We start from the raw sequence: 57,671 nt of genomic DNA, 5'->3' as shown, positions 1-57,671 counted from the left end.
CGGATGTCGCGTGATGTGCGCTTCACCGGTCTTTCCCCCTCGGGCCCTCCGTGCAAGGCGAGGCCCGTCGGCCCCGGCGCGGCGCAAGGCTATGGCCTGTGAGGGACTTTCGACAAGGGGTTAGGAAAGGGGGTGGAGAAAGTCCCCGACGAAGGCGTTGGTGAACTTGCCCGCCGGGTCGAGCGCATCGACCAGCGCCCCGAACTCGCCCAGCCGCGGATACCGCCCGCGCAGCACCGCCGACGGCACCGTGAACACCTTGCCCCAGTGCGGCCGGGGCTCGAACGGCTCCAGCGCCTCCTCGACCCGCCGCACCACCGGCAGTACGGCCTCGGTGTCCTCGACCCAGGTGAAGTGCAGGGCGACGGTGTCCCGCCCGTACGCCGGGCTCAGCCACTGGCGGTCGGCGGCGACCGTCCGCACCTCGCAGATCCGCAGCACCGGCGCGATCGTCCCACGGATCGCGTCGAGGGCCTGCAGCGCGGCCAGGGCCTGCGAGCGCGGCAGCAGATACTCGGACTGCAGCTCGGCCCCGCTGCTCGGGGTGAACTCGGCCCGGAAGTGCGGGAGTCGTTCGTGCCAGGGGCCCGGGACGCCGAACTGCTCGGTGCAGTTGCGCGCGGGCATGCCCGGCACCGGGTGCATCGCCTCGGTCGCGGGCGTGGCCCACGGGAAGTCGGGCAACGCCTGGTCGGTGCGCCGCTTGAGCCAGACCTGCCGGAAGCCCGGCCGCCCCCAGTCGGTGAACAGACTCACGCTGTACGCCGTCGCCGCGACCTTCTCGAAGTCCAATCCCTCCAGGGGGAGTTCGGTGAAGACGTGCTGGCTCACCTCGAAGTCCGGCTCCAGGTCGAGGGTGAGCGCGGTGACGACGCCGAGCGCGCCCAGCGAGGTCACCGCACCGTCGAAGCGCGTCTCGCCTCGGCCGATCGTCACGGTCGAGCCGTCCGCCGTGACCAGCTCGACCTCGCGCACGGCGGAGCCGAGCGAACCGTTCGTGACCCCCGAGCCATGCGTCCCGGTCGCCACCGAGCCCGCCACGGAGATGTGCGGGAGCGACGCCATGTTGTGCAGCGCGAACCCGGACTCGTGCACCCGGCGGGCGAGTTCGGCGTACCGGACGCCGCCGGACACTCGTACGGTACGAGCCGTCGTGTCGACGTCCACGGCGGGCGGCAGCGCGGTCAGCGACAGCAGGACGCCGTCGGCGCCCGGTTCGGCGATCTCGTTGAACGAGTGGCCGCTGCCCAGCACCCGCACGCGCGCGCTCTCCGCGACCAGGGCTCGGAGCGCGTCGAGCGAGTGGGGTCGGTGCAGCTCCTTGGCCGTGTACGTGATGTTGCCGGCCCAGTTGGTCAGGGTCTGTGTCATCCCTGTCGTCCCTCCCCGGGAAGTCGCCGTCCGCGGCCGGTGCGATGGCCACCGGGGGACGGTACCTCGCCGGGCCGGTGCGGTGATCGGCCCGTCCATCGGCCCTCTCGCTCGGCCGCACCTACGGTGGAGACCGGTTGGCCTGGCGGTCGTGGGGGAGGGGTTGGAACGGGCGCCGCGTAGGAAGGGTTGTTTCGCCCCCGCCGCCCCTGCCCATTCCCGTCCCTTGGGGGCTCCGCCCTCAAACCCCCATCGGCCTTGACGGCCTCGTCCTCGAACGCCGGACGGGAGGATGCTCCCGCCCGGGAGCTGACATGTCAGCCCAGAAATGCCGCCGTGGTCGTCACGAACCGGTTGGCGTCGTCGAGCCATGGGAAGTGCCCGGACCCGGGCTGAATGACCAGCTCGGCGTGGGGGAACAGGTCGGCGAGCTCGGCCATCGCGGGCGGGGGCGAATTCAGATCGACCTCGCCGGCCAGCAGGAGCACCGGTGACGTGAACCGGGCGAGCGCCGCACGGGTGGTGTCGGGGTCGAAGGCGCCCTCGGCACCGTAGGCGGCCGCGGCCTCCATGTTCTTGTGTCCGTCCTCGGCGGCGCGATGGGCCCGAGCCGCCGCGTCCCAGCGGCCGTACCAGAACGGGGCGATGGCCTGGAAGGAGTCGGCGGTCCCCTCGCCGGCGACGACCGCTTCCAGGGCCGCGAACGCCGCCGGGAACCACGGCTCGTCCCGGCGGAGCAGCGCCGTCTCGCGCCGGACCTCTCCCGTGATGGTGATGCCGGCGGCAAAGACGCTCGGCGTGATCAGCGCGAGCCTGCCGACGCGCTCCGGATGGCGCGCCGCGTACAGCAGGGCGAGATTCGTGCCGCCGGAGTGCGCGAGCAGGTCCATCCGGTCGAGGCCCAGCTGCTCGCGCAGGGCGTCCACGTCGTCGACGAGTCGGTCGCAGCGGTAGGAGGCGGGGTCCTCCGGTGTCGCCGACTGGCCGGTGCCCCGAAGGTCCAGCATGACCAACTGCCGGTGTGCGGAAAGGCCGCCGAGGTCCCCGAGGTACAGGGAGTCCTGCATCGGTCCGCCGGGGAGGCAGATCACCGGGTGGCCGTCTCCGAAGACGTGATACGCCAGCTTGGTCCCGTCGGGTGCGGAGAAGGTAGTCATGGCCGAGACTCTGTCAGCGGCGAGGAGGCGGAGCAACCGCGTTTGGGCGGAGCTGCAGGGGACCCGCCGCCCCGTCGAGGCCGCCTCCGGCGATCACGAGCTCGGCCCGCCGACCTCGGCCGTCCAGCTCTCCACCACTTCCACGAACTCCCGCGGCCGCTCCTCGTGCAGAAAGTGCCCGGCCCCGTCGAACACCACCACCCGCGACCTGGGGTCGGTCAGCGTCCCGCGCTCGAACTCCGCAGCCCCGGGCGTCGCATACACGCCCAGTACCGGGCACTTGCGCCGCGCGAGGCAGGCGACCGTGGCGGGCCGCAACCCGAAGGCATCCGGGTTCAGATACATCCCATCCCTGCACTGGACGAGTACCTCCGTGTCCATCTCCGCCATCAACTGCCGCTGCCGGTCGCGGAGTTCGTCGTACGCCCCCGGCCGGAAGGCCCCCGTCACGAAGCGCGCCGCCCACGCCGGGCCCTCTCGACGCAACGCCTCCTGCTCCGCGGGGATCCGTGCCGCCCTCGTCTCGTCCGCGCCGTACGCGGGGTCGACGACCACCAACCCCCTTACGAGGTCCGGGTGTTCAACCGCGAGCGCCGTCACCGCCTGCCCGCCCATCGAGTGCCCGACGGCCACCACCGGGCCGGTGTCCAGCCCCCGCAGGAGCTCCGCGAGATCGGCGGCGAAGTCCCGGGCGCCGTACCCCTCGACCGGCTTCGGCGAGCGCCCGTGGCCGCGCAGATCGGGGACGATCACCCGGTGCCGCCAGTACGGGAGCGTGGGGTCCCAGTCGCCGCCGTTGCCGCCCCAGCCGTGGACGAGGAGGAGGGCGGGGGTCGTGCCGGGCTGGTCCGCGTGGTGCAGACGTATGGATGCCGTGGTCATGGGCGCGACTGTAGGTGGCCACTGACATTTACCCGAACGTGACGCCTTCGGCGGTCGCGGGCTCCCGCCCGGGAGGCGCACCGAGATCCGCACCGGCGCCCCGGACGACGGGGACGGACCGGATGCCGCGCTGGGCCTGTGGACCGGGACGCTGCCGCTGACCTCGACCTGGGGCGCGCCCGAGGCCGACCCTCCCCCAGACTTCGTCCGGGGGGACCCCCAGCTGCCGCCGGACCTGGCCGCTCCGGCGCACATCGCGCGGCACGAGGGGACCCGGCACGGCTGATGTCCGAGCGGGGGCATACCGTGAGGAGTCGAGCAGAGCAGACGGAGCAGGTCGGGAGCGAGGAGAACGGGATGGGCAGCCGCACCGCGCTGGTCGAGGATCTGATGGAGCGTTTCCCGCACGTGCCGCGGGAAGCCGTCTTCAAGGAGGACCTGCTCCGCGGGGGTGTGGCCTTCGACGCCTCCGCCCTCAGCGACAACGAGAGCGGTGAGGTCAAGCCGAAGTCGTACTTCATCTTCTCCTTCGACCACGGCACCCTGCCCGAGTTGGGCGAGGCCGCGCTGCGCCGCCCGCCCGAGGAGATCATCCTCACCGGCGGCCCGTACGACCTGCGGCGGACCGTGGTGTCCGTGCGCGTCAATCCGTCCTCGCCGTACCGCGTCGCCGCCGACGAGGACGGCATGCTCGGGCTCTACCTCGACGGGAAGCGGATCTCCGACGTCGGGGTGCCGCCGATGCCCGAGTACTACCGGCACACGCTCTCCAACGGGAAGTCCGTGATGGAGGTGGCCCCGACGATTCAGTGGGGGTATCTCATCTACCTCACCGTCTTCCGCGTCTGCCAGTACTTCGGCGCCAAGGAGGAGTGCCAGTACTGCGACATCAACCACAACTGGCGCCAGCACAAGGCGGCGGGCCGCCCGTACACCGGCGTGAAGGACGTCGAGGAAGTCCTCGAAGCGCTGGAGATCATTGACCGGTACGACACCGCCAAGGCGTCCACCGCCTACACCCTCACCGGCGGTGCGATCACCAAGACGGTCGCCGGACGCGACGAGGCCGACTTCTACGGGCACTACGCCAAGGCCATCGAGGAGCGGTTCCCGGGGCGGTGGATCGGCAAGGTCGTCGCCCAGGCGCTGCCGCGCGACGACGTCCAGCGCTTCAAGGACTACGGGGTGCAGATCTACCACCCCAACTACGAGGTGTGGGACCGGCGCCTTTTCGAGCTGTACTGCCCGGGCAAGGAGCGCTACGTCGGTCGCGACGAGTGGCACAAGCGGATCCTCGACTCCGCGGAGATCTTCGGCGCGCGCAATGTGATCCCCAACTTCGTGGCGGGCGTGGAGATGGCCGAGCCCTTCGGCTTCACCACTGTCGACGAGGCCATCGCGTCGACGACCGAGGGGCTGCGCTTCTTCATGTCGCACGGCATCACGCCCCGCTTCACCACGTGGTGCCCGGAGCCGACGACCCCGCTCGGCAAGGCCAACCCGCAGGGCGCGCCGCTGGAGTACCACATCCGCCTCCTGGAGGCGTACCGCTCCACGATGGAGGACTTCGGCCTCTCCTCCCCGCCCGGATACGGCCCGCCCGGACCAGGGAACGCGGTCTTCTCCGTCAGCTCCTTCATGGACAGTCTTCCCGCGCAGGAGCCGTCCCAGGTGTAGTCCGTGCCCCGCCGCCGGAACAGAAAGGGGTGTCCTGCTCTTCTCGGGCCGGGCGTGTCCCGCAAAAGGCGAAGGGAATCGATACGTTCCGGCTTCCCTTCCGTACAACACTGGGGACGCCGCGAACTGGGCTGCCTACGCGGCCCAAGGCGCGGTGCAACCGCTTGCCCACAACATTTGAATACGTCGCTTGTCAGTTGTGTGGGAACCGTGAAAGGCTCGGGCCCCGTCGCGAGACGGAACCCAACTCCCTTGCAAGCAAACCGAGTTGGGCATTGCATGACGTTGCACATGGAAGCAGTGGATGCAGGAGCCCCCCATGCCTGACCTGCCGACCCCTCAGGACGCCGCCGAGGCCGCGCTGTTCTCGGAGTGCTGGGACGCGGTCCTGTCGTACGCGGATCTGTGCACGTCCGGTTCCGCCGCGGCCACCCAGCTGGCCACCGAGGCGTTCACCCACGGCATCCGTGAGGCGCGCGCCGCCGACTCGGGAGCGAAGAGTACCGGCCGCCGGGCCCTCAGGCTGCCCCGGATCCCCTTGCTGCTGACGTCGGTTCGGACCACGGCCGCCGGCTGGGAGGCGCACGGCCAGGGCCACCGGCTCGACCCCGACCTCAGGCTGTGGCTCAACTCCGAGAAGGCCGACCGCTACACCGGGCCGCCGCTGCACCGCCCCCTCGCCCTGCGCGGCCTCAGGGACATGCAGGAACCCGACGCGGCACTGCTGTGGCTGGCCGAGGTAGAGGCGCTGCCGCTGCCCGCCGTGGCCCGGCGGCTCGGCCTCGACCCGGCGGCCGCGGCCGAGGAACTCGCCCAGGTGCGGGCGCTGTTCAGGGACCGCTGCCATCGCAACCACCTCGACACCCCGATGGACGCCGACTGCCGCAGCTACGCCCGGCTCCTCGACGCGGTCACCCGCTCACCCGGCGCCGAGACGCCCGAGGACCTCTCCCGGCATCTCGCCCGGTGCGTCGAGTGCGCGGAGGCGGCCGCCTGTCTGCGGCTGCACGGCGGCGGACTGCCCGCGGCGCTCGCGGGCGGGGTGATCGGCTGGGGCGGCCTCGCGTATCTGGAGCGCCGGCGCCGGGCCGCGGAGGCGGGTCTTTCGGGCGGACGTACGGACGCGACCGTGGACACGGGCATCGCCGAGGGCAAGGTGGCCGGGCCCCGGATAGGCCGCACCGGACTCCTGGTCGCGGCCGTCATCGTGTCGGCGCTGGCGCTCACGGTCTCGCTGATGCCCTTCGACGGCGCCGAGGACGGAGGCGTGTCCGCGCGCGGTGACTCGGTGGACCGGAAGCCCGTGGCGGACCCGGGCGTTTCGTCGCCCTCGGCCACCACGCGCCCCGCGGGCTCGCTGGTGTCGCCCGAACCGTCCGACTCGACGACCGACTCCGAGACGAAGCCCGACCCCGAACCCCAGGGCACCTCCTCCTCCCCGGCCCGGGCGACCCACAAGTCCGCCACCCCCACCAAGAGCGCGTCCTGCAAGGTGACGTACGAGATAGTCAACCAGTGGCCGGACGGCTTCCAGGCCACCGTGAGTGTCACCTCCGTCGAGGCCCTCGACACCTGGAGCGTCGGCTGGACCTTCCACGACGGCCAGCGAGTCACCCAGATGTGGGACGGCACCTTCGTCCAGCACGACTCCCGAGTGACCGCCACCGCCGCCGACTACAACAAGTCCGTCTCCGCGGGCGGCACCTTCGCCGTCGGCTTCCTGGCGTCCTGGGACGGGGACAACTCCGTGCCGGACAACTTCGCGCTCAACGGCGAGAGTTGCACGAGCGCCGGCTGACTGGGGCCGCACGGCATCCGCGTCAACGTGGTCGCGCCGCGGCTCGTGATGGTCGAGCGCAATGCCCAACTGGACGATGATCCCGGGTAGTTCGCCGAACGGGTGCGGAAGTCGGGTCGCGCGCCGACGCGTTTGGGGATGAGACAGGCGCAAGCCGTTCCCGGCATCGCCCCAACGGACCCCAGCGGATGGCCATTCACAGGGCACTCACAGGGCATCCATATGTCATGTCCATGACTGTGATTGCATACAGCCCGCAAGATCGTTGATCATAGTTCGAAACGAGGCACCTGTGCGTCTTCTCCACGCCGTCACCCTCGCCGCCACCACGGCGGCACTTTCCCTGACACCACTGACGGCCCAGGCCGGGACCGGTCCCGACCAGCACATCCCGGCGGACATCTCCGTATCCGTCGAGAAGAGGACCGATCGGGAGATCCGCGCCCACTGGACCCCGGAGCGTCTGCGGGCAGCCGCCGAGCACCCGGCGAAGATGCCGGTCCTGAAGAAGAAGCACACGGCCAGGGCGGAGGACACCGCACCGGCCGGGGAGCAGAGCGCGCACGCCTCGGCCCACTCCGTCAAGCCGGTGAACAGCACGCTCCTCACCACCGCCGCGGCGCCCACGGAGATCTCCGTCTCGCAGGAGGTCCCCTACACCACGGCACCGCAGTACTCCCTGGTGGGCCGCCTGTTCTACGACCAGCCCGACGGTTCCGGCCACTCCTGCACGGCCGCGGTCATCGTCTCGAACAACCGGAACACCCTGTGGACCGCCGGTCACTGTGTCCACATGGGCGACGGCAGCGGCGACGCCGGGTGGATGCAGAACATGTACTTCATCCCCGGCTACCGCGACGGCAGCGGCCCCTACGGAGCCTGGACCGTCAAGTCGAAGGTCGTCAACAACGAGTGGATGGACAGCAGCGACATGGAGGACGCCGACTACGCCGCCGTCGTCCTTAACGACCACCCCACCTGGGGCAAGCTCCAGGACAACGTCGGCGCGTTCGGCTACACCTTCACCGAGAACCTCACCGACCACAGCGACGTCTACGACGCGGGCTACCCGGGTGAGGGCTACAACCGCACCGACCTGAACGCCGAGCGGATGATGTACTGCTACGGCAACACCGTGGACGCCGGCCCCTGGAACCCCTTCGACGACCGCATGTCGATGGACTGCGACATGGGCAAGGGCTCCTCCGGCGGCCCGATGATCGAGGGCAAGAGCAGCACCGACCCGCGCATCATCGGCGCCAACAGCCACTACCAGACCGATGACGCCGGCAACCGCAACTCCGACGACCTGTTCTCCTCCGAGCACGACTCGAAGGCCGGCAACACCATGAGCGCCGCCAACGCCATCGGCTGACCGGCACAGCCACCACAACGAGAGGGGTCCGCGCACCGGGCGCGGACCCCTCCGCCATGCCTCCTACGGTCCGGTCGAGGTCACTCGGGCTGGGCGTACTTGGCCCGCTCCGTGGCCCACGCGTCGATGATCGCCTGCGTGCTCATCGTGTCGACGCCCGCGGGCAGTTCCTGGCCGGACCTCTTCAGCTCCGTCTTCCACATCTCGATGTAGTCCGTGCGGCTCTTCGCCGGTTCGGAATGGACGGAGACGGATGTGTCCTCGGCGAAGGACGCATACGCGGCGGCGCCCGCTCCCGCGCACACGGCTGCCAACACGAAGGCTGCTATCAGCGTTTTCTTCACACGGGCAGGCTATCCGCGCAGCCGGACGTGGACGATCCCCACCCTCTCCCAAGGCATCGCAGGCGACCGCCCGTGTTGCACCCACTGTCGCAGGAGCACGGCCGTCGGCACGGCGGGTGCCAGGCGATCACCAGCGTCAGCGACGAGCAGCGCTACCCGCCACCTGGGGCCGGTTCTCCTCTGGTCAACGGTGTGTTGTGCACCTCGTCCTCGTCCAACGGATCGCCAGGCAGCCACAGATTCACCGGGGGACGTCTGGGTTCGACCTCCCACGTCTGCCGCTCCGGGGCCCAACGCAGCGTGGCTTCACGCAGGTTCTCGTCGGCGAAGTCGATCTGCTGAAGCTTGGCGAGTGCGGCGCCATCGACGTTTTCGTCGATGATGATCTGTGCCTTCGTCTCGCGGTCGCTCAACACGATGCGGTGGGGGTCCTGGCTGGGTCGCCGCGCTGAACGGCGTCTCTGGATGACTGCGGTGATCGCCCGGTAGGCATCCTCGCTGGCCCTCTGGGCTATGCCCTGCAGGAACGGGAGAACCAGGGTGGTGATGCCCACGGTGTACGCGATGGTCAGACCGTCGATGCCGCCTTCGCGGGATCCCGCTGCCTGCACCGTGTCCATGTTCGGCACGGCGAACTGTGCCGCCAGGCGATCCACCGTCTTGCGGGCATGGGTGAGCAGTTCATCCACCTCAGCGATCAAGACGGGAGCGGACATGTCGTCGGCGTGGCGCAGTTCCTCAGCCAGGACGGCGAGTTCTTCAAGGCTGCTGATCAGTTCCGTACGCGAGGAGGGCTCTGATTGTCCGTCGGCCATGACCGAACTGTATGGCTGCGGCAATAAGAGAGTGAAATCGGCTCTGTAGTCCTGTGCTTGCACTTACGGTGACGCAATGCGTTGGGGGAGAAAACGCGCACCGAAGGCGGCCGAGACAGCATGTGCACCGTCACACGCTCAGTCTGACGACGGGGCCGACACCCGGGCTGAGTTCGCCGCGGCCATAGACGCCGTGTATGAAGCGGCTGAGTCGGGCGATGCCTCATCGCTGCAGGCTGCGATCGACGTGCTGCAGCGCGGCACGCGTGCGGCGCCGACGGGAGACGCCTACCGCTGGGTGTACCTGGCTGTTCTCGGATACGCCTTCGAGAGCCGCTTTCGGCAGACCGGTCGTCCGAGCGATATACGGGCCGCCATCGAGTGGAGTGAGCAGGCGGCGGCGGAGATGCCGACAGGCGATCCCCAACGGCACAGCGTGCTGAGTCAGCTCGCCGGCCGATATATCGCACGCTTCAAGGTGAATGACGACCCGGCCGACCTCGACGCGGCGATCGAGCAGGCGGAGCAGGCAGTGGAGGCTACGCCCCCGGACGATCCGGCGCGTGCGCCGTATTTGTCGAACCTCGCTCTCGCCCACGAGTGGCGCTTTGAGCGCACTGGTGACACCACCGACCAGGACGCGATGATCGAGCGATACGAACAGGCCCTGGCGGCCCCACCGGAGGACACTCTGAACCGGCCCACCGTGCTGGGGACACTGCGTTACGCCTACATGGACCGGTTCTCCCGAACCGGTGCGCGGAAGGACCTCGACACCGCCGTCGATCGAGGGGAACAGGCGCTCGCCGAGCTCGCTCCCGACGCGTCCAAGCGCGGCTACTGGTCGTTTCAGCTCGGCTACATCTACGAGGAGCGTTTCCGCCTCACCGGTGCGTTGGACGACGTACAGGCCATGATTCGACATGCCGAGCAGGCACTGACCGCGAGCGCTCCCGAGGACGAGCTCTGGCCGAGCATGCTGTCTCTCGCGGCCCGTGGTCACGTCGGACGTTTTCACCGCACCGGCACTCCCGGCGACATCGACGCCGCTGTCAGGTTCCATGAGGCAGCCGTCGCCGCGCTCTCGCCCGACAATCCTCAGAAGGCGGAGTGGCTCTCGAACCTGGCGACCGACTATCTGGAACAGTTCGAACTCACCGGCGAACCGGAAGCACTGCGGGCCGGCATCGATCGGGCCGAGCTGGCGCTCGCGGGCATTCCAGCCGGGCATCCCCTTCACGCGAGCGTCCTGGGAAACCTGGCCACGGCCCACAGCACCCGCCATCTGATGACCGGTGACATCGCGGATCTCGACTCCAGCATCGAGCTGACCAACCGGGCCTTGACGGGTCTCCCAACAGAGGGTCAGCCTCGCATGGCGTTGTTCTCCAACCTGGCCAACTGCTACTTCCGCCGCTACGAGCACACCGGTGACCGCCGAGATCTGGACGCAAGCATCGAGAACAGCGAGCAGGCTCTGCGCCTGACGGAAGCCGGAGATGCCGATCACAGTGCGTGTCTGGGCAACCTCGCGGTGCTGTACCGCAGGAGACACGAGCACTACGGTGCGAGCACCGACCTCGACGCGGCGATCAAACTCGGAGAGCAGGCGTTGCAGGCACTGCCCGACGACCATCCGCAGCATGCGTCCCGATTGGGAAACCTCGCAAGCGCGTACGCCTCACGCTTCGGGCGTGCCGGGGATCCGGCTGACCTCGACGCCGCGATCGACTACGGCGAGCGGGGCGTCGTCGACCTCCCGATGCAGCAAGGCGACCGAGGGCTGGCCCAGGTCAACCTCAGCGCTCGTTACCAGATGAAGGGTGATCGCGCCGATCTGGAGCGGAGCATCGAACAGGGCACGAAGGGACTCGCGCAGGTTTCCGCCGACCAACCGCGTTGGGGTGACTTGATGTCAGGTCTTGCCCGTGCCTACCTCGCGCGCTACTGGCGCTCCGGGGTGGCCGCGGACCTCGACCTGGCGGTGGAGCACATCGAGCAGGCGGAGGCCGCCACCCCACCGGGCGGCCCAGGCCACATGGGCCTGCTCTCCAATCTCGCTGTCGCTTATCGGGAGCGGGCCGCTCTCGGCCAGCTGCCTGCGGAGGCGGTTGCCAGGCTCGTTGAGTCGGTAGCCGGACCCACCACAGCCTCTCCGGTCGCGCAGGTGCAGGCGCGGCGCAACGTCGGCGTGCTGGCCCTGTTGACGGGTGCGGTCAATGAAGCAGCGGCCATGTTCCGGGCCGCGGTCGAGACACTGCCGGAGTGCACCCCGCGCGGGCTGGACTGGTCGGATCAATTCCACCTTCTCGGAGGCAGCCGCGGCCTGGTCGGCGACGCCGTCGCTGCGCATCTCGCGATCGACGACGTCCCCGGTGCGGTGGAACTCGCCGAACTCGGCCGCGGAATCCTGCTCTCGAACCGATTGGACACCCGCACCGACTTGGCAGCGCTCCAGCAGTCGGCGCCCCAACTCGCCGCCGAGTTCGACCATCTCCGTACCGCACTGGACGCGCAGTCCCCGGCCGACCTCGACGAGCTCAGCGCTGCCGCAGCGGCCCAGTGGTTCCCGGAACGACGCGAACTCACCGATCGCTGGGGCCAACTCCTGCGTCGTATCCGCCGACTTCCCGGCTTCTCGGACTTCCTGGCGCCGCCGCGGATCGCCGATCTGCAGAGAGCCGCCGGCAGTGGTGCGGTGGTCATGGTCAACGTCGGGCGATCCAGCGGCGACGCCGTCCTGCTGCAGCCGGGGTCGGTCAGACGGGTGCGGCTGGACGGACTCACCCTGGCCGACGCGCAACTCCACGCCAACGCCCTGGCCGGCATGGCAGACGACGGGGGGCCGACCGAGGTCACCCGGCCGCGGACCGCTACCCCGGATCTTCTCGCCTGGCTGTGGGAGACCATCAGCGAACCGGTGCTCACTGCCCTTGGCCACCACACTCCGTCACCCGCCGACGAGCCGTTGCCGCGGGTCTGGTGGGTCCCCACCGGCATCCTGAGCCTGCTACCACTCCACGCCGCCGGGTTGCCGGAAGGACCGTCAGCACTCGACTGCGTCGTGAGCTCGTTCACCCCCACCATCCGAGCCCTGCTGCACAGGCAACAGCAGCGACCAACCGACGCCCGCAACCAGTTGACCGTCGCCATGCGGCACACAACCGGCCTGCCCGACCTGCCAGGCACCACGATCGAGGCCGCTCACCTGCGGGCCCGCTACCCGAATACCGTCGGGCTCGCGGACGCCCAAGCCACAGCCGACGTCGTGCTCGACGCCCTGCCCCACGCCAGTTGGGTGCACTTCGCCTGCCATGCCACCAGCCACCCGGTGGACCCCTCGCACAGCGGACTGCACCTGCACGATGCTCTGCTGTCCATACCGGAGATCAGCAGGCTCAGACTCCAGTCCGGAGAGCTGGCCTACCTGTCAGCCTGCTCGACCGGGCAGGGCAGTGTGATTCAGGCCGACGAGGCGATACACCTGGCCTCCGCCTTCCAGCTCGCCGGGTACCGTCACGTCGTCGCCACCCTTTGGCCGGTCAACGACACGGTCGCGGCCAGCGCCGCGAGACGGTTCTACCGCTTGCTCGGCAATTCCCCGACGGCGGACGGCGCCGCCGCAGCCCTCAACAAGGTGACCCGGGAACTGCGTACTCGCTTCCCAGCGGATCCCCACCTCTGGGCACCGTTCGTCCACAGCGGCCCGTAGCGTGCCGTGCCGGCTGAGCCTGATCGGCGGCAACCACCAACGGCGTGCTGGGGAGGGGCGGTGAGGGTGGAGTCGTAGGTCGTCAGCTGATGCGGACGACCGGGAGTCGGCCTCCGTTGTCTCCGGCAAGGTGCCGCGCGGCACCGGGACCGGGGAGGCCAGTGAAGAGACGAAGACCGCGACCAGATCATGGGTGACGCTCGCACTGAAGCCGGCGCTCCACAAGTACGGGCCCGGTCGGTCGATGGGCAGCGGCGGCCCGCCGAGGATCAGATACGCCTTGAGTGCCGCCGCCTGGGCGTCGGTGCGACGTAGGCGCGGCCGCATCGCAGTCGGGCGGCCACCAGCAGGACGGGCCCGTCCCGAGAGATGCTTCCGGTACTCAACAGGCCGGACAGAACGGGTGGTCCGAGCATGTGCCGCTCCCGGTACCGTCCCAGCAGGTGGTCGTGGCGACGATGCCGCTCGGAAGCGGTCGTGGCGCTCGCACCGAAGGGCGCCTATGGTCGTCCAGGATCGTGGCGTTCGTCTTCAACTTGTCGTTCGGCCTTCCAGTCCGAGACCGGACTCGAACGTGATCGCTCACCTGACCGCGAAGGTGGCGGGAATGGCTGCTGCACCATCGTGACCCTCAGGTGGCGGTGACCACCAGTGCGGCCTGGTCGTCGAGAGTGGCATTGCCCGCGAACGTGGTGACTGCGGCGGTGATGGACTCGATGAGGGTGGCGGCGGTGGGCGTCGTGGTCCGGACGGTGACGAGCGCGTCGGCCAAGCGGTCCTCGCCGAAGAATTCGCCGTCGGCGGAACGAGCCTCGGTGATGCCGTCGGTGACCAGGACCAGGCTGTCGCCGGGGTGCAGGTCGATGCCGCACGGGCAGAAGTCGGGGTCGGGACGGATGCCCAACAGCAGGCCCGGTTGGGCGAGTTCTTCGACCGTGCCGTCGGCGCGGCGCACGAGGGGCGGTACGTGGCCTGCTCGAATCAGGTTGAGCGCGAGGTGGGACGCGGTGTGCCGCAGCTCGCCGTAGGCGAGCGAAACGAACTGGTCCTCATCGACGGTGCTTGCCGTCAACGCGTCGTTGATGGCGGCGACCACCGCCGCCGGGTCGTTCAGCAGGCGGGCGGCGGCGCGTGCGGTGTGGCGGACCATTCCGGTGGTGGTGGCTGCCAGCGCGCCGCGTCCGGACACATCGCCGATCATGAACGCCCAGCGGTCGGCGGACAGCGGGAAGACGTCGTAGAAGTCGCCGCCGACGTCGAGTCCTTCACCGGCCGGATGGTACGAGGCGGCCAAGGTGGCGCCGGGAATCCTGGGCAACTCGGGAGGCAGCAGACCTGCCTGCAGATCGTGGGCCAGCCGGACGCGGTCGGTGAACTGGTGGGCGTTGTCGGCACTCAAAGCGGCCCGGCGGGCGAGCTCCTGGGCCAGGGTGATCGTGTGGCCGTCCAGGGGCAGGTCGGTGGCCAGGAGAGTCAGCGCGCCGAAGGTGCGGCCCCGGGTGGCCAGCGGCATGCACACGTAGCCCGTGACGCCGAGCTGCGCGCAGGGGCCGCCCGTGTGGGCGGTCTCGGTGGTGCCGGAGGCCAGCGCGCAGGCAACAGCGGCGTCCACCTCGTCGCGCAGTGCGGGGGAGGAGAGGAGCTGTTCCCCCTCCCGGGTCGAGGCGGCGATGGCGATGCGGTGGGTCTGGCCGCGCTCGACCACGTGGACGGCACACAGCGGCGCGAGGGTCGGAACGGTCAGCCTGGCCATGCGCTGCAGGCTGTCGGAATAGTGTGTCTCGCTCGTGATGGCGGTGCTGGCTTCCAACAGGAAGGCCAGATCCTCACGGGCCGCCTTCTCGCGCTCCTGGGCGACGTGCCTCGCCCCCACCGCGGAGTGGCGTTCGATGGCCAGCGCGGCTATGCGGGCGAACGCGGCGCTGAGTGCCACATCCTTGTCCTCGGGAGCCTTGGGGGTGCGGTGGTACATCGCGAAGGTGCCCAGCAGCCGGCCGTCCGCGTCCTGGATCGGCGTGGACCAGCATGCCGCGACCCCGGCCCGCAGCGCTAGGTCGCGGTAGTCCTTCCACAGGGGATCGGTGGCGATGTCCGTGACGATCACCGGTTCGAGCCGGAAGGCGGACGTGCCGCACGAGCCGACGCCCTCGCCGATGGGTGTCCCGTCGATCGCCTCGTTGTAGAAGTCGGGCAGGTGCGGGGCGGTGCCGTGCCGCAGGCGTTGTCCGTCGGGATCGATGAGCAGTACCGAGACGATCATGTCCGGGGAGAGCTCCTCGATTGCTGTGGCCATGCCGGTGAGGATCTCCTCGAGGGGGGCGTCGCGTGCGATCTGCTCCAGCAGCACGCGCTGCTCGGCGGCCAGGAGATGTGCGTCGTGGTACGCGGTGGTCTCGACCGCGATCACCACGACCCCGTCGATCCGGCCGGCCGCGTCCCGGCGGGGCTCGTAGGTGAAGTCGAAGAACCCCTCCCGCTGCCTGCCCGGCCCGCCCAGCAGGAGCCGCCCGTCCCGGGCCCGGTACGCGACGCCGGTGCGGTAGACGGCATCGAGCCGGTCGAGGACGCCCTGCGGAACCAATTCCGGAATCACCTCCCCGATCGGCTCGCCGACGTGCCCACGGTCGCACCCGATGGTCTCGAAGAATGCTGAGTTCGCCGCTTCCAGCAAGTGTCTCGGGCCACTGAGTGCGGCGAAGATCACTGGGGCCTGCCCAAACAGGTCTGCGTACTCCTCGCTCCGCCGGTCGACGGAGGCGGAGTGGGCCTTGGACGAACTGTGGGGATCGAAATACAGGGACATGACAGGCCGCCCTCTCCTGTCTCCTCCGCCCGCTGACGGCGCTCTCGCCCCTCCACTCTTACACATGTCTCCGCTGTTTCCAGGCCGCAGCCGGGCCCGTCACAGCGGTGCACCCCGGGCCTGGCTGGAGGACCACCCGCGCATCCACCACGGCTTCATGCCCGGCGGCGCCTGCCGGCTCAACCTCCAGGAAGGCTGGCGGCGCATGGGGAGCCGGGCCCGTCGTTCACCGGAAGAGGCCCAGCCGTCTCCTCACCGCAGATTCGCCGATCACAGATGGTGCAACATCGGCGGGTGGATGCGGAATTGGATGGCACCAGTCTCCGAGCGCCCTCATCCGGGCGGTCCAGATGTCCGCGACGGCGAGGGCGAGCGCGGACGTCACCGTGCCTACTCGATGGGCGCCTGGCTGACAGCCGGGAGCAAGGAACGACGGGGGAAATTCGGTGGTGCCGCAGTGCGTGCCCCCTCTAGGGTGAGGCTTGCTCCTCGCGGTGGCCGTCGGCTGCCGCGGTCAGTCGTGTGGGGAACGGGAGGTGTGACCGATGGCTGTCTCTGTGATGGGCGCTGCCCGCAACCAGACGTTCGTTCACTCCACCTCCGCGGTGTCCGGCTGACCACTTCCTTCTCTTCGCGCTTGTGAGCGCGACGCCGGGGCCCGCCCTTGTGAAGGGTTTCCCTTGAATTTCTCTGTTTCTTCGGTTCCGTCGCACCCTCTCGCCCCGTACGGCTGGGACGAGGGCTGGGACGCCGAGTTCGCTCCCTACGCTGAGCAGGGGCTCCTGCCCGGTCGTGTTGTCCGCGTCGACCGTGGTCAGTGCGACGTCGTCACCCCGTTCGGCACCGTGCGCGCCGACACCGAGTTCGTCGTTCCCCGTGACCCGATGAAGGTCGTGTGCACGGGGGACTGGGGCGCCGTCGACCCCGAGGGCGGAGACCCCCGGTACGTACGGACGCTGCTGCCGCGGCGTACCGCCTTCGTTCGCTCGACCTCGTCCAAGCGTTCCGAGGGGCAGATCCTCGCGGCCAACGTCGACTACGCGGTCGTGGCCGTGTCGCTCGCCGTGGAACTCGACCTCGGGCGCATCGAACGCTTCCTCGCCCTGGCCTGGGAGTCCGGCGCGCAGCCGGTGGTCGTCCTCAGCAAGGCCGACCTCGTGCCGGACGCGGTGACGCTCGGGCACCTCGTGCAGGACGTCGAGACGACGTCGCCGGGGGTGCCGGTGCTGCCAGTCAGCGCCACGACCGGTGAGGGCCTCGATGTCCTCGAGGCCGTCCTCGCCGGCGGTACGTCGGTGCTGCTCGGGCAGTCCGGGGCGGGGAAGTCGACCCTCGCGAACGCGTTGCTCGGTGAGGACGTCATGGAGGTGCAGGCCGCGCGCGACGTCGACGGCAAGGGCCGGCACACCACGACGACCCGCAACCTGCTCGCCCTGCCGGGCGGGGGCGTGCTCATCGACACCCCGGGGCTGCGGGGCGTCGGTCTCTGGGACGCCGAGACCGGCGTCGGACAGGTCTTCTCCGAGATCGAATCGCTCGCCGCCGACTGCCGCTTCCACGACTGCGCCCATGTCGCCGAGCCCGGCTGCGCGGTCCTCGCCGCCGTCGACTCGGGGGCGCTTCCCGAGCGCCGGCTCGACAGCTACCGCAAGCTGCTCCGCGAGAACCAGCGGATCGTCGCCAAGACGGATGCTCGGCTGCGGGCCGAGATCCGGCGGGACTGGAAGCGGAAGGGGGCGGAGGGCCGGGCGGCGATGGAAGCCAAACGGGGCCGTTGGCACTAGGCCTGGGCCGGGCGAGTTGTTTTCGCCCCCTCCGCCCCTACCCATCCCCTCCCTGGGGGCTGCCGCCCCCAGACCCCCGCTATCGGCCTTGACGGCCTCGTCCTCAAACGCCGGACGGGCTGAAAATAGCCCGTCCGGCGTTGAGGATCGGGGGCCCAGGGGGCAGCGCCCCGTTGGCGGGGCTGGGGGTGGAGCCCCAGGGCGACGCGTACGAAGCCGACGGCGGGGACGGGGCGAAGCCGCGGGCAGGGTCGACGGGCGCAGCCCCTGGGTGGGTAGGGGCGGCGGGGGCGAGAGAGCGTAGTGTCGTGTCCGAAATCCGCCAGCTGCGTGGGGAGTGGGCGCGCACACTGGAAGGGTGATTGACGAAGACACCAGGTACGAGGCCGTGCGGAGCCGGGATGGTCGGTTCGACGGGGAGTTCTTCTTCGCCGTGGAGACAACGGGGATCTACTGCAGGCCGAGCTGCCCGGCGGTGACGCCCAAGCGGCAGAACGTCCGGTTCTACGCGACGGCAGCCGCCGCGCAGAGCTCGGGCTTCCGAGCCTGCCGCAGATGCCGCCCGGACGCCGTACCCGGCTCCGCGGAGTGGAACGTGCGGGCCGACGTGGTCGGCCGGGCCATGCGCCTGATCGGGGACGGCGTCGTGGACCGCGAGGGCGTCGGAGGGCTTGCGGGGCGCCTCGGCTACAGCGCCCGCCAGGTGCAGCGACAGCTCACCGCCGAGGTCGGCGCAGGCCCCGTCGCCCTGGCCCGCGCCCAGCGCGCCCACACCGCGCGGGTACTGCTCCAGACCACCGACCTCCCGATCACCCAGATCGCGTTCGCGGCCGGGTTCGCCAGCGTGCGCCAGTTCAACGACACGATCCGCGCGGTGTACGCCTCGACACCGAGCGAACTGCGCACCGCCGCCCCGCGCACCGGCTCCGCCGCCCGGCGCGCGGCCACGCCCACCGCCGGAATCCCCCTGCGCCTCGCCTACCGGGGGCCATACCAGTCCACCGCGGTCTTCGACCTCCTCGCCGGCGAGGCGATCGCCGGGATCGAGGACGTCAGCGGCGCCCGCGGCCGCCGCACGTACCGGCGCACGCTCCGTCTCCCGTACGGCACCGGAATCGTCGCGGTCGACGAGCGACCGCGCGGCGGCCCGGGGCGTACGGCAGCCGGGCGCGCGCCCCACCCAGCCCGCACCGGCGCCGAGGCCGCCGCCACCGGCGCTGAGGCCGTCACCACCGGCGCCACCCACCCCGGCGGCTGGCTCGACGCCCGTCTCCACCTCACCGATCTCCGCGATCTCACCACCGCCGTCCAGCGGCTGCGCAGGCTGTTCGACCTCGACGCGGACCCGTACGCCGTCGATGAGCGGCTGGGCGCCGACGCCCGGCTGGCGCCGCTGGTCGCCGCGCGTCCGGGCCTGCGTTCGCCCGCCGCCGCCGACCCGGACGAGCTGGCGGTGCGCGCGCTGGTGGGGCAGGCGGAGGCCGAGCGGCTGGTGCTGCGGTACGGCAAGGCGCTGGACGCCCCGTGCGGCACACTCACCCATCTGTTCCCGGAACCGGCCGTACTCGCGGAGGCCGAGCCGCACGGCACCCCAGGTGCCCTGACCGCCGCCCTCGCCGACGGCCACCTACGGCTCGACGCGGGCGCCGACCGTGACGACGCGCAGGAGGCGCTGCTCGCGCTGCCGGGCATGGACGAACGTGAGCACACCGTGGCCGCCATCCGTACGCGCGCCCTCGGCGATCCCGATGTGGCCCCGCCCGGCGAGGACGTTCCGGACGCCTGGCGTCCCTGGCGTTCTTACGCCGTGCAACACCTCAGGGTGGCGCGGGAGTTGGCCGGAACAGCCTGAACCGGGCAGTCGGCCCGACGCTAGTCCCGCGGCGGCGGCAGCAGGCGCGGCTCGATCCGCTGCTCGACCGCCGAGCCCCCCTCCCGCCTGACCACGTACGCGCCCTTTCCGGGTATCTCCGTAACCGCCTCGACGAGTTCGGTGCCCCGGTACACCAGCCCCACCCCGTCGTCCGTGCAGTGGGTGTCGGGCAGCGTGCCGTCGGCGACGAGCCGGTGGACCAGCGGGCGGCGGCCCTGGTCGCTGTCGTAGTGGACGCCGTTGCCGTACGGCAGGTATCCGAGGCCGTTGGTGAGCGCGCGCAGCTCGGGGCCGAAGGAGTCCGTGGTGCCGCCCTGGAACCAGCAGATCGACCCGGCACTCACCCCGCTCAGCACGACCCCGGCTTCCCACGCGCGCCGGAAGATCGCGTCGAGCCCGTGGACGCGCCATACGGCGAGCAGGTTCGCCGCCGAGCCGCCCATGACCCACACGACGTCCTGCTCCAGCACCGCTGCCTCGATGTCCTTGAGGTTCGGCATGGGGAAGAGGTGGAGCGGCGTCAGGTCGAAGCCCGCCACGCGAGCCGCCTCGCTCATACGGGTGGTGAAGTGTTCGGCGTCGCCGATCGCCGTCCCGACATACATGACGCGGGGGCGGCGCCCCTGAACGCCCGCCAGGTCCACGGCATGGTGAACGAGGGCGTCGAAGGTCACCCTCGTGCGGTCTCCGACGCGGTGACCACCCGAAGTGGCGAGAATGGTGGGTTCCGTGGCGGTCATGGCCCGTGACCCTACCAAGCCCTTGAGGCCGACCGATCTTCAACGCCGCTGATCCACAAAGGCACCGATCCACAAGGGCACCGATCCACAAGGCGCCGATCCACAAGGGCACCGATCCGCAAGGGCGTTCAGTGCTCCCCGCCCTCAGCCATCATCAGTCCTCCAGTCCCCAGCTGTGAATCCGCTTCGGATGGACGCGGATCAGCTCCTCGCTGAAGTGCGGCCCCAACTCATGGGGACCGGTGAGGAGTTCGGCCTCCCCTCGGATGTCGACTCCTCTGACCTTCCACGGCCGGACGCTGACGATGTCATCGACGACGAGGGCGACCTTGGGGTTCTTCTGCAGGTTGCGCCATTTCTTCGTGGTGCCCATCGAGTAGCCGCCGATCAGGATCGTCCCGTCCTCCTGCGGGAAGAAGCCGACGGGGTTCGCCTGCGGCTGCCCGTGGGGATCGACGGTGGCAAGCCGTCCCAGCCGCTGCGACGTGAGGTACGCGCGCTCAGCCTCGCTGAATTGGGTCATGGCAGCAGCCAAACACTCCCGCGCCCGCGCCGCATCGGATCCTGGGCCTAGGTCCAGAGGACTAGGTGGACGGCGTCAACGACGTCGTACGGGTGCGTCCAAAGGAGTGACAGTGCGTTGCTGGGGCCGGCGGGCAGGGAAGCCATGCCCCCATGACCCGAGCGATCAAGGTCCGGCACCTCCTCGCCATCCTGGTGACCACAGTGATGCTCACCCCGCCGACCGCGATCGCCGACGCCACGCCCGCGCCCGGCGGTGCTGCGGCCGGTCCCGTCGGGGCCCAGACCTGGACCGGCACCTGGGAGGCCGCCGCCTCCGGCACCGCCCCCGCGCTGCCCGGCGCCTCGATCCGCAACGTCGTGCACACCAGCGTCGGCGGCCGCGCCGCCCGCGTCCGTCTTTCCAACCGGCTCGGTTCGGCACCGCTCCAACTCGACGCGGTGACACTGGCGTTGCAGCAGCCGGGCGCGCCCAGGAGTCCGCGGGCCGTCGCGGGTTCGATGCGTACGGTCACCTTCGCCGGCGCCGGATCGGTGGCGATCCCCGCGGGCAGAGACCTGGTCAGCGACCCCGTCGCTCTCCAGATCCCCGCCGACTCCAACCTCCTGATCTCGCTCCACACCCCCGCCGACTCGGGCCCGGCGACCTACCACCGCTCCGCCCTGCAGGCCAACTTCGTTGCGAGAAAGGGCAATTGGACCGCCGACGAGAGCGGCACCGCGTACACCGTCTCCCTGGGGAACTGGTACTACGTGACCGGCGTCGACGTGCTCGGCTCGGCCGTCGTGGGCAGCGTGGTCACGCTCGGCGACTCCATCACCGACGGCACCGGCTCGACGTTCAGCGCCAACCACCGCTGGCCCGACCGGCTCGCCGACCGCCTGCGCGGCCTCCCGCCGTACCGCCGACTCGGCGTCCTGAACGCGGGGATCGCCGGAAACCGCGTCCTGCTCGACGGCCGCGGCCCCAGCGCCCTGTCCCGCCTGGACGCCGACGTCTTCTCCCGCACCGCTGTCCGCGCGGTGATCGTGATGGAGGGCATCAACGACATCAAGGGCACCCCGGAGCAGACCGACCCCGAAACCCTCAAGGACGCGTACCGTCGCATCGTGCGCCGCGCCCACGCCCGCGGCATCCGCGTCATCGGCGCCACCATCACCCCGTACGGCGGTCACTCCGCGTACACGCCGGCCCGTGAGGCCGTACGGCAGGCGGTCAACGCCGTCATCCGCACGCACGGCCTCTTCGACACGGTCGCGGACTTCGACGCCACCGTCCGCGACCCGTCCGACCCGAACCGCATCCGTCCCGCCTACGACCCCGGCGACCACCTCCACTTCAACGACGCGGGCATGAAGGCGATGGCCGACACCATCGACCTGGCAGCCCTCACCCCCTAGGCGTCCCGAGGCATCCCTAAGCCGGAAGTCCCCACCGAGCTGCCGCCTCGTTCGGCCGCACCGGCGCGATCGTGAGGTCCGGCCGGTCGCCCTTCGCCGTGATCAGCGCCGACTCGCCCTTGCCCAGGGCGACTTGGATCGCTCCGTCGCCCGCGTCGGAGTACCGCAGGGCCCGCCCGCGTCCGTCCCGCACCTCGACCGGACCCGCGATGCCGTGCCGTACGACACAGGGGGCGCCCGCCTCGCTGACCAGCCGGACCCAGCGAGTCACCCCGCCCCGGCGGACCGCGCTGAGCAGAAAGGCGCCCTGGGTACGGAAGTTGTGGACCGTCAGGTCCGCCCAGGCGGCGGGCAGCGCCGGGAAGACGCGGACGACGCCGCCCCACGACTGGCAGATCATGTCGTGCAGGGACTGGGCGGCCGAGAGGGGGGTCTCGATGACCGGTCCGGACTCCTTGTACATGGTGTTGGCCTGGATGAAGCGGGTCATCAGCTCACCCAGGTACCTGAGCGCGTCCTCGCCCTTGCCGAGCAGCGCGGACATCGAGGCGGCGCCGGTGAAGGTGTAGCCCTGGAGGGCCCCCTCGAAGCCGACCCAGTGGGCCAACGACTTCTCGATCAGGGCGCGTTCGTGAGGGGTGCGGCCCGTCAGCTCGTACAGCGGGTACACCGCGAGCAGATGCGAGTAGTGGCGGTGCGACTTCGCGAAGGGGATGTCCGCGCCGATCATGAAGCCGTTGGCGTCGGTGGGGTACGCCACCCGCTTGGCCAGCACCGCGCGCCAGCGCGGCGCCAACTCGTCGTCAGTGCCAAGGAGTTCGGCCGACTCCAGCAGGGTCCGGCAACCCCAGGTCAGCAGCATCAGGTCGTAGTTGCAGTCGCGCGTGTTGCCGCCGTACTCGGGGGAGAAGGTGGCCGGAAGGTGCAGCTTGCCGTCCGTGCCCGGCTCCAGGAAGTGCAGGTAGTAGGTGATTGCCTTGCGGAGCAGGGGGAAGAGGACGTCGCGGAGGATCGATTCGTCCATGGTGTGGCGGTAGCTGAGCCAGACATTGTGCAGGGCCCAAGTGAGGTTCCCGACCTCGGGAGTTGGCGGGTCCTGGCCCGGGATACCGACGCCGTAGCCCGTGAGGGTGCCCGCCGCGCCGTTGACCAGGTGAGGGTCCGTGGTGCGCGGGATGCCGAGCGAGTCGGCGCGGTACTGGGGTGCGACCTCCTTGGACAGGTTGTCCCGGAACTCGCTCAACGCCCTGGTCACCGCGTCGAGTTCGAGATGGTTCGAGCCGTGGATCAGCCAGTACTCCAGCTGCACATTCAGGTTCCACCAGGTGTTGGGCCATGGCGTGGACTCCAGCCAGGGGCCGCTGGTGGCCATCACGGGCGCGTCGCGGCGGGCGGCCGACGCCGTCTTGTAGAGCTGGATCCAGTAGAAACGCTGGATGCGCGCATCGGGGAGGGAGAGGAAGCTCTTGCGGTAGAAGGCATGCCACCAGCTGCGATGTGCGTCCGCCAGCCGGTCGTACGGCAGCGCCGAAGCCCCGCGCACGGCGGCGAGCGCCCGGTCCAGCGCCGTGGACTTCGGGTACGAGTGGGCGACATGGACGTACAAGGTGCGTGTCGTGCCTCGCGTCCGCTCCCGCCACGCGGTCGCGTGCTGTCCGCCCGACAGCAGGGGCTGTACGGCGGCTTGGATGCCCTCGTGCTCGGTGACCTCGGCGGGCGGGTTGCCCTGGTAGCCGTCCGGCAGCGGTTTGAAGGCGGCGCGCGGGCTGATCGCGTCCGCCGGATGGAACACCCACCGGAAGTCGCGCTCGCCCGCGCTCGGCGTCACGTCCACGGCGAGGACCGAGCGGGAGTTGTGCACCAGGGCGCGCAGCGTGAGCGTGCCCCGGTCCGTGGTCAGCGTGCCGGTCAACTCGGCGTCGCGCAGCCCGAGCCGCCAGTCCAGGCCCGTGATCGTGCCCACCGGCTCCAGGGTGAAGTAGCCGATGGGCAGACGGGCGAGCCCGAAGAGCGAGCCGAACTCGGGGCGGTGGTCCTGCACCTCGGAGTGCTGCACATTGAAGCGCACGGCCTTGGTCTCCGCGCCCGGCTCGGCGTAGATCCCGGAGCCCAGGAAGCCGTTGCCGAGGTAGGGGCCCTCGTACCAGGTCTTCGGCATCCGCTGCCAGACGAGATCGGCGTCGTCGAGGACCGCCTTCCAGGGGTCGGCCTCCCGGTCCGCCGCCTGTGCGGACAGCCCCCCGGCGAGCAGTGCCCCTCCCAGGGCGGATCCGGTGGCGAGCACGGTACGTCTGGACGGGCTGGGCATGGTGCCTCCCGGCGGCTCGAGCGATTCATCGGAGCTATACCGGAATGCAACGTAGAGAAGGGGCTTCATGGCGTCAATGGAGAAGGAGAGATCCGATGTGTAGATGGGTACGTGAATGACGGCCGCAGGAATGGACTACGAGCGCAGGGCTGGACAGCCAACGCAGAGCTGGACAGCGGCCGTACGGTGGGCAGCCCTGTACGGCGGCCCTACGGTAGGCGGCCCTGGCGGCGGCCCACGGCGGGCAGCCCTGGACGGCCGGCCTCAGCCCCAGATCACCGCCCCACACCACGCGCCCAGAATCAGCAGACAGGCGAAGAACTCCGTCAGCACGCTCCAGCCGCCCGCCCGCATCACCGTCCGCAGCGCCGCCTTCGCCTGCCCGTGCCCGCCCAGGCGCAGCCGTTCGTAGAGATAGATCCCGGCGAGGAAGCCGGGGATCGCGCCGATCACCGGCAGCAGAAGGAAACCGAGCAGCGCCCCGGTCCCGGCGTACACCGCCATCCGGGGGGTGGCGCCGCTCTCCCGCAGCCGTCGGGGAGGCAGCGCCCAGCGGACCGCCTGGGCCAGCAGCAGAACGCCGGTCGCGCCGACGAGCACGGCCCAGGAGAGCGCCTGGGGGTCGTCCAGTGCCCACCACAGGACGGCGGCCCAGACGAGCCACGACCCCGGCGCACCGGGCACCAGTACTCCGGACAGGCCGAGCAGGATCACCACGCCGACCAGCAGGAGTTCCCACACTCCCATCTGCCCAGGGTGACTGAGCGGACGTGAAAGCGCAGGTCAGTCCCGCGCCAATCAGCGCCGTCGGTGTCAGAACGGGGACGGCCGGCCGCACCGGTGTCAGCCCCGCCCGTACAGGATCGGCGCCACCCGGCCCGCTCGTATCAGTCCCGCGCCACCCAGCCCCGCTCGTACGCGTGCCAGCCCAGCTGGAGTCGTGTCGTCACGCCCGTCAGCTCCATCAGCCGCTTCACCCGGCGCTGTACGGTCCGCAGGCCCAGGTCGAGTTGCTTGGCGACGCTCGCGTCGGTCAGCCCGGCGAGGAGAAGGGAGAGGATCTCCAGGTCGGTGCCGTCCGGGCCGTCCGGTTGCTGTTCCAGTACGCCGCGGCTGCCGAGCCGCAGCGGCAGGGCCTCGCGCCACACCGACTCGAACAGTTCCGACAGCAGCTCCAGCAGCCCGCTGGCGTGCACGACCAGCGCGGCGGGCTCCGCGGTGTGCGAGGTGAGCGGGACCATCGCCAGCGTCCGGTCGGCGATCACCAGCTTGGTCGGCACCTTGTCCACGACCCGCACCTGCTCGTCGCGGCCGAGCGCGGCGGACAGCTCGGTGATCCCGGTGGGCTGGTCGAGGACGGCCCGCTCGACGACCACGCGGTAGCCGACGCCCCGCCCCGCCGCCTGTTCCTCCGCGTCGTTGTCGATGCCGGAGACGACGACCGGATTCCCGGTGACCAGCGCGCACACCTCCTCGCTCGCGCCGAGCTGGAGCTGGAGGAACCGCTGGGCGACGGCCGCCGCGCCGATCACCACCTCGACCAGATCGTGCACGGCGGGCTCGGCGGCCTGTGCGCGATACTCCTCGGCGAGCAGCACGGCCGCCAGCTCCGCCTTCTCCAGCTCGTGCCGCTGCTGGGTGAGCAGCGCGCCGAGGGCCACCCCGGGCGGCGCCGCGACCCAGCGTCCGGGCCGGGCCGACGACTGGGCGGCGAGACCGTGCCGCTCCAGGCGGCGCAGCGCGCGCTCCGTGTCGTACTCGCCGAGCGTGAGCCGCCGTGCGAGATCGGGCACGTCGGCGGCGCCCACGGACACCAGCGCCCGGTACGCCGACTCGTGTGTCTCGTCCAGACCAATCGCTCCCAGCATGCGGCGACGTCCCTCCCCAAGGATGCGTTCCGGCCGGTCGGTGGCGTCCGTGGCGGAAAACAGCCACGGCGCAAACCCGCCTCGGCACATCATCGCCGCACCCCCCGCCCCTCTGACAAGCTCACGCCGCCCCAGCCCCAACCACCGTCCGTAATGCCCTGCTTGGGCCTGCCTGGCCTGCGTGGATGCGAGCTCGAACGGCTCGTGGGCAGACGGGTGGAGCGACCTTGGGGAGTGGAATTTGGGGAGAACGACCGTGCGTACGGCTATGGGGCGGCGACCGCCGCCGTCCTGGCCGTCACCACCGCGGTGCCCGCAGGGGCCGCATACGACACGAAGAGGCCACTGACCGGCAGTCAGGCCGAACTGACCGATGCGAACGGCAATTCGGTCGTCCAGGCTGTGACCCGGGTCTACGACGTGCGCCAGGCCCCGGTCACCCCGGCGCCGCCGGGCGGTTCTCCCGTGGAGGGTGGGACCGCCCGGCGGTTTCGTATCCCGTTCGGCATCCAACCCCTTGGCCGGTTTTTCCGGATGCCCCGTTTTCAACCGGCTCCCGCGGTGGACAATTAGGGGCATGAGCCAGCAGGGGGAGAAGCCGACCGGTCATGAGGACGACTGGTGGGGGCAGTTGTACGACGACTCCACCGAGGACACGGGGCCCGCGGCCGTGGCCGATTCCCTGGACGACCGGTTTGCGTCAGCCGCCGGGACGGTGGGGCAGGGGCCCGCCCGGCGACCGGACACGCCCGAGCCCGATGTCCCACCCCAGCCGGACCGGCCGCCCGCGGTCCCGTTCTCGTCTCCCGCTCCTGCTCCCAGTCCCGCTTCCGTTCCCGCCGTCGAGCCGGAGCAGCCTCCTGCCGTACCGGAGCAGCGTGGAGGTGGGTCCCCTTCCGTCGCCTGGCCCGGCGCGACACCGCGCGGTGAGGGCCCGACGCCGAGCCCCGGCCGGTGGGAAGGCGGTGACGCCCCCGGGCAGGGTGCCGACCCCGGCCCGCTCCAGCGCAGCGGCCTCTCCCGGCAACCCGCCCCCTGGGAGCCCCCGCCCGCCGAACCGCCGCCTCCCGCGACCTTCCCGCCCGGGCCGACACCGCCGGGGTTCCCCACGCGGCAGCCCGGGAACCGTCCGTCCACGGAGTCACCCGGCACGGCGGTGCCGGCGTCGAGGGCAGCCGCGGACACGCCACCGCCCCCCACATCGCCCCCTTCCGTGGGTCCCGGTGACACCGTGCCCCTCACCCCGTCCGACGCCCGGCCTCCGCGGCCGACCTCCGCACCGGAGGACACCCCGCCGTCCGCCGCGCAGGACGCCCCGCCCCGCGAACCCGCCCTCTCCGTGCCCCAACAGCCGCCCGCCGTCGACTACGTCGGCTCGGGCCCGCCCACCTACGACGCCGAACCGACCGCGCTGCCGCCCGCCGACCCGGACGACCTCGGCGACCTGGTCGCCGACACCGTGCTGGACGGGGCGCGTTGTGGGACGAGCACCCTGCGGGCGGCGTCCGTGCGCGGGGACTCCGGGCGGTACCGGGGCGAGCCGCGCCGGGACTCGCTGCTCACCGTCCGCTTCGGGACGGGGGAGCAGGCGCTGGTGCTGGTGGCGATGGCGACCGGCGCGCGGGCCACGCCGGGCGCGCACCGGGCGGCCGCCGAGGCGTGCCAGTGGATCGGGCGGGCGGTGGGCCGCAGCCACGCACAGCTCGCCGAGGACATCCGGGCCGCCCGGCGCGGGGACCTGAAGTCGGGGCTGCACCGGCTCACCGACCGCAGCCTCGGCAAGCTGCGGGCGAGCGCGGCCGAGCAGGGCATCGAACCCGAGGAGTACACCGCGAGCCTGCGCTGCCTGCTGCTGCCGGCCGACCCGGAGTGCCGTACGCGCGTCTTCTTCGGCGTCGGCGCGGGCGGTCTGTTCCGGCTGCGGGACGGCGAATGGCAGGACATCGAGCCGCGGGTCGCGGAGGCCACCGGCGAGGCCGTGGTCGGCTTCGGATCGCTGCCCCACGAGACCCCCGAGGGCGACCGGCTCACCATGGACCTGGGCATCACGACACCACCGAGCCCGTACCAACGCGCCCCCGCGCCGCCCCGCGACCCCTTCCGCTTCCGCGCCTCCATCGCCCGCCCGGGTGACACCCTCCTGCTCTGCACCAGCGGCCTGGCGGAGCCGCTGCGCGGCGAACCCGAACTGGCCGAACACCTGACGACGCGGTGGTCGACGGGGGAACCGCCCGGCCTCGCCGCGTTCCTCGCGGACACCCTGGTGCGGGTGAAGGGTTACGCCGACGATCGGACAGCTGCGGCCGTTTGGGAGGCGTAACCGCGCGCCCTGTGAATTCATGGACCCAACGGATCCAAGGATTGCGAAGAGGTGCGTGAAGCATGGCCAAGCAGAACGTCGCCGAACAGTTTGTCGACATCCTCGTCCGCGCGGGAGTCAAGCGCCTGTACGGAGTCGTCGGCGACAGCCTCAACCCGGTCGTCGACGCCATCCGGCGCAACGCGGCCATCGACTGGATCCACGTCCGGCACGAGGAGACCGCCGCCTTCGCCGCGGGCGCGGAGGCGCAGATCACCGGCAAGCTCACCGCCTGCGCCGGCTCCTGCGGTCCCGGCAACCTCCATCTCATCAACGGCCTCTACGACGCCCATCGCTCCATGGCCCCGGTCCTCGCCCTCGCCTCGCACATCCCCTCCAGCGAGATCGGCCTCGGCTATTTCCAGGAGACCCACCCCGACCAGCTCTTCCGCGAGTGCAGTCACTACAGCGAACTCATCTCCAGCCCCAAGCAGATGCCGAGGCTGCTGCAGACCGCCATCCAGCACGCGGTGGGGCTGAGCGGCGTGAGCGTCGTCTCCCTGCCCGGCGACATCGCCTCCCAGCCCGCCCCGGAGAAGGCCGTCGAGACCGCCCTCGTCACCTCGCGGCCCAGCGTCCGCCCCGGAGACGCCGAGATCGACAAGCTCGTCGCGCTGATCGACGAGGCGGAGAGGGTCACGCTCTTCTGCGGCAGCGGCACGGCGGGCGCGCACGCCGAGGTCATGGAGTTCGCCGGAAAGATCAAGTCCCCGGTCGGGCACGCACTGCGGGGCAAGGAGTGGATCCAGTACGACAACCCGTACGACGTCGGCATGAGCGGGCTGCTCGGCTACGGCGCCGCCTACGAGGCCACCAACGAGTGCGATCTGCTGATCCTGCTCGGCACCGACTTCCCGTACACCGCCTTCCTGCCCAACGACGTGAAGATCGCCCAGGTCGACGTCCGCCCCGAACACCTGGGCCGGCGCTCGAAGTTGGACCTAGCGGTCTGGGGCGATGTCAAGGAGACCCTGCGCTGCCTCACCCCGCGTGTGAAGCCCAAGGAGAACCGGCGCTTCCTCGACAAGATGCTGAAGAAACACGCCGACGCGCTCGAAGGCGTCGTCAAGGCGTACACGAGGAAGGTCGAGAAGCACATCCCGATCCACCCCGAGTACGTCGCCTCCGTGCTCGACGAACTCGCTGACGAGGACGCGGTGTTCACCGTCGACACCGGCATGTGCAACGTCTGGGCGGCCCGCTACATCTCGCCCAACGGCCGCCGCCGCGTCATCGGTTCGTTCTCGCACGGATCGATGGCGAACGCGCTGCCGATGGCGATCGGCGCCCAGTTCACCGACCGCGACCGGCAGGTCGTCTCGATGTCCGGCGACGGCGGTTTCTCCATGTTGATGGGCGACTTCCTCACCCTCGTCCAGTACGACCTGCCGGTGAAGGTCGTCCTCTTCAACAACTCCTCCCTGAGCATGGTCGAGTTGGAGATGCTGGTGTCCGGGCTGCCCTCGTACGGCACCACGAACAAGAACCCCGACTTCGCGGCCGTCGCCCGTGCCTGCGGGGCGTACGGCGTGCGCGTCGAGAAGCCCAAGCAGCTCGCCGGCGCCCTGAGGGACGCCTTCAAGCACAAGGGCCCGGCCCTCGTCGACATCGTCACCGACCCCAACGCCCTGTCCATCCCGCCGAAGATCAGCGCGGACATGGTGACGGGGTTCGCGCTGTCGGCGTCGAAGATCGTGCTCGACGGGGGCGTGGGCCGCATGGTGCAGATGGCCCGCTCCAATCTGCGGAACGTGCCGCGGCCCTAGCCTCGGCGACAGGGACATCGGCGGCAAGCAGCGCGCCCGGGCGCCCGCCGTCCTAGGCCGGCCGCAGCCGCAGCGTGAGGATCTGGAACGGCCGCAGCCAGAACTCCGACGGGGCCTCGTGCAGCGGCCGTTCCAGCAGGTCGGTCACCTCGGCCCGGGCCACCGGGAAGCCCGTGGTCAGCGTGGCCCGGGCGCGCCCGCCCCGGGACTCGTACAGCCGGACCACCACATCGCCCCCGCGGTCCTCGGCGAGCTTCACCGACTCGATGGTGACGGCCGGGTTGTCGACGCTCACCAGCGGTTCGAGCGACGGCGCCGTGGCCGACCGCAGCGGCAGGTTCAGGGCCAGCCCCTCCGCGACGGCGTCCCCCACGCCCGCGCCCGGCAACAGCGCGTAGGTGAACCGGTGCGTGCCCAGGTCCGTCTCCGGGTCCGGGCTGTGCGGGGCGCGCAGCAGCGTCAGCCGCAGGGTCGTGCCGAGCCCGTGCTCATGCGGTGTGCGGGTCACGTCATGGCCGTACGTCGAGTCGTTGAGCACCGCGACCCCGTACGACTCCTCCGCGACCCGCAGCCAGCGGTGCGCACAGATCTCGAAGCGGGCCGCGTCCCAGCCGGTGTTGGTGTGGGTGGGACGGTGCACGTGGCCGAACTGGATCTCGGCGGCGGAGCGTTCGGCGTGCACGTCGAGCGGGAATGCGGCCTTGAGCACCTTCTCCGACTCCTGCCAGTCGATGTCCGTCACGATGTCCAGCCGGCGGCTCGCGGCCGTCAGCCGGATCTCCTGGGTGACGCGGGACCTGCCGAAGGCGCGGACGACGCGGACGGTCGCCCGCAGCGGCCCGCTCTCGACGAGCTCGACCGACTCGGCGGCCGTCAGGTCCGTGTGCTTGCGCCGGTAGTGCCGGTCGATGTCCCAGGCGTCCCACGCGTTGGGGTGGTCCGGGTGCAGCTGGAGGAGGTTGCCGGGGCCGCTGAGCACTTCACGGTCGGCCACGCGGTCCCGGACGGAGGAGAGCAGCCCGTCGCGGTCCACCGTCGCCCGCAGCCACCGGTTCTCCAACAGGATGGTGTCACCGTTCTGTTCGGCCCGGACCTCCTCTCCGACAGCCGCTGATACCGCGCTGCTCCCCAGCCCCGGCACCGTCACCAGTTTGTCCCCGACCACCTCCGTGCGCGCGTACGGGGAGGCGTTCAGTACCGCGGGCGAGCCCGGCCCCAGCGCCCGTACCGCCGCCGTGGTGATCTCCTCCAGCTCCGCCAGCACCCGCGCGTAGGTCTCCCGCGCCTCCCGGTGCACCCACGCGATCGACGACCCCGGCAGGATGTCGTGGAACTGATGCAGCAGCACCGTCTTCCACAGCCGGTCGAGGGCGTCGTACGGGTAGGCGTACGACGGATCGCGTACGGCCGCCGCGGTGCACCACAACTCGGCCTCGCGCAAGGCGTGTTCGGATCGTCGGTTGCCCTGCTTCGTCTTGGCCTGAGTGGTGTACGTGGCCCGGTGCAGCTCCAGATACAGCTCGCCGGACCACACCGGTGCATGAGCCCCGTACTCCTCCTCGGCGGCAGCGAAGAACGCCGACGGCTTCTCGATCTCGACGCGCGGCGAGCCCTCCAGGGACCGCAACCGCCGTGCCTTCTCCAGCATGTCGCGGGTCGGACCGCCGCCGCCGTCGCCCCAGCCGAAGGGGACGAGGGAGCGGGTGGCGCGCCCCTTGTCGGCGAAGTTACGTTCCGCGTGGGCGAGTTCGCGGCCGTGGAACTGGGAGTTGTAGGTGTCCACGGGCGGGAAGTGGGTGAAGACACGGGTGCCGTCGATGCCCTCCCACCAGAAGGTGTGGTGGGGCATCTTGTTGGACTGGTTCCAGCTCAGTTTCTGGGTGAGGAACCAGCGGACGCCCGCGAGCTTCGCCAGCTGCGGGAAGGCGGCCGTGTAGCCGAAGGAGTCCGGCAGCCAGATCTCCTCGGTCTCGACGCCCAGTTCCTGTGCGAAGAACCGCTTGCCGTGGATGATCTGCCGGGCCAGTGCCTCGCCGCCCGGCATGTTGGCGTCCGACTCGACCCACATGGAGCCCACGGGGGCCCAATTCCCGTTCTCCACCGCCTTCTTGATGCGCTCCCAGATGTGCGGCTGGTGCTCCTTGACCCAGGCGTACTGCTGGGCCTGCGAACAGGCGAAGACCAGCTCCGGGTAGCCCTGGGCCAGCGCGGTGACGTTGGCGAAGGTGCGGGAGGCCTTGCGGACCGTCTCGCGCAGCGGCCACAGCCACGCCGAGTCGATGTGCGCGTGCCCGGCCGCCGAGATCCGGTGCGCGCTCGCCGAGGCCGGCCGGGCCAGGACGTCCGTCAGCTCGGCGCGGGCGGCGGCCGCCGTACCGGACACGTCGTGCAGATCGAGGGCGTCCAGCATGTTCTCGAGGGCCCGCAGGATCTCGTGCCGTCGCGGCCGGTCCGCGTCCAGCTCGTACATCAGCTCCGAAAGGACCTCGACGTCGATGACGAGACCCCAGACGTCCTCGTCGAGTACGGCGAGATCGGCAGCGGCGAATCGGTAGATGGGCCGATCGCCCGCGGTCAGCACGTCTCCGAGGAAGGTCGGTTCGAAGCCGTGCAGGACCGCCGGGTTGGCCGCCGCCTCAAGGAGCAGATGCACGGCCTCGCCTCCCCTCGCGGGCGACGCGACGGTCAGGTGCCGGTTGCGCGGGTGAATGCCCTTGAGGGGGACGCCGGCAGCGTCGTACAGGAGGCCCTCCGCCTGGAAACCGGGTCCGTCCCCCGTGAAGCCGGGGTCGATCACCACCTCCACCCGGCGGCCCGCCCACTCCTCGGGCACCCGGCCCTCGATCCGGAACCAACTCGTCGACCAGGGCTTTCCCCAGACCGTGCCGGTCGTGAAGGGCTCGTAGGCGCCCTGCAGTGCCTGGTCGACGGGCACCGGCTCGCCCGGCACATGCCACACGGACAGCACCAGCGGCATCCGGTCCGCGTACTGCGCGGGGCGCAGGAACTGCCGCAGCGCGCGCTCCAGGCGCGCCTCCACCAGCGAACGGTCATCGTGCACGGCGGCTCCTCGGCGCTCGGACGGCTCTGTCCAAAGTGTCACTTCCCCGCGGCGGAGTCGCGCATCCGTGACCGTGCGGCGGGTGGTTGACGATTCGACATGACTGTCGCGTGCCCGACGGGGCATGGATCCCCGTGAACGTGTTCGAGCAGGAGGGGAACCGACATCGGCGTGCAGGCGGGGGTCATGAAGAGGCAGGCACGAGGAGGTGGTCCGATGGCCATCGGGGCCTCCTCCGCGAAGGCAGTGGAGGAAGAGACCGACAAGACGACGGACCAGCCGGGTGACGCGCAGCTCCGGCGCAGGCTGGGACGGGCCGACCTGCGGGCGGTGCCCGAGGCCAGGAAAGCACTGAGGGAACTCTTACGGCACTGGGGGAAGCCGGGAAGGTCCGAGATAGCCGAGCTGCTGACCAGCGAGCTCGTCACCAACGCACTCGTTCACACCGACCACGACGCCGTCCTGACGGCCACCGTCGGACCCCACGGGCTCCGCGTGGAGGTGCGGGACTTCGTGGGACGCAGGCCCAGACTGCGGGTACCGAACGCCGACGACGGTACGCATGGCAGAGGCCTCGTTCTCGTCCAGTCCCTCGCCGACGCGTGGGGCGTACGGGCACACGGGGTGGGCAAGGCGGTGTGGTTCGAACTGGACGGCGGCGTGGTGTAAGAACACCACGCCGCCGTAGTCGTGTCCGGACCCGGCCGGTGAACCGGCCGGGGACCCCGGGCTTGAGCCCGATCCAGAACGCAGGCCTGAGCCTTGGCCTCGCCTCAGCCGAACTGCTGCTCGAGGTCCTTGAGCTTGCGCTCCAGGGAGTCGAGCCGCGGCAGGGCCATGGTGTCGTCCTCCGCGGTGAGGTCGACGGTGATCGGCTCAGTGCTCTTGCGGACGGGCGTAAGGGAGGGCCGCGAGCGTACGGGCAGCTGCTCCGCGGTCGATATGGCAGGCTCCGCGGTGGCCTGGGCGGGAGCGCGCTCCACGGTGGTCTCCAGCTGCTGCCGGGCGCCGCCCCGGCCGGGCAGGCCCCGGTGGCCGCGGCTGAGCGCCTTGAGGTGCGCCCGCTCGACCCGCTCCTCGTTCCGGCGGCGCAGTCGGTTCTGCTCCTTCTGACGCCGGTCCTCGCGCACCTCGTCCACGGCCTCGTCCAGCGTGCGGACGTTCTCCAGAAGCATCAGCGACCAGGCGCTGTACGTCTCACGGGGCGCGCGCAGCCAGCGGACGATACGGATCTGCGGCAGCGGACGCGGGACCAGGCCCTGCTCACGCAGTGCGGCACGGCGGGTCTGCTTCAGCGCGCGGTCGAACAGCACCGCGGCCGACAGTGACATGCCCGCGAAGAAGTGCGGGGCGCCCGCGTGGTCGATGCCCCGGGGGGCGTGCACCCAGTTGAACCAGGCCGCGGCACCCGCGAACGTCCACACGAGTATCCGGGAGCCGAGCGCCGCGTCACCGTGGCTGGCCTCGCGCACCGCGAGGACGGAGCAGAACATGGCCGCGCCGTCCAGGCCGAACGGGACGAGGTACTCCCAGCCGTCGGAGAGGCCGAGGTTCTGCTCGCCGAAGCCGACCAGGCCGTGGAAGGAGAGCGCTGCGGCGACCGCGGCACAGCAGAACAACAGCACGTAGGAAGCCGTGCCGTAGATGGCTTCCTTACGCCTGCGACGCTCCTCGCTGCGCTCCCACGAGTCGTCGCTGCTCGCGTTCTCCCCGGACCGCTTGCCGCGCGCGAGCACCGCCACCGCCGCCAGCAGTCCCAGGAGCAAAACGGCGCCCGGAAGCAGCCAGTTCAGCGATATGTCGGTCAGTCTCATCTGGGGTCCCTTGCATTGGGATAGGGCGTAACGCCCGCCATAGTGGCCCAATCCCGTCGGCCCTCAGGGGGTTTCGGGGCAAGAGGCCGCCAAGGGAGTGCAAGGGGATGCGCAGGGCGACATTCTGCTCGAACTTCCGTGCGAGGGCCGGGAGTTGAGTGCGAATAAGATTACCCGTACGGATGGTTCCACGGAAAGTTCCTGCGACAAGTGAGGAAGTTGTGAATCGCCTGTAACCGTGCGGGTGTGCCAGTCGCGAATGATCTTACGGGACCGGGGGTGGGCCTCGGCCTGAGGGTGCCTCAACTCAACGCCGTGGCCGTCAACTTGGCCACGCGATCCGCGTCGCAGGTGCGCGGGCACGTGACACACGTTTCTTCGGGGCGCAGGGTGTAGAAGAGGCAGCAGCTCGCCCGGTCGCGGGTGGGCAGCGACTCCCCGTTCGGACCCGTCAGTTCACGGAACGCGGCGGAACCGACGTACGGCCGGGTCGCCCCCGGCAGCAGCAGCTCCAGCTCGCGCATCGCGCGCCGCTCCTCGCCGAGCAGATGGGCGACGTACCAGAGGCCCTCGACGATCTCGTCGGTCGCCATGCCCCACAGGGCCCGGCCGCGCCGCCGCATGCGCGGGCCGAAGCCGCCGAGGACCGGCTCCAGGTGCTCGGCCACGGCGGCCCGCACCTGCGCCCGTAGCGCCTCCTCGTCAGGGACGACCCGGGCGCCGGGCAGGCCGGCCGCCGGATCGTCGGGCAGGCAGGCGAACGTGGTGACGCGGACGGCCATGCGCCCCAGGGTGCGCTGGTATGTGACGTGCTCCACAGGAAAGCGGGGCACGCGCCGCTGCAGGAACCAGGGAACGGTGATCAGCAGGCAGGCGGGCCAGGCGTACCGGTGCAGCCCAAAGGTGGCCACGACATCGGGCCGCGCCCGCTGTCCGTAGTCCCTCATCACCTGTGTCTCATCCCACGCCAGGAACGCGTCGAGGTCGGCCCCGCCCTCCGCGAGCCGGGCGGCGCAGACCCGGTCACCGTCCCGTGGGGCCGCCTCCCCGAGTCCCAGCTCGGTCACGCTCAGCCCCGGGAAAACCTCGGTCAGCCGGGCGTACGCGTCCGCGACGGCCGAGCGGGCCGGGCGCACGCCGGTGTCGGCCGGGGTGTCTGAGGGCAGGGTGGGGGCGGACATGCGGGGATCACCGCTTCACGATCGTTTACAGGTTAGGCTTACCTTACCTGCTGTTCGTGATGTTTGAACTGAGGCCATGTGCGCCTATCGTGCTTGACGGACGGGTAACAACCGCCGCAATGACCCCAAGTACCACCAAGCCCGGAGGAGGACCCCGTGGAGCAAGCCGGTCCGCGCAGCGCGCACGGCTCCGCCGGGGCCGGGGGCCCGGAGATTCGTACGGGGGCCGTCCGGGTGCCCGCACAGCCGCAGGCCGCGGACGTGAACCGGAAGCGGGGGCCCGCCGCCATGGACGCGGGTGCGGGTGCGGGTGCCGCGGCTCGTGGCGAGCACACGCACAGCGAGGCGCCCATCCCGCGGCCCCGCGTGGAGAGCGCGCGTCCCGTGGTCCAGCGGGCCTCGGTGCGCGGGCAGATCCTCGACGCCCTGCGCACCGCGCTCGTCGCGGGCGAGCTCGCGCCCGGAGAGGTGTACTCGGCGCCCGCGCTCGGTGAGCGGTTCGGGGTGTCCGCCACGCCCGTACGGGAGGCGATGCAGCAGCTCGCCCTGGAGGGCGCCGTCGAGGTCGTACCCAACCGGGGCTTCCGGGTCGTCGAGCGCGGCACGCGCGAACTGGCCGAACTCGCCGAGATCCGCGCCCTGATCGAGGTCCCGGTGATGCTGCGCCTCGCGCGCACCGTGCCCGCCGCCCGCTGGGCGGAGCTGCGCCCCGTCGCCGAGGCCACGGTCCGGGCCGCGTCCTCGGGCTGTCGCGCGACCTACGCCGAGTCCGACCGTGCCTTCCATCGCGCGGTGCTCGCCCTCGCCGGCAACGCCCAACTGGTCCAGATCGCGGAGGACCTGCACCGCCGCGCCCAGTGGCCCCTCGTCGGCGGCCCCGCAACCCGCGGCCGCGCCGACCTCGTGGCCGACGCCGCCGAACACACCGCCCTCCTGGACGCGTTGATCGCCCAGGACCTGCCGGTCGTGCAGTCGCTCGTAGGGGAGCACTTCGCCGGCGCGTGCTGAAGTCGCTTTGTCCTGCGCCCCCTTCGTCCTGCGTCCGCTTTGTCCTGCGTCCGCTTTGCCCTGAAGCCTGCGGTACGTGCTCTTCCGCTCGCCCGTGTCACGGATCCGTACGGTCCGCGCAACACACCCCGCCGCCGGGAACCCGGACCCGCCCCGCCCGCGTGCCTCCGTGTACACGGCGAGAGCCGGACCGAAAACCGGGGGAGAGACCGATGCCCGACCCGTCCTTCATGGCACAGCAACAGGCACAGCAGGCCGCCCAGCAGGCCCAGCAGATCCACCAGAACCACGTACGCCAGCATCGCCACATGCACGACATGGCCCGCGCCCACGGCCCTCACTCGGGCCCGCCCCCCATGCACCGCCCCATGTCCTACGGCGGCGGCCGTGGCGGCGGACTGCGCGGCTTCCTGACGCTCCTGGTGATCGTCGCGGTCGTCGTCTACGTGGCCCGCGACCCCGAACTCCGCACCAACGTGGCGACGTTCGCCCGGAACTTGTTGGCACACGTCCAGAGCGACTAGCCCCGTAAGGGCGCGGCGAACTGCGCGACCAGCCACGAACTGCCCGCAGCGTCCGAACAAGCCTCTACAGCGGGGCGTTCACGCCGTGGCTGCCGGCGGCGTCAACTGCCGTGCCAGCCACGTCGGCACCCCGCCGAGCAGGCGGAACAGCCGCCCCGCCTCGGCGCGCAGCCGGGACGCCTCCGGCTCGGCCTCGGCGTCGGCCAACGACGCCAGCGCCGGAGCCGTACCCACGAGATACCCCAACTCCTCCCGAATCCGCAGGGATTCGGCGAACCCATGCCGCGCCTCCGCCAACTCCCCGTCCCGCAGGGCGAGTCCGGCAAGATGCCGCCAGGTGAAGGAGAGCAGCAGCGGATCGCCGTGGGCGACCGCACCCGCGTGCGCACGCCGGTACGCGGCCCGCGCGGCCTGCGGCGCGTGCGCGAGGTTCTCGGCGAGCAGCCCGCGCCGGAAGTCGAGGAGGGCCCGCCCGGGCGCCCCGGGAGTGAGCAGCGCCGCCGCCCGGCCGAGCGCGGCACGCGCCTCGTCCGCGCGGTCGCGTACGCCGAGCAGCGTGGCCGCGTACGCGAGCTGCCCGCGCTCACAGGCCGCCGCGCCCCGCTCGTCGTCGCTCTGGGCCACCGCCTCGGCCGTGCGCAGGGCGTCCTCCGCCTCGGCCCAGCCCTGCTCGGTGTACAGACACCGCTCGACGAGGAGCGAGGCTCTCTGCAGCGCCGCCCCCGCGGTGTGCGGCTGGAGCAGCGCGGCCGCGTCGGCCCAGCAGGCGCGCGAGCGCAGCCGCCATACCGCGGTCTGGAGTGGATCGTCCCCTGCAGTCGTTCCGGAACCAGACATGGCGGTATGCGCCACGTTGCCCTCCCCGAGCACACCATTGAGCTGTTGAGTGGTGGCATCTCAGCACGGATCGCGGGGCCCGGCCAAGGGGCTGGGTGAAGGATTTCACAAAGTCATAGGAGTCCGTCGGCTCTTCCGGGGTGCCGGAATCAGCTCATACGCAGTGCCAGGAAGAAGTCCAACTTGTCCTCGAGGCGGGACAGATCACGACTCGTCAACTGCTCGATGCGCCCCACCCGGTAGCGCAGCGTGTTGACGTGCAGGTGGAGACGCGTGGCGCAGCGCGTCCACGAGCCGTCGCAGTCGAGGAACGCCTCCAGGGTCGGGATCAGCTCGGCGCGGTGGCGGCGGTCGTAGTCGCGCAGCGGGTCGAGGAGCCGGGCGGTGAAGGCGCGGCGTACGTCGTCGGGCACGAACGGCAGCAGGAGGACGTGCGACGCCAGCTCCTGGTGCCCGGCCGCGCACACCCGCCCGGGGCGCGCCGCGGCGACCCGGCGCGCATGCCGGGCCTCCTCGAGCGCGCCGCGCAGCCCCTCCGCCGAGTGCACGGCGGCGCTGACGCCGAGCGTGAGCCGTCCGTCGTCGTTCAGACCGGACGACAGCGGGTCCCGTACGGCCTCCAGGAGCGTGTCGGCGAGCAGTCCCGACTCCGAGCCGTCGTGCTCCGTCGACACCGCCGGAAGGGGGACGAGCGCGATCGCCTCGTCACCCGTGTGGGCGACGGCGATGCGGTCGGAGGGCTCGGGCCCCGTGGACAGCGGGTCGACGAGGATCTCCTCCAGGAGCGACTGGGCGACCGGACCGCCCTGGATATCTCCGCCGTCCCACTCGACGCGCGCCACGACCACCTGCCAGTGCGGGGCGGCGCCGAGGCCCGGCAGCAGCACCGGCGCGGCCACCCGCAGCCGCGCCGCGATCTCGGCGGGCGCGGCGCCCGTCTGCACCAGCTCCAGGACCTCCTGCGCGAGCCGCCGCCGCACCGTGCGCGCCGCGTCCCGCCGGTCCCGTTCCACGGCGATCAGCTGGGTGACGCCCTGGAGCAGGTCGAGCCGCTCCTCGGGCCAGTCCCAGGCGTCCGCCTCGACGGCGAGCAGCCAGTCGGAGAGCACCGTCTCGCGGACGTCCCGGGAGGCGCCCGTGGAGCGCCCGGAGGAGCGGATCGGGAAGAGCGAGTACGTCGTCGTGCCGACCGTCACCCGGTGCGGCCCACGGCGGCCGGTGCGCGCCGCCGCCAGGTGTTCGGCGGCCAGCTTGGCGCACACGTCCGCGGGCAGCGCGGCGCCCGCGACCTTCGAGCCGGCGATGGGCCGTCCGGTGGGCGAGAGTACCCAGGCGCGCAGGTCCAGGTCGCTGCCGAGCAGGTCCAGGACCACGTCGGGACCGCCGCCCGCCGGACCGGAGGTCATCATCCGCCGGTGCCGGTCCACCACGGCGGCCAGGTCCCCGGCGCGCTCGCCCGAGACCTGCCGTACGACGTGCTCGGTGATCGTCGCGAAGGCCACCGACTCGTTCACCGCGAACAGCGGCAGCCGGTGCCGGGCGCAGGCCACGACCAGGTCGTCGGGGATGTCGCCGAGCTCCGCCTCACCGGCGGCGAGCGCCGCCACCCCGGCGCCCGCGAGGATGCGTACGAAGGGCTCGGAGTCGGCGGCGTCGTGCCGCCAGGCGAGGCCGGTGAGGACCAGCTCGCCGCCCGAGAGATAGCGGCTGGGGTCCTTGAGGTCCGTGGTCATCACACCGCGTACGGTGCGGTCCAACTCGTCCTCGCCGCCGAGCAGCCGCAGGCCCAGCGCGTCGGTGTCCAGCAGTGCGCGCAGCCGCATTCTCTTCGCCGCCGTTCTCTGTCTTGAAATCTACGATGGGTCCGTGTGAGGCCCCCGTGAGAGGGGTTCTCCGCCCGCCCGGGCCTGTGTCCTGGGCTTTCGAGGCTGTGCTCACTGTTCGAGGGGCTGTGGTCTCTGTTTCCAGGGGGCTGTGCTCACTGTTTCCAGGGGAAAACAGAGAGGTTACTGATGACCTCCGTTCATACGAATCTACAAGATGAGCGCCCTGGCCAGCCAACTCCTTCATGGTTTCGGTGACTGACCCCGCTGGAGGACGGAGCGGTGTACTGACACCAATCCGCGTTAACTGCACATGAACGAGCCGGGCCCGCCGCACACGATCTGGCTTGATCAGAACGACCCACGATTACGAAGAAGAGAGCCACTCATGGACTTCCTTCGCCCCGCCAGCTGGGAGGAGGCGCTCGCCGCCAAGGCTGAGCACCCCACCGCTGTGCCGATTGCGGGTGGCACCGATGTGATGGTCGAGATCAACTTCGACCACCGCCGGCCCGAGTACCTCCTTGATCTGAACCGCATCGGCGAGCTGAGCGAGTGGGAGGTCGGCGAGGAGAGCGTGCGCCTGGGCGCCTCCGTTCCGTACACCAAGATCATGGAGAACCTGCGCGGCGAGCTTCCCGGCCTTGCCCTGGCCTCCCACACCGTGGCCTCGCCGCAGATCCGCAACCGCGGCGGCGTCGGTGGCAACCTCGGCACCGCCTCCCCGGCCGGTGACGCCCACCCCGCGCTCCTCGCGGCGGGCGCCGAGGTCGAGGTCGCGTCCGTACGCGGCTCGCGGCTGATCCCGATCGACGCGTTCTACACCGGCGTGAAGCGCAACGCCCTCGCGGCCGACGAGCTGATCAGGGCCGTGCACATCAAGAAGGCGGACGGCCCGCAGCAGTACTCGAAGGTCGGCACCCGCAACGCGATGGTAATCGCGGTGTGCGCCTTCGGCCTGGCGCTGCACCCCGAGACCCGCGCGGTCCGCACCGGCATCGGCTCGGCCGCGCCCACCCCGGTGCGCGCCAAGGCCGCCGAGGAGTTCCTGAACGCGGCGCTCGAAGAGGGCGGCTTCTGGGACAACGGGAAGATCATCACCCCATCGGTCGCCAAGCAGTTCGCGGACCTGTGCTCCGCCGCCTGCAACCCGATCGACGACGTCCGGGGCACGGCGAGCTACCGCCGCCACGCGGTCGGCATCATGGCCCGCCGCACCCTGACCTGGACCTGGGAGTCCTACCGCGGCACCGCCGCCACCACGGAGGGAGTCGCGTAATGCGCGTCAATTTCACGGTCAACGGCCGTCAGCAGGAAGCCGACGACGTGTGGGAGGGCGAGTCCCTTCTGTACGTGCTGCGTGAGCGCCTGGGCCTGCCGGGTTCGAAGAACGCCTGTGAGCAGGGCGAGTGCGGTTCCTGCACGGTCCGCCTCGACGGTGTGCCGGTGTGTTCGTGTCTGGTCGCGGCCGGTCAGGTCGAGGGCCGCGAGGTCGTCACGGTCGAGGGGCTCGCGGACTACGCCAAGCAGCGTGCGGAGCACGGCGGTTGCGGCACGGGCGCGTGCGACACGTCCGGCACCTCGCTCGACGAGGCCAAGCAGTGGGCGGCCAAGGGCCACGACTCGCAGACCGGCGAGGGCGGCGGCGTTTCCCCGCGTGCGACGCTCTCTCCGATCCAGCAGGCGTTCATCGACGCCGGCGCCGTCCAGTGCGGCTTCTGCACCCCGGGTCTGCTGGTCGCGGCCGACGAGATGCTGGAGCGCACCCCGAACCCGACCGACGCGGACATCCGCGAGGCGCTCTCGGGCAACCTCTGCCGCTGCACCGGCTACGAGAAGATCATGGACGCGGTCCGCCTCGCGGCCGCCCGGCAGTCTGAGGCGGTCTGACCATGGGAACGACTGGTACGCCCACCAAAATCACGCAGGACTCCAAGACCAAGGGCGGCATCGGCGAGTCCACGCTCCGCCCGGACGGCACCCTCAAGGTCACCGGCGAGTTCGCGTACTCGTCCGACATGTGGCACGAGGACATGCTGTGGGGCCAGATCCTGCGCTCCACCGTCGCTCACGCCGAGATCGTGTCCATCGACACGAGCGAGGCCCTCGCGCTGCCCGGCGTCTACGCCGTCATGACGTACGACGACCTGCCGACGGACGTGAAGAACTACGGCCTGGAGATCCAGGACACCCCGGTTCTCGCGCACGGCAAGGTACGCCACCACGGTGAGCCGGTCGCGATCGTCGCCGCCGACCATCCGGAGACCGCGCGCCGCGCCGCCGCCAAGATCAAGGTCGAGTACAAGGAACTGCCGGTCATCACGGACGAGGCGTCCGCGACCGCGCCCGACGCGATCCTGATCCACGAGAACCGCGACGACCACCACATCGGCCACGTGCCGCACCCGAACATCGTGCACCGCCAGCCGATCGTGCGGGGCGACGTGGAGGAGGCGCGGCGTCGCGCCGACGTCATCGTCGAGGGCGAGTACACCTTCGGCATGCAGGACCAGGCCTTCCTCGGCCCGGAGTCCGGCCTCGCCGTGCCCGCCGAGGACGGCGGCGTCGACCTGTACATCGCCACCCAGTGGCTGCACTCCGACCTGCGCCAGATCGCCCCGGTCCTCGGCCTGCCCGAGGACAAGGTCCGTATGACGCTCTCCGGCGTCGGCGGCGCCTTCGGCGGCCGCGAGGACCTGTCGATGCAGATCCACGCCTGCCTGCTCGCCCTGCGCACCGGCAAGCCGGTCAAGATCGTCTACAACCGCTTCGAGTCCTTCTTCGGACACGTCCACCGCCACCCCGCCAAGCTCTACTACGAGCACGGGGCGACCAAGGACGGCAAGCTCACCCACCTGAAGGCGCGGATCGTGCTCGACGGCGGCGCGTACGCGTCGGCCTCCCCTGCGGTCGTCGGCAACGCCTCCTCGCTGGGCGCCGGCCCGTACGTCATCGACAACGTCGACATCGAGGCCATCGCCCTCTACACCAACAACCCGCCCTGCGGCGCCATGCGCGGCTTCGGCGCGGTCCAGGCGTGCTTCGCCTACGAGGCGCAGATGGACAAGCTCGCCGACAAGCTGGGCATGGACCGGGTCGAGTTCCGCCGGCTCAACGCGATGGAGCAGGGGACCACCATGCCGACCGGGCAGGTCGTCGACTCGCCCGCCCCGGTCGCCGAACTCCTGCGCCGCGTCAAGGCGATGCCGATGCCGCCGGAGCAGCAGTGGCTCGCGGCCGGCGAGGCCGCCGACGTACGCCAGCTGCCGGGCGGCCTGTCCAACACCACGCACGGCGAAGGCGTCGTACGCGGTGTCGGCTACGCGGTCGGCATCAAGAACGTCGGCTTCTCCGAGGGCTTCGACGACTACTCCACCGCCAAGGTGCGCATGGAGGTCGTGGGCGGCGAGCCCGTCGCGACCGTGCACACCGCGATGGCGGAGGTCGGCCAGGGCGGTGTCACCGTCCACGCGCAGATCGCCCGCACCGAGCTGGGCGTCACGCAGGTGACCATCCATCCGGCCGACACGCAGGTGGGCAGCGCCGGTTCGACATCCGCGTCGCGTCAGACGTACGTCACCGGTGGCGCCGTCAAGAACTCCTGCGAGCTCGTGCGCGAAAAGGTCCTGGAGATCGGCCGCCGCAAGTTCGGTACGTACCACCCGGCTTGGGCCACCGCCGAACTCCTGCTGGAGGGCGGCAAGGTCGTCACCGACGGCGGCGAGGTCCTCGCCGACCTGGTCGACGTCCTCGACGGCGAGGCCGTCGAGGTCGAGGCCGAGTGGCGGCACCGGCCGACGGAGGCCTTCGACCTGCGTACCGGACAGGGCTTCGGCCACGTCCAGTACACCTTCGCCGCGCACCGCGCGGTGGTCGAGGTGGACACCGAGCTCGGCCTGGTCAAGGTCATCGAGCTGGCCTGCGCCCAGGACGTCGGCAAGGCGCTCAACCCGCTGTCCGTCATCGGCCAGATCCAGGGTGGCACCACCCAGGGCCTCGGCGTGGCGGTCATGGAGGAGATCATCGTCGACCCCAAGACGGCCAAGGTCAGGAACCCGTCCTTCACGGACTACCTGATCCCCACCATCCTCGACACGCCGACCATCCCCGTCGACGTGCTCGAACTCGCCGACGACCACGCCCCGTACGGGCTCCGTGGCATCGGCGAGGCCCCGACCCTGTCGTCCACCCCGGCCGTCCTCGCGGCGATCCGGAACGCGACGGGTCTGGAACTCAACCGGACGCCGGTACGCCCCGAGCACCTCACGGGCACCGCGTAGGGCACCGGGCAAGACTCTCCGGGCGGCGAGGGAACGTCACACTTCGCCGCGCCGCCCGGAGTACTCAAGCACCGCACCGCTCGCGGAACTTGAACCAGCGGAAAACCATCCCCATCAGTACCAGCACCAGATCCTGATCGTTCGTCTCGGGCCGTCCCCCGGGTCGTGCGGCCGAAGCACCTTCCCAAATCCCGCAGCCGCGCACGCGGTTGACCAGCCGTCAGGGCGGCTGATGCGGGTGCACCTTTGAACCTTGGGAGTAGGCCCACATGACCCAGCAGTCTCTGGAGCCGAAGACCGTCGCGGAGGACGCGGGCGCGGGTAGCCGCGTCCCGGCCGGACGGTCTTGGCTCGACCGGTACTTCCACATATCCCAGCGGGAAAGCTCGATCGCGCGTGAGGTGCGCGGTGGCGTCACCACCTTCATGGCGATGGCGTACATCCTGCTGCTCAACCCCCTGATCCTGTCCGGCAAGGACGCGGCGGGGGACACGCTCGGTCAGAAGGCCCTGATCACCGCGACCGCGTTCGCGGCGGCCTTCACCACGCTTCTCATGGGCTTCGTCGGCAAGGTGCCGCTCGCCCTCGCCGCCGGACTCTCCGTCTCCGGTGTGCTCTCCTCACAGGTGGCCCCCCAGATGACCTGGCCGCAGGCCATGGGCATGTGTGTGATGTACGGCGCCGTGATCATGCTCCTGGTCGTCACCGGCCTGCGCGAGATGATCATGAACGCGATTCCGCTGGCGCTGAAGCACGCGATCACCATGGGCATCGGCCTGTTCATCGCGCTGATCGGCCTGGTCAAGGCCGGCTTCGTGCACCAGGGCAAGGCGACCCCGGTCACCCTCGGCCCGACCGGTGAACTCGCCGGCTGGCCCGTCCTGCTCTTCGCGGCGACCCTGCTCCTGATCTTCATGCTCCAGGCGCGCGGCATCCCCGGCGCGATCCTCATCGGCATCGTCTCCGGCACGGTCGTGGCCGTCGTCCTCAACGCCGCCGGTGTCATCGACCCCAAGCAGTGGGCCAGCGGCGCCCCCGAACTGCACGGCAGCGCGGTCTCGATGCCGGACTTCTCGCTCTTCGGCAAGGTCGAGTTCGGCGGCTGGGGCCAGGTCGGCGCGATGACGGTCGGCATGATCGTCTTCACCCTTGTGCTCGCCGGGTTCTTCGACGCGATGGCCACCATCATCGGCGTCGGCACGGAGGCCAAGCTGGCCGACGCGCAAGGCCGGATGCCGGGCCTGTCGAAGGCGCTGTTCATCGACGGCGCGGGCGGTGCGGTCGGCGGTGTCGCCGGCGCGTCCGGTCAGACCGTCTTCGTCGAATCGGCCACGGGCGTCGGCGAGGGGGCCCGTACGGGCCTCTCCTCGGTGGTCACCGGCCTGTTCTTCGCGGCCTGCCTCTTCTTCACCCCGCTGACGGCGATCGTCCCCGGCGAGGTCGCGGCGGCGGCCCTGGTCGTCATCGGCGCCATGATGATGATGAACGCCCGCCACGTGGACTGGGCCGACCGCGCCACCGCGATCCCCGTCTTCCTGACGGTCGTGATCATGCCGTTCACGTACTCGATCACCGCGGGCGTCGCGGCCGGCGTGATCAGCTACGTCGCCATCAAGATCGCCCAGGGCAAGGCCCGGGAGATCGGGGCGTTCATGTGGGGCCTGACGGCGATCTTCCTCGTCTTCTTCGCCCTGAACCCGATCGAGAGTTGGATGGGCGTGCACTGACGCCCAAGAGCCCTCCACGCAACCGCTGTTACGTCGTCTAAGGAGACCGAGACATGCTGGACATCGCCGAAGAGCTGCACCGGTGGGTCGAGCAGGGACGCGACTTCGCCGTCGCCACCGTGGTGGCCGTCGGCGGCAGCGCACCCCGCCAGCCGGGCGCCGCACTCGCCGTCGACTCCGACGGCACGGCGATCGGCTCGGTCTCCGGCGGTTGCGTGGAGGGCGCGGTCTACGAACTGTGCCAACAGGCGCTGGAGGACGGCGAAACGGTCCTCGAGCGCTTCGGCTACAGCGACGACGACGCCTTCGCGGTCGGTCTGACCTGCGGCGGCATCATCGACATCCTGGTCACGCCGGTCCGCTCCGGCGACCTCGCCCGGCCGGTGCTCGCGACCGCGCTGGCCGCGGCGGCGGGCGGCGAGGCGGCGGCGGTCGCGCGGATCGTCTCCGGCCCCGGGGAGCTGATGGGGCGCGTCCTCGTCGTCCGCCCCGACGGCTCCTACGAGGGCGGCTTCGGCGCCCACCCCGAACTGGACCGCACGGTGGTGGGCGAGGCGGCCGCCTTCCTGGACGCGGGCCGCACCGGCACCCTGGAGATCGGAGAGCAGGGCTCTCGTTGCGGAGCACCACTCACGGTGCTGGTGGAGTCCTCGGTCCCGCCGCCCCGCATGATCGTCTTCGGCGCGATCGACTTCGCCTCGGCGCTGGTCCGCATCGGCAAGTTCCTCGGCTACCGCGTCACGGTCTGCGACGCCCGCCCGGTCTTCGCGACCGCCACCCGCTTCCCCGAGGCCGACGAGATCGTCGTCGAGTGGCCCCACACATACCTGGAGCGCACCGAGGTCGACTCCCGCACGGTCCTGTGCGTCCTGACCCACGACGCCAAGTTCGACGTACCACTGCTCCAGCTCGCGCTGCGGCTGCCGGTCGCCTACGTCGGCGCGATGGGATCCCGCCGCACCCACCTCGACCGGAACGAGCGGTTGCGGGAGGTCGGAGTGACCGAGCTGGAGTTGGCGCGGCTGCGGTCGCCCATCGGCCTCGACCTCGGCGCCCGGACGCCCGAGGAGACGGCGCTGTCCATTGCCTCGGAGATCGTCGCCCATCGGCGTGGGGGCAGCGGAGTTTCGCTGACGGGGGCGCACACGCCGATCCATCACGACGTGGCTTCGGTTCCCGCGGGGCGGATCGGGTCGGTGGCCTGACCGACTCGTCCGGTGGCCCGTCTGGCGTACGAGAAAAGGGCCCGCCACAGACCGTGGCGGGCCCTTTTTCTCGCGCCCCATGTAGACGGTCTTGAGCGCACGGGCAGGAGCCGGGGGAGCGCAGGGGGGGCGCCTCGGGAGGGTGTCCTCACCCCCTGCGCAACAACCCCTCCACCGCCCGCCCGAACATCCACCGCGCCGCCCACTTCAGCGGCCGATCCGCGAACCCGGGCAGCCACCGCACCCTCAGCTCCTCCCGCCAGACCACCAGGGAGCCCCCACTGCCCGCCGGGTGCACCTCGATCTCGGCCCATCCCGTGACGAACGTGCCGTGCTTGACCAGCCGGCACCTCCCGGGGGCCCCGTCCCGCGGCGGCTGCCAGGTGACGACCTCCATCGGGTCGTCGAAGGCCACGGGCCCCACCCCCGACCGCACCACGAACTCCGTGCCCTCCCGCGTCGGCGGCGGCGTGCGCACGGTGACGTGGGTCAGCGGGACGACGTCCGCGTGCCGGGGCCAGTCGGTGAGGCGCCGCCAGCTCTGGTCGGCGGGGAGCGGGGAGGTGCGTTCCAGCAGGAAAAGGACCACAGAGTGATCGTAGGCAGTCGAACGGGAAGTGAATTCTCGCGCAACCACCTCATATGGGGCACCGTCGCCCTACCATTCCCTTCATGGGGCGAGCAACGTCGCCGTCCCCAGGGGGAGTTGGTCACCATGCCGCTGAAGGCGTACGGCGTACTGATCACACGGGCGGTCGACACCCGCCGAGAGGGTTCCGTCGACACCCCGCACTACCAGATCCATCTGACGGACGATCAAGGGACGCATTACCGCGCCTCGGTCAACGTGAAGTCGCAGGAGCGGCCTTCCGAGCTGCTCTATCTCGTCAACGACGACTTCCAGCACCCGGTCACCGCGCACCTGGAAGGCCTCGCCTCCGGCTGGAACACCCTGCCGCCCGGACCCGGCGGCCCGAACCTCGACTTCGTACGGGGCAACCTCTTCGACCCGGCGAAGATGCGCCCGCTGCCGCCGGACGTACAGGGTCCCGACAACGACCTCGCCGACCTCCTCGACCACTACGTACGCCGCGCGGTGGACGACCCGGCCGCCCGGATGTACGTCTTCGGCGAGCGCTTCGGCCCCGAGCCGACCGTCAAGGACAAGGTCTTCGGGTTCCTGCCCGGAAACGGCGTGCACGACATTCATATGAACCAGGGCAACAGCCCCCGCTTCCAGGACGACGACGGGGTCTGGCAGGACGGCGGTCTGCTGATCCACTTCCCGGCCCAGTCGCGCTGGGTCGGCGTCTTCCTCGCCTTCCAGAGCCAGTCCTGGCACACGGACGACGTCACCGGACACACCCTCGTCCCGGGCGACGGCCCCCGCCCCGAGCCCGGCGGCCAGCCGGTGCGCATCGTGGCGGCCCTGGTCAATCCCAAGGGCCCGGCGCCCGAATCCGAGAACGTCACGCTCATCAACGCCTCTCCCGACCCGGTCGACCTCACCGGCTGGCACATTGCCGACCGGCTCGGCCACACCTGCCCGGTCCCGGCCGGTCAACTCGCCGCCGGCGCCAGCCTGTTGGTGCCCCTGACCGAGGGAGCCCAACTGGGCAACAGCGGCGGCCAGATCACCCTGCTGGGCGCCGACGACCTCAAGGTCCACGGCGTCTCGTACACCGCGCAGCAGGCCCAACGCGAGGGCTGGACCATCGTGTTCTGACGCCCATGGCCATCGGTCCACGGAGGCCCCTACCACCCGACCACACCCTGCGGCACCATGAGCGCGACCCCGCACCCGTGGCCGGAGGGCGCCCCCGTGCTGCGCCGCATACGTATGCGCATAACGGGGCCGGATCACTCCGAACGTGTTGGTCGTGGCGCAGGTGTTGAAGGTCGGCTGAGCGGTGATCAGCGGAGCGCAGGCATGTTCCCGTGACGCCAGTCGTCCACGCGCTTCCGGATGCTGGGGACCATGGGCAGGGCGTCGGCCTCTGCGGGCTCGAACCAGCGCACGTCGGTGGACTCCTCGGACACCGCCAGCCGTCCGGCCACCGGCCGCGCCAGGAAGCAGATCGAGAACTCCTGCCGGACCTCGCCATCGTCGTAGGCGAACACGTGCCGGGGGTTCGTGTAGGTGCCGACGATGCCCGTGATCTCGACGTCGTAGCCGGTCTCTTCCTTGACCTCCCGGACCGCGCAGTCCGGCAGCGACTCGCCGAAGTTCATGGCGCCGCCGGGCAGGGCCCACATGTCGTTGTCGGCACGCCGCTGGAGCAGGATGCGCCCGGCGTCGTCGACCACGACGGCGGACGCAGCCGGGACCAAGGAGTTCGCGGCCGGTGCGTCCGGGTCGTCCTCGTAGTCACGCCGTGCCATCGGTGTCCTCCCATACCGGGGTGCCCCGGTTCCACAGTTCCTCGACGTGCGAGGCGAAGCGGTCGAACATGCCGTCGTCCTGGTAACGGTGCAGGTGCAGCGTAGGGGCGTCGTGCCCGACGCTGTGCGTCAGCAGGGGCGTGACGATCATGTCATCGTCGAAGCGGAACACCGACAGGTGCGCGTGCCCGCCGCTGTGCCGGGCACTGATCCCGGGCTGGCTCCTGATCTTCTCCAGCTCGGCGAGCGTGACCCGGATCCGGGTCGACAGGGTGAGCGCCACGCTCTCGTCCCGCTCGCGCGACCGTGTCAGGTCGCTGTCGGGTTCGCCGACCAGGAAGCGCACCCGGCACCCCTGGGCGGCCTTGCGGCGCAACGCGATGCCGAACCGGGCCTGTTCGAGCCACAGGAAGTAGTTCGTGTACCCGGCGAAGGTCAGCTCACGCTCGGCCCGGGTGATCAGAGTGCGCCACAGCGAGGCCGGGACGCCGGACCGGAACGGGTAGACCGAGACGACCTCGCGGTCTGGTCCGACCTTGATCGCCTTCCGTGCGGCTGCTGGCCACAACACAGCCTCGTCCTCTCCGAGCGCTTCCCCGGACTGAGCCTCGACGAGTCGGCGGGACCGGCCCGGCTCGCCGAGTCGTTCATCGGTCACGGCTACCGGGCACTGCCGGTGCGGCTGGGCTGAGGAGAGCCGGCCGAGAGCCCGCTCGCCGGGGTTCGCCGCCTCGCCGGCCGCCAAGTCTCCTGACTTCTGCCCGCGCCTCTTGATGGCCCGTCAAGGCCGGTACACGGTACCCGGCTTGGCCTTCCCCGGCGCCAGCAACTGCGGCACCGTCACGAACACATACCCCCGCTTCTTCAGCGCGTCGATGATCCCGGGCACCGCGGGCACGGTGCCCGGGTAGAGGTCGTGGAGCAGGATGATCCCGTCCCGGGACGACTGCTGGAGCACGCGCTTCTGTATCAGCTCGGGGTCGCTCGTCTTGTAGTCCTTGGCGGTCACGCTCCACAGGACCTCGGCGAGCCCCAGTTCGCGGCTGATCTTGTGCACCGTGTCGTTGGTTCGCCCCTGCGGGGGGCGCATCAGCGTCGGTTTGTGCCCGGTGAGCCGCTCTATCGCGTCGTTGGGCTTCTGCAACTCCTCCCGTATCTGCTCCGGCGAGATCCGCGTCAGGATCTTGTGGTCCCAGGTGTGACTGGCCACCTCATGGCCCTCGTCGGCCATGCGCTCGACCAGCTCGGGGTACTTCTCGATGTGCCGCCTGCCGAGCAGGAAGAAGGTCGCCGGGACCTGCTTCTCCTTGAGGATGTCGAGCAGTCGGGCCGAGTGCTCGCTCGGCCCTGCGTCGAAGGTCAGCGCGATGCACTTCGCCTCCCGGCAGTCGACCGTCCCGAACCTCCCTTGTACGTCGGCCGCGGCCTGCGTGCGAGCGGCGCTCGGCGCGGTGGTGTGCAGGGTCGTGCACCCCGTCAGCGGTAGGGCCAGCGCGACGACGGCGGAGATCGCCGCGGCGGCACGGAACCTGGTCCCCCGTGCACGCAACCTGGTCCCCGGTCTTTTCATCTTCCTGGTCAGAGAAGGCATGTCGAGACTATACATGCAGTGTATACACCGCATGCATAGTCCATTGCGCTGCGCACATTTCCTTTCCCTGCGGGCCTGGTGAGTGTCCGACCGGAGGCGTCAGGATGCGTACGAGGCGTTCCGCGCCGTCTCCACCACCTTCTCGCCGTCGGTCCGGCCGAGCAGGCCCGCGGACACCCAGGCGTCCACCGTGTCCCGCACCCGCGAGACCAGCACGCCCTTGCCGTGGAACGGGGCCCCGGCCCAGATCTCGTCGAGGAGCGTGGTGCCGTCCGCCCTGGCCGGATTGGCGACGCCGGAGTCGGCGTTCCCGAAGACGACCCTGGGCTCGGCCCGCCGGAAGTAGGCGTGCGTGGGGTCCTCGGTCACCTCGAAGAAGGGCGCGAGCTCCGTTCCGTCGAGCGTGTAGTGGAGGGGCTTTCCGGTCACGGGCGTGAGCGTGGGCAGCAGGTCCCCGGTGAGGGCCGCGTTGCGGTAGAGGCCGAACGACAGCCGGCTCGTGCTCGTGTTCCGGGCGACCAGATTGACCGGCCCGTAGAACAGGGTCTGCACGGACGGGTCGTCGAGGGCCTTCTCCACCCGCAGCCGGAACGGGACGGTGATCCGCACCGTGTCACCCCGGCGCCAGGTCCGCGAGACGCCGAAGTAGCTGCCCGCGACCGGAGTCCCGCTCACCGCCCTGCCGTTGACCGTCACCCGGAAGCCGTCGGTCGCCCACGACGGCACCCGCAGCCGCAGCTCGAAGGCCGCGCTGCCACCGCCGATGGTGATCGTGGACCCCTGCTCCCTCGGGTAGTCGGTGGTCTGGGTGACGGTGACGCCCTTCTCGGCCCAGGTCAGCGTGGTCGGGCTGTACAGATTGACGTACAGCGCGCTCCCGTCCGCCGCCTTGAAGAACACCGAGTCCTGGTACTTGGTGGCGCTCTCCATGCCGGTGCCCTCGCAGCAGGTCGTCCCCTGCTTGGGCGTGTAGTCGCGGACATGACCGGGCGTGAGACCGATGAAGTAGGTGACGAGCGGCTTCTCCGCGTCGGCCTTGTCCTGCTTCGAGCCGAGCACCTGGTTGTACAGGGCCCGCTCGTAGTAGTCCATGTACTTCGGCTCCCGCGCGTGGAAGAAGAGCATCCGGCTGAGCTTGAGCATGTTGTACGCGCAGCAGGTCTCGGCGTTGGTCGCGCCGATCGTCCCCGCGATCGCCCCGCGGGCCTTCCAGAACTCGCCGGTGCTGGTCCCGCCGATCCCGTACATCCGCACCGGTACGACCATGTCCCAGAAGTTCTTCGCGGCGGTCAGGTACCGCTGCTCGCCCGTCGCGTCGTACAGCCGCAGCAGTCCGGTGAAGATGGGGATGTGCTGGTTGGCGTGCAGCCCGTCGAGGGTGTCGGTGTTCGCGGCGCACGCGTCGATGAGCTTGTCCAGGTCGAACAGCCGGGCCAGCGCGAGGTGTTCGGCCTTCCCGGTGAGGGCGTGCAGATCGCAGATCGCCTCGACGATGCCGCCGAACTCGCCGCTGGAGAAGATGCCCCACATCCGCTGCAGGGTGGCGTCGGGCAGCTTCGACAGCCGGGAGTACATCCAGTCGCACATCCCGGACGCGAGGTCGAGCGCCCGCGCGTCGTCGGTGTGCAGGTAGGCGTCCAGCAGGCCGCACAGGATCTTGTGGGCGGTGTAGTACGGCGCCCACACCTTGGTGTAGTCACCGCTCGTCATCGACTCCAGCGCGATGAACTGCGTCTCGGGGTACGCCGCGAGGAACCCGGGATGGCTCGGCCCGCCCCAGGTGCGGCGGAGTGTGGCGTCCAGACCGCGCCCGGACGCGTCCGCCATGGTGCCGCCGCTCGTCTCGTCGAAGTCGAAGGCGTACGACGCCAGGTCGCCCCTTCCCGCCGACGCGTCGGCGGCCCGGTCGCTCTGCAGGGCCGTGACCTCGGCGGCGGTCAGTGCCCGCGACCAGACGTTGAACTCGTCGAAGGCGCCCGCGAACACGGGGTCGCCGGTGAAGTTCGAGCGGCCGAGCCAGTTGTTCTTGAGCGTGCCCAGGGCCGCCGGGGTCAGGGTCATCGCCGTGTCCTGGGCCACGGCGGCGCCGTTGACGTAGAGGGTGCCGGTGCCGTCCGTGATCATCACCGCCAGATGGCTCCACTCGTTCAATGGCAGCGCGGCTGTGCCGTTGAGGCCCTGCTCGCCGCCCGGGCCGCCGGTCGTGACAGCGAAGCGCGGGACGCCGCTTGAGTTGCGGAACGCCAGATACATGTACCGCGTGGTGTCGTTGCCGAAGTCGAACACCCGGCCCCAGTCGGCGTCATGGGTGGGCTTCACCCACGCCGACAGGGTGATCGCCGAGGCGTCGCCGAGTACGCCGGCCGGCAGGTCGACGTACTGGTACGAGCCCCGGACGTTCTCCGCGGCCGTCCCGAACCTGCCCGCGACGGAGAGCGCCGCCGGGTCGTGCCGCAGCGCCTCGCGCACCTCGGTCAACGCCCCCACCATGGAGCCGAGCTTGTCGGCGTACACCTGCTCGCCCGTGCTGCCGTACGCCTGCGCGAGCATCGTCATGAAGTGACCGGTGTAATGCCCGCGGAGGTTTCCGCCTGCCTCGCCGTCGAGGCCCTCCCAGCCGCCGGGGGCGACCGCGCCACGCGTGGAGAGCCCGGCATTGGCGCGGAAGACCTGGAGCAGCCGGTCCACGTCGTAACCGCGGCCGTGGTCGAGCATGAGGGCGCGCTTGGTGGCGAAGAGGCCCTTGCCCAGGGCCACGTCCTTGAGCGGGAACGGGCGGAGCGCCCAGGCGGCCGGCGCCGGGAGAGTGGCGGCGATCGCCCGGCCGGGGACGTTGTACGCAAACCCCGGTGCCGCCGCGGCGAGTATCGCGGTCCGCAGAAGGGCGCGCCTGGACAAGGGCGGTGTCATGAGTTCCTCGTCTGTGGTGGGGGCGAAGACGGGCGGGCACTACTCCGCGTAGAACGTCGCGTCCGCCTTGGCGGTCGTCGTGTCGGCGGGCTGGACGTAAAGCAGGTAGTTGTAGTGCCGGATGTAACGGCCGGGGTAGTTGGACGACTCGAAGGAGACGCCGGAGGCCGAGTCGGCGAGGCCCGCCCGCCGGTAGAAGCTGGCGTCGCTCTTGAACGCCGCGGTCCCGTCGTCCTTCTCCACCCACACCTCGAAGTTCTTGTGGCGCAGGTAGTAGCCCGGATAGTTCGTCGACTCCAGGGAGACGGTGCCGCTGCCCGCGAGCCCGGTCACGACCCGGAACTGCGAATCGGCGAGGTTGGTGACGTTCGACTCGATCTTCGCCCGGAAGTCCCAGTGGCGGATGTAGCGGTCCGGGAAGTTGTACGAGGAGAAGCGGACCGGGCTGACGCCGTCGGCGACCGGGATGCCGAAGTTGGGGGTGCCGTCGGCGTTCCAGTAGATCTTCTGCAGGCGGGTGCGGCGGTTGGGGTCGTTGAGCGGGTCGCCGGTGATGTCCTTGTAGTTGCGGTCGTGGTAGACGAGGATGTCCGACTTGCCGTCCTCGGAGACGGTGAACGAGTTGTGGCCGGGCCCGTACTGCGAGGTCGCGGCGCTGGTCTTGAAGACCGGCTGTGAACTCTTGGTCCAGGACGCGGCGTTGGTCAGGTCGGCGGAGGCGGACGCGGTCAGCATGCCCAGGCAGTAGTTGGCGTCGGTGGCGCTCGCCGAGTACGTCATGAAGACCTTGCCGCCGTGCTGGATCACCGCCGGGCCTTCGTTGACCTTGTAGCCGACGGTCTCCCAGGACAGCGTGGGCTGGGAGATCTCCACCGGAGTGCCGCTGATGGTCCAGGGGTTGGCCATCTTGGCGATGAACAGGCTGGTGTTGTTGTCCTCGGAAGGGTTGCGCTGGGCCCAGGCGAGATAGCGGACGCCGTTCACGACGAAGGTGGTGGCGTCGAGCGAGAAGGAGGAGACCGGGGTGGCGATCTGGCCCTTCTCGGTCCAGGTGCCGGTCAGCGGGTTCGCGGCGCTGCTCTCCAGGACGTACATCCGGATCGCCCACACGTCACTGGTCGACCCGGCGGCGAAGTACACGTACCACTTGCCGTCGATGAAGTGGATCTCCGGCGCCCAGATGTGCGCGCCCATCACACCGCTGGCGTGCTTGGTCCAGATGGTGGTCTCCGGGGCCGTGGACAGGCCCTGGAGCGTGGTGGCCCGGCGCAGCACGATCCGGTCGTACTCGGGCACGGTCGCGGTGAAGTAGTAGTAGCCGTCGGTGTGTTTGAAGATGTGCGGGTCGGCGCGCTTCTCGGCGATCGGGTTGGTGAAGGTCACGGCGGGCGAGGCCGGGGCGGCCGCGTGGGCGGGCGTACCGGTGGTCAGCAGGGCCAGCGCGGCAAGGACCGCGGTCAGCAGGCGGCCGATGAGACGTCTCATGATCCTGGGTCTCCGGGGGTCAGACGGTGGGCTTGAGCTGCCACTGCTGGCAGGCGTTGTTGAGCCAGGTCCACTGGCGTACGTCGGTGCCGTCGCCCGTACCGCAGTTGGCGACGTCGGCGACCTTGCCGCTGTTGGCGTTCACGATCCGGACGTAGTCGCTGCCGGTGTAAATGAGCCGGAACTTCTGGCAGTTGTTGTTCAGCCACGACCACTGCCGCAGGTCCGCCCCGTCGGCGGTGGAGCAGTCGGCGGTGTCCATGACCTTGCCGGTGGCGACGTTGACCAGACGGCTGGTGTCGTTGCCCTGGTCCTCGATCCGCCACTTCTGGTTGGCCCCGCCGGTGCAGGTCCACTGGAAGATGTTGGTGCCGTCCGCGGTGTTGCCGCCCTCCACGTCCAGGCACTTGCCGCTGTTGCGGTTCACCACGGTGTACGCCGTCGGGGTCGCCGCGGTCTCGCCGGAGGGGCCCGCGAGGGTGGTGCCGGTCGCGACCGGGGTGCCGAAGTTCGGTGTGCCGTCGGCGTTCCAGGTGAACTTCTGCGCCCGGGTCGTACGGCCGTTGCCGCACCCGCCGCTCGAGGAGCTGTTGGCGTGGTAGACGATCCAGTTCTCGGTGCCGTCCGGCGAGGTGAAGAAGCCGTTGTGGCCGGGGCCGTAGACCCCGGCGGCGTCATTGCGCTGGAAGACCGGCGTCTGCTTCTTCGTCCAAGACGCGGGGGAGAGCGGGTCGCTGCCGGTCAGTTCGAGTTGGCCGAGCTTGTAGTCCGCGGTCTGGCAGTAGCTGGCGGAGAACGTCAGGAACGTCCTGCCGTTGTGATAGAGCGGCTCGGGCCCCTCGTTGACCGGTGCGCCGGAGGTCTCCCAGCTCAGTGTGGGGCTGGAGATGACGGTGAAGGTCGAACTGCTCAGCGTGTACGGGTTGCTCATCGGCGCGATGACCAGGCTCTGCTTGCTGCCGCCGACGGAGCCGCTGCCCACCAGGTACAGCTTGCTGTTGTACTGGAGCACGCTGGCGTCGATGAGCCAGCCGCCGGGGTCGAGGTTGGAGCCGGTCAGGCTGTTCTTGTACGTGTACGGGCCCATGGGGTCGGAGCCCGCGCTCTCCAGGACGTGGGTGCGCTGGGTGTCGCAGCAGGCGGCGCCGCTCTGTGCCCCCGAGTAGTACAGGTACCAGTGGCCGTTGAAGAAGTGGATCTCCGGGGCCCAGAAGTTCGCGTTGCGGCCGGAGGTGTTGTCCGTCCAGATCTGGACGCTGGGCGCGGTGGAGAGTCCGGCGAGCGTCGG

At 70.6% G+C, this 57,671-nt stretch carries 43 protein-coding genes (2 of these 43 cut by a window edge); 19 read left to right on the top strand and 24 right to left on the bottom strand.

Annotation, left to right across the window (positions count from 1 at the left end; translation table 11 throughout):
- The 4 genes from ACFY0T_RS19995 to ACFY0T_RS19980 form a co-directional block, all read right to left on the bottom strand.
- A protein-coding gene (locus ACFY0T_RS19995; protein ID WP_388871939.1) for an ROK family transcriptional regulator crosses the window boundary here: on the bottom strand, nt 1-26 show its beginning. The gene continues 1,219 nt to the left of window position 1, outside the view; 26 of the gene's 1,245 nt are visible here — the first part of the coding sequence; it begins with the start codon at nt 24-26; the stop codon falls past the left edge of the window.
- A gap of 94 nt (nt 27-120) precedes the next feature.
- Nucleotides 121-1,371, bottom strand: a complete 1,251-nt coding sequence (locus ACFY0T_RS19990; RefSeq protein WP_388871936.1) for an FAD-binding protein — start codon at nt 1,369-1,371, stop codon at nt 121-123.
- Nucleotides 1,372-1,688: 317 nt separating this feature from the next.
- On the bottom strand, nt 1,689-2,528 hold the full coding sequence (locus ACFY0T_RS19985) for an alpha/beta fold hydrolase (RefSeq protein ID WP_388871933.1): 840 nt from the start codon (nt 2,526-2,528) through the stop codon (nt 1,689-1,691).
- 93 nt (nt 2,529-2,621) lie between these two features.
- Nucleotides 2,622-3,410, bottom strand: a complete 789-nt coding sequence (locus ACFY0T_RS19980; protein WP_388871930.1) for an alpha/beta fold hydrolase — start codon at nt 3,408-3,410, stop codon at nt 2,622-2,624.
- Between the two features lie 357 nt (nt 3,411-3,767).
- On the opposite strand from ACFY0T_RS19980, the gene ACFY0T_RS19975 reads away from it, so the two are divergent.
- The 3 genes from ACFY0T_RS19975 (at nt 3,768) to ACFY0T_RS19965 (ending at nt 8,260) form a co-directional block, all read left to right on the top strand.
- Nucleotides 3,768-5,087, top strand: coding sequence for a radical SAM protein (locus ACFY0T_RS19975; protein WP_388871928.1), 1,320 nt, complete (start codon nt 3,768-3,770; stop codon nt 5,085-5,087).
- Nucleotides 5,088-5,406: 319 nt separating this feature from the next.
- Nucleotides 5,407-6,885 carry a cellulose binding domain-containing protein gene (locus ACFY0T_RS19970; RefSeq protein ID WP_388871925.1) on the top strand — a complete coding sequence of 493 codons (1,479 nt, stop codon included), beginning with the start codon at nt 5,407-5,409 and terminating at the stop codon, nt 6,883-6,885.
- Between the two features lie 292 nt (nt 6,886-7,177).
- Nucleotides 7,178-8,260, top strand: a complete 1,083-nt coding sequence (locus ACFY0T_RS19965; RefSeq protein WP_388871922.1) for a trypsin-like serine peptidase — start codon at nt 7,178-7,180, stop codon at nt 8,258-8,260.
- An 80-nt stretch (nt 8,261-8,340) separates the two neighbouring features.
- Here ACFY0T_RS19965 and ACFY0T_RS19960 read toward each other — a convergent pair whose 3' ends face one another.
- Both ACFY0T_RS19960 and ACFY0T_RS19955 read right to left on the bottom strand, forming a co-directional pair.
- Nucleotides 8,341-8,604 (bottom strand): hypothetical protein, encoded by a 264-nt coding sequence (locus tag ACFY0T_RS19960; protein ID WP_388871919.1) that lies wholly within the window; start codon nt 8,602-8,604, stop codon nt 8,341-8,343.
- A gap of 152 nt (nt 8,605-8,756) precedes the next feature.
- Complete coding sequence (locus ACFY0T_RS19955; RefSeq protein WP_388871916.1) at nt 8,757-9,419, bottom strand: hypothetical protein; 663 nt, start codon at nt 9,417-9,419, stop codon at nt 8,757-8,759.
- Nucleotides 9,420-9,612: 193 nt separating this feature from the next.
- Here ACFY0T_RS19955 and ACFY0T_RS19950 point away from each other — a divergent pair, with 193 nt between their 5' ends.
- On the top strand, nt 9,613-13,131 hold the full coding sequence (locus tag ACFY0T_RS19950) for a CHAT domain-containing protein (RefSeq protein WP_388871913.1): 3,519 nt from the start codon (nt 9,613-9,615) through the stop codon (nt 13,129-13,131).
- 631 nt (nt 13,132-13,762) lie between these two features.
- Here ACFY0T_RS19950 and ACFY0T_RS19945 read toward each other — a convergent pair.
- The gene (locus tag ACFY0T_RS19945; protein WP_388871910.1) at nt 13,763-15,934 is read right to left on the bottom strand and encodes a SpoIIE family protein phosphatase; all 2,172 of its coding nucleotides are present in this window, start codon (nt 15,932-15,934) and stop codon (nt 13,763-13,765) included.
- 680 nt (nt 15,935-16,614) lie between these two features.
- On the opposite strand from ACFY0T_RS19945, the gene rsgA reads away from it, so the two are divergent.
- A complete protein-coding gene (gene rsgA, locus ACFY0T_RS19940; RefSeq protein WP_388871907.1) occupies nt 16,615-17,718 on the top strand; it encodes a ribosome small subunit-dependent GTPase A in 1,104 nt (367 codons plus the stop codon).
- Between the two features lie 361 nt (nt 17,719-18,079).
- Nucleotides 18,080-19,570, top strand: coding sequence for a DNA-3-methyladenine glycosylase 2 family protein (locus tag ACFY0T_RS19935; protein WP_388872450.1), 1,491 nt, complete (start codon nt 18,080-18,082; stop codon nt 19,568-19,570).
- 20 nt (nt 19,571-19,590) lie between these two features.
- On the opposite strand, the gene ACFY0T_RS19930 is transcribed toward ACFY0T_RS19935, so the two are convergent.
- Together ACFY0T_RS19930 and ACFY0T_RS19925 are read right to left on the bottom strand one after the other, a co-directional pair.
- Nucleotides 19,591-20,331, bottom strand: a complete 741-nt coding sequence (locus tag ACFY0T_RS19930; protein WP_388871904.1) for a Type 1 glutamine amidotransferase-like domain-containing protein — start codon at nt 20,329-20,331, stop codon at nt 19,591-19,593.
- 154 nt (nt 20,332-20,485) lie between these two features.
- On the bottom strand, nt 20,486-20,854 hold the full coding sequence (locus tag ACFY0T_RS19925) for a PPOX class F420-dependent oxidoreductase (protein ID WP_388871901.1): 369 nt from the start codon (nt 20,852-20,854) through the stop codon (nt 20,486-20,488).
- 152 nt (nt 20,855-21,006) lie between these two features.
- Here ACFY0T_RS19925 and ACFY0T_RS19920 point away from each other — a divergent pair, with 152 nt between their 5' ends.
- Nucleotides 21,007-22,254: an SGNH/GDSL hydrolase family protein gene (locus ACFY0T_RS19920; protein WP_388871898.1), complete on the top strand. Its 1,248-nt coding sequence runs from the start codon at nt 21,007-21,009 to the stop codon at nt 22,252-22,254.
- 16 nt (nt 22,255-22,270) lie between these two features.
- Here the strand turns inward: ACFY0T_RS19920 and ACFY0T_RS19915 are convergent, their stop codons facing one another.
- From ACFY0T_RS19915 to ACFY0T_RS19905, 3 genes are all read right to left on the bottom strand, one after another.
- Nucleotides 22,271-24,562 (bottom strand): Tat pathway signal sequence domain protein, encoded by a 2,292-nt coding sequence (locus tag ACFY0T_RS19915; RefSeq protein ID WP_388871895.1) that lies wholly within the window; start codon nt 24,560-24,562, stop codon nt 22,271-22,273.
- Between the two features lie 264 nt (nt 24,563-24,826).
- Nucleotides 24,827-25,309, bottom strand: coding sequence for a DUF456 domain-containing protein (locus ACFY0T_RS19910; RefSeq protein WP_388871892.1), 483 nt, complete (start codon nt 25,307-25,309; stop codon nt 24,827-24,829).
- A 140-nt stretch (nt 25,310-25,449) separates the two neighbouring features.
- Entirely contained in the window at nt 25,450-26,430 is a 981-nt protein-coding gene (locus ACFY0T_RS19905) for a winged helix-turn-helix transcriptional regulator (RefSeq protein WP_388871889.1), read from the bottom strand.
- Nucleotides 26,431-26,664: 234 nt separating this feature from the next.
- On the opposite strand from ACFY0T_RS19905, the gene ACFY0T_RS19900 reads away from it, so the two are divergent.
- The 3 genes from ACFY0T_RS19900 (at nt 26,665) to ACFY0T_RS19890 (ending at nt 30,555) form a co-directional block, all read left to right on the top strand.
- On the top strand, nt 26,665-27,003 hold the full coding sequence (locus ACFY0T_RS19900) for a hypothetical protein (RefSeq protein WP_388871886.1): 339 nt from the start codon (nt 26,665-26,667) through the stop codon (nt 27,001-27,003).
- 4 nt (nt 27,004-27,007) lie between these two features.
- Nucleotides 27,008-28,750, top strand: coding sequence for a protein phosphatase 2C domain-containing protein (locus tag ACFY0T_RS19895; protein WP_388871883.1), 1,743 nt, complete (start codon nt 27,008-27,010; stop codon nt 28,748-28,750).
- Nucleotides 28,751-28,812: 62 nt separating this feature from the next.
- Nucleotides 28,813-30,555 (top strand): pyruvate dehydrogenase, encoded by a 1,743-nt coding sequence (locus tag ACFY0T_RS19890; protein WP_388871880.1) that lies wholly within the window; start codon nt 28,813-28,815, stop codon nt 30,553-30,555.
- A 52-nt stretch (nt 30,556-30,607) separates the two neighbouring features.
- Here ACFY0T_RS19890 and ACFY0T_RS19885 read toward each other — a convergent pair whose 3' ends face one another.
- Nucleotides 30,608-33,616, bottom strand: coding sequence for an alpha-mannosidase (locus tag ACFY0T_RS19885; RefSeq protein WP_388871878.1), 3,009 nt, complete (start codon nt 33,614-33,616; stop codon nt 30,608-30,610).
- Between the two features lie 216 nt (nt 33,617-33,832).
- Between ACFY0T_RS19885 and ACFY0T_RS19880 the strand changes: the two genes are divergently transcribed.
- Nucleotides 33,833-34,285 carry an ATP-binding protein gene (locus ACFY0T_RS19880; RefSeq protein WP_388871875.1) on the top strand — a complete coding sequence of 151 codons (453 nt, stop codon included), beginning with the start codon at nt 33,833-33,835 and terminating at the stop codon, nt 34,283-34,285.
- A gap of 104 nt (nt 34,286-34,389) precedes the next feature.
- On the opposite strand, the gene ACFY0T_RS19875 is transcribed toward ACFY0T_RS19880, so the two are convergent.
- Both ACFY0T_RS19875 and ACFY0T_RS19870 read right to left on the bottom strand, forming a co-directional pair.
- Nucleotides 34,390-35,430, bottom strand: a complete 1,041-nt coding sequence (locus ACFY0T_RS19875) for a DUF2637 domain-containing protein (protein WP_388871872.1) — start codon at nt 35,428-35,430, stop codon at nt 34,390-34,392.
- A gap of 302 nt (nt 35,431-35,732) precedes the next feature.
- Entirely contained in the window at nt 35,733-36,611 is an 879-nt protein-coding gene (locus tag ACFY0T_RS19870) for a (2Fe-2S)-binding protein (RefSeq protein ID WP_388871869.1), read from the bottom strand.
- Between the two features lie 156 nt (nt 36,612-36,767).
- On the opposite strand from ACFY0T_RS19870, the gene ACFY0T_RS19865 reads away from it, so the two are divergent.
- Together ACFY0T_RS19865 and ACFY0T_RS19860 are read left to right on the top strand one after the other, a co-directional pair.
- On the top strand, nt 36,768-37,619 hold the full coding sequence (locus ACFY0T_RS19865; RefSeq protein WP_388871866.1) for a GntR family transcriptional regulator: 852 nt from the start codon (nt 36,768-36,770) through the stop codon (nt 37,617-37,619).
- Between the two features lie 212 nt (nt 37,620-37,831).
- The gene (locus tag ACFY0T_RS19860) at nt 37,832-38,143 is read left to right on the top strand and encodes a hypothetical protein (RefSeq protein ID WP_388871863.1); all 312 of its coding nucleotides are present in this window, start codon (nt 37,832-37,834) and stop codon (nt 38,141-38,143) included.
- A gap of 78 nt (nt 38,144-38,221) precedes the next feature.
- On the opposite strand, the gene ACFY0T_RS19855 is transcribed toward ACFY0T_RS19860, so the two are convergent.
- Together ACFY0T_RS19855 and ACFY0T_RS19850 are read right to left on the bottom strand one after the other, a co-directional pair.
- The gene (locus ACFY0T_RS19855; protein WP_388871860.1) at nt 38,222-38,995 is read right to left on the bottom strand and encodes a hypothetical protein; all 774 of its coding nucleotides are present in this window, start codon (nt 38,993-38,995) and stop codon (nt 38,222-38,224) included.
- A gap of 134 nt (nt 38,996-39,129) precedes the next feature.
- Nucleotides 39,130-40,803: a PucR family transcriptional regulator gene (locus tag ACFY0T_RS19850; protein WP_388871858.1), complete on the bottom strand. Its 1,674-nt coding sequence runs from the start codon at nt 40,801-40,803 to the stop codon at nt 39,130-39,132.
- A 388-nt stretch (nt 40,804-41,191) separates the two neighbouring features.
- Between ACFY0T_RS19850 and ACFY0T_RS19845 the strand changes: the two genes are divergently transcribed.
- The 5 genes from ACFY0T_RS19845 (at nt 41,192) to ACFY0T_RS19825 (ending at nt 48,015) form a co-directional block, all read left to right on the top strand.
- Nucleotides 41,192-42,082: an FAD binding domain-containing protein gene (locus tag ACFY0T_RS19845; RefSeq protein ID WP_388871855.1), complete on the top strand. Its 891-nt coding sequence runs from the start codon at nt 41,192-41,194 to the stop codon at nt 42,080-42,082.
- Complete coding sequence (locus ACFY0T_RS19840; RefSeq protein WP_388871853.1) at nt 42,082-42,693, top strand: (2Fe-2S)-binding protein; 612 nt, start codon at nt 42,082-42,084, stop codon at nt 42,691-42,693. The genes ACFY0T_RS19845 and ACFY0T_RS19840 overlap by 1 nt, the downstream gene beginning before the upstream one ends.
- A gap of 2 nt (nt 42,694-42,695) precedes the next feature.
- Nucleotides 42,696-45,083 carry a xanthine dehydrogenase family protein molybdopterin-binding subunit gene (locus tag ACFY0T_RS19835; protein WP_388871850.1) on the top strand — a complete coding sequence of 796 codons (2,388 nt, stop codon included), beginning with the start codon at nt 42,696-42,698 and terminating at the stop codon, nt 45,081-45,083.
- A gap of 269 nt (nt 45,084-45,352) precedes the next feature.
- Complete coding sequence (locus ACFY0T_RS19830; RefSeq protein ID WP_388871848.1) at nt 45,353-46,810, top strand: NCS2 family permease; 1,458 nt, start codon at nt 45,353-45,355, stop codon at nt 46,808-46,810.
- A 53-nt stretch (nt 46,811-46,863) separates the two neighbouring features.
- Nucleotides 46,864-48,015 (top strand): XdhC family protein, encoded by a 1,152-nt coding sequence (locus ACFY0T_RS19825; RefSeq protein ID WP_388871845.1) that lies wholly within the window; start codon nt 46,864-46,866, stop codon nt 48,013-48,015.
- A 148-nt stretch (nt 48,016-48,163) separates the two neighbouring features.
- Here ACFY0T_RS19825 and ACFY0T_RS19820 read toward each other — a convergent pair whose 3' ends face one another.
- Entirely contained in the window at nt 48,164-48,604 is a 441-nt protein-coding gene (locus tag ACFY0T_RS19820) for an SRPBCC family protein (RefSeq protein ID WP_388871842.1), read from the bottom strand.
- A gap of 126 nt (nt 48,605-48,730) precedes the next feature.
- Between ACFY0T_RS19820 and ACFY0T_RS19815 the strand changes: the two genes are divergently transcribed.
- Nucleotides 48,731-49,741: a DUF2278 family protein gene (locus ACFY0T_RS19815; RefSeq protein ID WP_388871839.1), complete on the top strand. Its 1,011-nt coding sequence runs from the start codon at nt 48,731-48,733 to the stop codon at nt 49,739-49,741.
- A 188-nt stretch (nt 49,742-49,929) separates the two neighbouring features.
- Here ACFY0T_RS19815 and ACFY0T_RS19810 read toward each other — a convergent pair whose 3' ends face one another.
- The 6 genes from ACFY0T_RS19810 to ACFY0T_RS19785 form a co-directional block, all read right to left on the bottom strand.
- The gene (locus ACFY0T_RS19810; RefSeq protein WP_388871836.1) at nt 49,930-50,397 is read right to left on the bottom strand and encodes an NUDIX hydrolase; all 468 of its coding nucleotides are present in this window, start codon (nt 50,395-50,397) and stop codon (nt 49,930-49,932) included.
- Nucleotides 50,384-51,055 carry a DUF5919 domain-containing protein gene (locus ACFY0T_RS19805; protein WP_388871833.1) on the bottom strand — a complete coding sequence of 224 codons (672 nt, stop codon included), beginning with the start codon at nt 51,053-51,055 and terminating at the stop codon, nt 50,384-50,386. Before ACFY0T_RS19805 ends, ACFY0T_RS19810 begins: the two co-directional genes overlap by 14 nt.
- 123 nt (nt 51,056-51,178) lie before the next feature.
- Nucleotides 51,179-51,988, bottom strand: a complete 810-nt coding sequence (locus tag ACFY0T_RS19800) for a polysaccharide deacetylase family protein (RefSeq protein ID WP_388871831.1) — start codon at nt 51,986-51,988, stop codon at nt 51,179-51,181.
- A 99-nt stretch (nt 51,989-52,087) separates the two neighbouring features.
- On the bottom strand, nt 52,088-54,898 hold the full coding sequence (locus tag ACFY0T_RS19795) for a beta-L-arabinofuranosidase domain-containing protein (protein ID WP_388871828.1): 2,811 nt from the start codon (nt 54,896-54,898) through the stop codon (nt 52,088-52,090).
- 39 nt (nt 54,899-54,937) lie between these two features.
- Nucleotides 54,938-56,383 carry a family 43 glycosylhydrolase gene (locus tag ACFY0T_RS19790; RefSeq protein WP_388871825.1) on the bottom strand — a complete coding sequence of 482 codons (1,446 nt, stop codon included), beginning with the start codon at nt 56,381-56,383 and terminating at the stop codon, nt 54,938-54,940.
- A 19-nt stretch (nt 56,384-56,402) separates the two neighbouring features.
- On the bottom strand, nt 56,403-57,671 hold the 3' portion of the coding sequence (locus ACFY0T_RS19785; protein WP_388871822.1) for a family 43 glycosylhydrolase. The gene runs 213 nt beyond the window's last position; 1,269 of the gene's 1,482 nt are visible here — the last part of the coding sequence; its start codon lies beyond the right edge, outside the window — the gene reads right to left on this strand; it ends in the stop codon at nt 56,403-56,405.

Origin of the sequence: Streptomyces sp. NPDC001530 (assembly GCF_042894545.1) — a bacterium.
Classification (GTDB): domain Bacteria; phylum Actinomycetota; class Actinomycetes; order Streptomycetales; family Streptomycetaceae; genus Streptomyces.
This window is presented reverse-complemented; position numbering and strand designations above follow the sequence as displayed.

Excerpts from the sequence above, each read along its gene's own strand:
- ACFY0T_RS19990 (WP_388871936.1), bottom strand. The coding sequence starts at position 1,371 with ATGACACAGACCCTGACCAACTGGGCCGGCAACATCACGTACACGGCC.
- ACFY0T_RS19985 (WP_388871933.1), bottom strand. The coding sequence starts at position 2,528 with ATGACTACCTTCTCCGCACCCGACGGGACCAAGCTGGCGTATCACGTC.
- ACFY0T_RS19980 (WP_388871930.1), bottom strand. The coding sequence starts at position 3,410 with ATGACCACGGCATCCATACGTCTGCACCACGCGGACCAGCCCGGCACG.
- ACFY0T_RS19975 (WP_388871928.1), top strand. The coding sequence starts at position 3,768 with ATGGGCAGCCGCACCGCGCTGGTCGAGGATCTGATGGAGCGTTTCCCG.
- ACFY0T_RS19970 (WP_388871925.1), top strand. The coding sequence starts at position 5,407 with ATGCCTGACCTGCCGACCCCTCAGGACGCCGCCGAGGCCGCGCTGTTC.
- ACFY0T_RS19955 (WP_388871916.1), bottom strand. The coding sequence starts at position 9,419 with ATGGCCGACGGACAATCAGAGCCCTCCTCGCGTACGGAACTGATCAGC.
- ACFY0T_RS19945 (WP_388871910.1), bottom strand. The coding sequence starts at position 15,934 with ATGTCCCTGTATTTCGATCCCCACAGTTCGTCCAAGGCCCACTCCGCC.
- ACFY0T_RS19930 (WP_388871904.1), bottom strand. The coding sequence starts at position 20,331 with ATGACCGCCACGGAACCCACCATTCTCGCCACTTCGGGTGGTCACCGC.
- ACFY0T_RS19925 (WP_388871901.1), bottom strand. The coding sequence starts at position 20,854 with ATGACCCAATTCAGCGAGGCTGAGCGCGCGTACCTCACGTCGCAGCGG.
- ACFY0T_RS19920 (WP_388871898.1), top strand. The coding sequence starts at position 21,007 with ATGACCCGAGCGATCAAGGTCCGGCACCTCCTCGCCATCCTGGTGACC.
- ACFY0T_RS19915 (WP_388871895.1), bottom strand. The coding sequence starts at position 24,562 with ATGCCCAGCCCGTCCAGACGTACCGTGCTCGCCACCGGATCCGCCCTG.
- ACFY0T_RS19910 (WP_388871892.1), bottom strand. The coding sequence starts at position 25,309 with ATGGGAGTGTGGGAACTCCTGCTGGTCGGCGTGGTGATCCTGCTCGGC.
- ACFY0T_RS19905 (WP_388871889.1), bottom strand. The coding sequence starts at position 26,430 with ATGCTGGGAGCGATTGGTCTGGACGAGACACACGAGTCGGCGTACCGG.
- ACFY0T_RS19895 (WP_388871883.1), top strand. The coding sequence starts at position 27,008 with ATGAGCCAGCAGGGGGAGAAGCCGACCGGTCATGAGGACGACTGGTGG.
- ACFY0T_RS19890 (WP_388871880.1), top strand. The coding sequence starts at position 28,813 with ATGGCCAAGCAGAACGTCGCCGAACAGTTTGTCGACATCCTCGTCCGC.
- ACFY0T_RS19880 (WP_388871875.1), top strand. The coding sequence starts at position 33,833 with ATGGCCATCGGGGCCTCCTCCGCGAAGGCAGTGGAGGAAGAGACCGAC.
- ACFY0T_RS19875 (WP_388871872.1), bottom strand. The coding sequence starts at position 35,430 with ATGAGACTGACCGACATATCGCTGAACTGGCTGCTTCCGGGCGCCGTT.
- ACFY0T_RS19870 (WP_388871869.1), bottom strand. The coding sequence starts at position 36,611 with ATGTCCGCCCCCACCCTGCCCTCAGACACCCCGGCCGACACCGGCGTG.
- ACFY0T_RS19860 (WP_388871863.1), top strand. The coding sequence starts at position 37,832 with ATGCCCGACCCGTCCTTCATGGCACAGCAACAGGCACAGCAGGCCGCC.
- ACFY0T_RS19850 (WP_388871858.1), bottom strand. The coding sequence starts at position 40,803 with ATGCGGCTGCGCGCACTGCTGGACACCGACGCGCTGGGCCTGCGGCTG.
- ACFY0T_RS19845 (WP_388871855.1), top strand. The coding sequence starts at position 41,192 with ATGGACTTCCTTCGCCCCGCCAGCTGGGAGGAGGCGCTCGCCGCCAAG.
- ACFY0T_RS19840 (WP_388871853.1), top strand. The coding sequence starts at position 42,082 with ATGCGCGTCAATTTCACGGTCAACGGCCGTCAGCAGGAAGCCGACGAC.
- ACFY0T_RS19835 (WP_388871850.1), top strand. The coding sequence starts at position 42,696 with ATGGGAACGACTGGTACGCCCACCAAAATCACGCAGGACTCCAAGACC.
- ACFY0T_RS19830 (WP_388871848.1), top strand. The coding sequence starts at position 45,353 with ATGACCCAGCAGTCTCTGGAGCCGAAGACCGTCGCGGAGGACGCGGGC.
- ACFY0T_RS19825 (WP_388871845.1), top strand. The coding sequence starts at position 46,864 with ATGCTGGACATCGCCGAAGAGCTGCACCGGTGGGTCGAGCAGGGACGC.
- ACFY0T_RS19815 (WP_388871839.1), top strand. The coding sequence starts at position 48,731 with ATGCCGCTGAAGGCGTACGGCGTACTGATCACACGGGCGGTCGACACC.
- ACFY0T_RS19810 (WP_388871836.1), bottom strand. The coding sequence starts at position 50,397 with ATGGCACGGCGTGACTACGAGGACGACCCGGACGCACCGGCCGCGAAC.
- ACFY0T_RS19800 (WP_388871831.1), bottom strand. The coding sequence starts at position 51,988 with ATGCCTTCTCTGACCAGGAAGATGAAAAGACCGGGGACCAGGTTGCGT.
- ACFY0T_RS19795 (WP_388871828.1), bottom strand. The coding sequence starts at position 54,898 with ATGACACCGCCCTTGTCCAGGCGCGCCCTTCTGCGGACCGCGATACTC.
- ACFY0T_RS19790 (WP_388871825.1), bottom strand. The coding sequence starts at position 56,383 with ATGAGACGTCTCATCGGCCGCCTGCTGACCGCGGTCCTTGCCGCGCTG.